The 48,602-nt window shown below is 68.5% G+C and carries 42 protein-coding genes and 1 pseudogene; 18 read left to right on the top strand and 25 right to left on the bottom strand.

Annotated elements, in window-relative coordinates:
- Positions 1–767: pseudogene (locus ON39_RS05450) on the bottom strand (hypothetical protein); the annotation flags it as partial.
- A gap of 76 nt (positions 768–843) precedes the next feature.
- On the bottom strand, positions 844–3,321 hold the full coding sequence (locus tag ON39_RS05445; protein WP_040731695.1) for an FHA domain-containing protein: 2,478 nt from the start codon (positions 3,319–3,321) through the stop codon (positions 844–846).
- Between the two features lie 107 nt (positions 3,322–3,428).
- On the opposite strand from ON39_RS05445, the gene ON39_RS05440 reads away from it, so the two are divergent.
- The gene (locus ON39_RS05440; RefSeq protein ID WP_040731694.1) at positions 3,429–4,877 is read left to right on the top strand and encodes a neutral zinc metallopeptidase; all 1,449 of its coding nucleotides are present in this window, start codon (positions 3,429–3,431) and stop codon (positions 4,875–4,877) included.
- A gap of 3 nt (positions 4,878–4,880) precedes the next feature.
- Here ON39_RS05440 and ON39_RS05435 read toward each other — a convergent pair whose 3' ends face one another.
- Positions 4,881–6,152, bottom strand: a complete 1,272-nt coding sequence (locus ON39_RS05435; RefSeq protein WP_040731693.1) for an FHA domain-containing protein — start codon at positions 6,150–6,152, stop codon at positions 4,881–4,883.
- Positions 6,153–6,297: 145 nt separating this feature from the next.
- On the opposite strand from ON39_RS05435, the gene ON39_RS05430 reads away from it, so the two are divergent.
- The 8 genes from ON39_RS05430 (at position 6,298) to ON39_RS05395 (ending at position 15,175) form a co-directional block, all read left to right on the top strand.
- A complete protein-coding gene (locus tag ON39_RS05430; protein ID WP_040731692.1) occupies positions 6,298–7,503 on the top strand; it encodes a DUF7373 family lipoprotein in 1,206 nt (401 codons plus the stop codon).
- A 135-nt stretch (positions 7,504–7,638) separates the two neighbouring features.
- The gene (locus ON39_RS05425) at positions 7,639–8,799 is read left to right on the top strand and encodes a DUF7373 family lipoprotein (RefSeq protein WP_246002840.1); all 1,161 of its coding nucleotides are present in this window, start codon (positions 7,639–7,641) and stop codon (positions 8,797–8,799) included.
- Positions 8,796–10,019: a DUF7373 family lipoprotein gene (locus ON39_RS05420; RefSeq protein WP_146251074.1), complete on the top strand. Its 1,224-nt coding sequence runs from the start codon at positions 8,796–8,798 to the stop codon at positions 10,017–10,019. The genes ON39_RS05425 and ON39_RS05420 overlap by 4 nt, the downstream gene beginning before the upstream one ends.
- 76 nt (positions 10,020–10,095) lie before the next feature.
- Positions 10,096–11,655 carry a serine/threonine-protein kinase gene (locus ON39_RS05415; protein WP_040731686.1) on the top strand — a complete coding sequence of 520 codons (1,560 nt, stop codon included), beginning with the start codon at positions 10,096–10,098 and terminating at the stop codon, positions 11,653–11,655.
- 20 nt (positions 11,656–11,675) lie between these two features.
- The gene (locus ON39_RS05410) at positions 11,676–12,863 is read left to right on the top strand and encodes a DUF7373 family lipoprotein (RefSeq protein ID WP_146251075.1); all 1,188 of its coding nucleotides are present in this window, start codon (positions 11,676–11,678) and stop codon (positions 12,861–12,863) included.
- Positions 12,864–12,867: 4 nt separating this feature from the next.
- On the top strand, positions 12,868–14,127 hold the full coding sequence (locus ON39_RS05405) for a DUF7373 family lipoprotein (protein WP_040731684.1): 1,260 nt from the start codon (positions 12,868–12,870) through the stop codon (positions 14,125–14,127).
- A 387-nt stretch (positions 14,128–14,514) separates the two neighbouring features.
- Positions 14,515–14,832 carry a WXG100 family type VII secretion target gene (locus tag ON39_RS05400; RefSeq protein WP_040731682.1) on the top strand — a complete coding sequence of 106 codons (318 nt, stop codon included), beginning with the start codon at positions 14,515–14,517 and terminating at the stop codon, positions 14,830–14,832.
- Between the two features lie 40 nt (positions 14,833–14,872).
- Positions 14,873–15,175: a WXG100 family type VII secretion target gene (locus ON39_RS05395; RefSeq protein ID WP_040731681.1), complete on the top strand. Its 303-nt coding sequence runs from the start codon at positions 14,873–14,875 to the stop codon at positions 15,173–15,175.
- A 108-nt stretch (positions 15,176–15,283) separates the two neighbouring features.
- Here the strand turns inward: ON39_RS05395 and ON39_RS05390 are convergent, their stop codons facing one another.
- Both ON39_RS05390 and ON39_RS05385 read right to left on the bottom strand, forming a co-directional pair.
- Entirely contained in the window at positions 15,284–16,753 is a 1,470-nt protein-coding gene (locus ON39_RS05390; RefSeq protein ID WP_040731679.1) for a type VII secretion-associated protein, read from the bottom strand.
- Positions 16,753–20,787, bottom strand: a complete 4,035-nt coding sequence (locus ON39_RS05385; RefSeq protein ID WP_040731677.1) for a type VII secretion protein EccC — start codon at positions 20,785–20,787, stop codon at positions 16,753–16,755. The genes ON39_RS05390 and ON39_RS05385 overlap by 1 nt, the downstream gene beginning before the upstream one ends.
- 199 nt (positions 20,788–20,986) lie before the next feature.
- Here ON39_RS05385 and eccD point away from each other — a divergent pair, with 199 nt between their 5' ends.
- Positions 20,987–22,453, top strand: a complete 1,467-nt coding sequence (eccD, locus tag ON39_RS05380) for a type VII secretion integral membrane protein EccD (protein ID WP_040731675.1) — start codon at positions 20,987–20,989, stop codon at positions 22,451–22,453.
- On the top strand, positions 22,450–23,865 hold the full coding sequence (gene mycP / locus ON39_RS05375) for a type VII secretion-associated serine protease mycosin (RefSeq protein WP_281278350.1): 1,416 nt from the start codon (positions 22,450–22,452) through the stop codon (positions 23,863–23,865). The genes eccD and mycP overlap by 4 nt, the downstream gene beginning before the upstream one ends.
- A 513-nt stretch (positions 23,866–24,378) precedes the next feature.
- On the opposite strand, the gene ON39_RS05370 is transcribed toward mycP, so the two are convergent.
- Complete coding sequence (locus tag ON39_RS05370) at positions 24,379–24,651, bottom strand: hypothetical protein (RefSeq protein ID WP_040731674.1); 273 nt, start codon at positions 24,649–24,651, stop codon at positions 24,379–24,381.
- A 325-nt stretch (positions 24,652–24,976) separates the two neighbouring features.
- Here ON39_RS05370 and ON39_RS05365 point away from each other — a divergent pair, with 325 nt between their 5' ends.
- Together ON39_RS05365 and ON39_RS05360 are read left to right on the top strand one after the other, a co-directional pair.
- Positions 24,977–25,816, top strand: coding sequence for a potassium channel family protein (locus ON39_RS05365; protein ID WP_083894258.1), 840 nt, complete (start codon positions 24,977–24,979; stop codon positions 25,814–25,816).
- Between the two features lie 37 nt (positions 25,817–25,853).
- Positions 25,854–26,156, top strand: a complete 303-nt coding sequence (locus ON39_RS05360; RefSeq protein ID WP_040731671.1) for a hypothetical protein — start codon at positions 25,854–25,856, stop codon at positions 26,154–26,156.
- 67 nt (positions 26,157–26,223) lie between these two features.
- Here ON39_RS05360 and eccB read toward each other — a convergent pair whose 3' ends face one another.
- Complete coding sequence (gene eccB / locus ON39_RS05355; RefSeq protein WP_051186320.1) at positions 26,224–27,711, bottom strand: type VII secretion protein EccB; 1,488 nt, start codon at positions 27,709–27,711, stop codon at positions 26,224–26,226.
- A gap of 112 nt (positions 27,712–27,823) precedes the next feature.
- On the opposite strand from eccB, the gene eccE reads away from it, so the two are divergent.
- On the top strand, positions 27,824–29,476 hold the full coding sequence (eccE, locus tag ON39_RS05350; protein WP_040731666.1) for a type VII secretion protein EccE: 1,653 nt from the start codon (positions 27,824–27,826) through the stop codon (positions 29,474–29,476).
- Here eccE and ON39_RS05345 read toward each other — a convergent pair.
- On the bottom strand, positions 29,473–30,033 hold the full coding sequence (locus ON39_RS05345; RefSeq protein ID WP_040731664.1) for an NADPH-dependent FMN reductase: 561 nt from the start codon (positions 30,031–30,033) through the stop codon (positions 29,473–29,475). The genes eccE and ON39_RS05345 overlap by 4 nt on opposite strands.
- Positions 30,034–30,077: 44 nt before the next feature.
- Between ON39_RS05345 and ON39_RS05340 the strand changes: the two genes are divergently transcribed.
- Complete coding sequence (locus ON39_RS05340) at positions 30,078–30,908, top strand: NAD(P)H-binding protein (RefSeq protein WP_040731661.1); 831 nt, start codon at positions 30,078–30,080, stop codon at positions 30,906–30,908.
- A 97-nt stretch (positions 30,909–31,005) separates the two neighbouring features.
- Positions 31,006–31,995, top strand: coding sequence for a GAF domain-containing protein (locus ON39_RS05335; protein ID WP_040731707.1), 990 nt, complete (start codon positions 31,006–31,008; stop codon positions 31,993–31,995).
- Positions 31,996–31,999: 4 nt separating this feature from the next.
- Here ON39_RS05335 and ON39_RS05330 read toward each other — a convergent pair whose 3' ends face one another.
- Both ON39_RS05330 and ON39_RS05325 read right to left on the bottom strand, forming a co-directional pair.
- Complete coding sequence (locus ON39_RS05330) at positions 32,000–33,016, bottom strand: NAD-dependent epimerase/dehydratase family protein (protein WP_040731658.1); 1,017 nt, start codon at positions 33,014–33,016, stop codon at positions 32,000–32,002.
- 33 nt (positions 33,017–33,049) lie between these two features.
- Complete coding sequence (locus ON39_RS05325; protein WP_040731656.1) at positions 33,050–33,859, bottom strand: S-methyl-5'-thioadenosine phosphorylase; 810 nt, start codon at positions 33,857–33,859, stop codon at positions 33,050–33,052.
- A gap of 212 nt (positions 33,860–34,071) precedes the next feature.
- Here ON39_RS05325 and ON39_RS05320 point away from each other — a divergent pair, with 212 nt between their 5' ends.
- Complete coding sequence (locus ON39_RS05320; protein ID WP_040731654.1) at positions 34,072–34,410, top strand: metal-sensitive transcriptional regulator; 339 nt, start codon at positions 34,072–34,074, stop codon at positions 34,408–34,410.
- A gap of 8 nt (positions 34,411–34,418) precedes the next feature.
- Here ON39_RS05320 and ON39_RS05315 read toward each other — a convergent pair whose 3' ends face one another.
- The 5 genes from ON39_RS05315 to ON39_RS05295 form a co-directional block, all read right to left on the bottom strand.
- Complete coding sequence (locus tag ON39_RS05315) at positions 34,419–35,381, bottom strand: TAXI family TRAP transporter solute-binding subunit (protein WP_373283663.1); 963 nt, start codon at positions 35,379–35,381, stop codon at positions 34,419–34,421.
- 11 nt (positions 35,382–35,392) lie between these two features.
- On the bottom strand, positions 35,393–36,817 hold the full coding sequence (locus ON39_RS05310) for a sensor histidine kinase (protein WP_040731652.1): 1,425 nt from the start codon (positions 36,815–36,817) through the stop codon (positions 35,393–35,395).
- Between the two features lie 13 nt (positions 36,818–36,830).
- Positions 36,831–37,490, bottom strand: a complete 660-nt coding sequence (locus ON39_RS05305; RefSeq protein WP_040731703.1) for a response regulator transcription factor — start codon at positions 37,488–37,490, stop codon at positions 36,831–36,833.
- 50 nt (positions 37,491–37,540) lie between these two features.
- Positions 37,541–38,938 carry an MFS transporter gene (locus tag ON39_RS05300; RefSeq protein ID WP_040731650.1) on the bottom strand — a complete coding sequence of 466 codons (1,398 nt, stop codon included), beginning with the start codon at positions 38,936–38,938 and terminating at the stop codon, positions 37,541–37,543.
- A gap of 221 nt (positions 38,939–39,159) precedes the next feature.
- Entirely contained in the window at positions 39,160–39,990 is an 831-nt protein-coding gene (locus tag ON39_RS05295) for an LLM class F420-dependent oxidoreductase (protein ID WP_040731647.1), read from the bottom strand.
- A 170-nt stretch (positions 39,991–40,160) separates the two neighbouring features.
- Here ON39_RS05295 and ON39_RS05290 point away from each other — a divergent pair, with 170 nt between their 5' ends.
- Positions 40,161–40,607 carry an Hsp20/alpha crystallin family protein gene (locus tag ON39_RS05290; RefSeq protein ID WP_040731700.1) on the top strand — a complete coding sequence of 149 codons (447 nt, stop codon included), beginning with the start codon at positions 40,161–40,163 and terminating at the stop codon, positions 40,605–40,607.
- A 34-nt stretch (positions 40,608–40,641) separates the two neighbouring features.
- Here the strand turns inward: ON39_RS05290 and truA are convergent, their stop codons facing one another.
- The 10 genes from truA to ON39_RS49995 form a co-directional block, all read right to left on the bottom strand.
- Positions 40,642–41,469 (bottom strand): tRNA pseudouridine(38-40) synthase TruA, encoded by an 828-nt coding sequence (gene truA, locus ON39_RS05285; RefSeq protein ID WP_040731697.1) that lies wholly within the window; start codon positions 41,467–41,469, stop codon positions 40,642–40,644.
- A gap of 292 nt (positions 41,470–41,761) precedes the next feature.
- On the bottom strand, positions 41,762–42,289 hold the full coding sequence (gene rplQ / locus ON39_RS05280) for a 50S ribosomal protein L17 (RefSeq protein ID WP_040731644.1): 528 nt from the start codon (positions 42,287–42,289) through the stop codon (positions 41,762–41,764).
- A gap of 126 nt (positions 42,290–42,415) precedes the next feature.
- Complete coding sequence (locus ON39_RS05275) at positions 42,416–43,474, bottom strand: DNA-directed RNA polymerase subunit alpha (protein ID WP_014981770.1); 1,059 nt, start codon at positions 43,472–43,474, stop codon at positions 42,416–42,418.
- 132 nt (positions 43,475–43,606) lie between these two features.
- On the bottom strand, positions 43,607–44,212 hold the full coding sequence (gene rpsD / locus ON39_RS05270) for a 30S ribosomal protein S4 (RefSeq protein ID WP_040731641.1): 606 nt from the start codon (positions 44,210–44,212) through the stop codon (positions 43,607–43,609).
- Between the two features lie 22 nt (positions 44,213–44,234).
- Positions 44,235–44,648 (bottom strand): 30S ribosomal protein S11, encoded by a 414-nt coding sequence (rpsK, locus tag ON39_RS05265; RefSeq protein WP_040731638.1) that lies wholly within the window; start codon positions 44,646–44,648, stop codon positions 44,235–44,237.
- A gap of 10 nt (positions 44,649–44,658) precedes the next feature.
- Positions 44,659–45,033, bottom strand: coding sequence for a 30S ribosomal protein S13 (rpsM, locus tag ON39_RS05260; RefSeq protein WP_014981767.1), 375 nt, complete (start codon positions 45,031–45,033; stop codon positions 44,659–44,661).
- A gap of 252 nt (positions 45,034–45,285) precedes the next feature.
- On the bottom strand, positions 45,286–45,399 hold the full coding sequence (gene rpmJ / locus ON39_RS05255; protein ID WP_011207363.1) for a 50S ribosomal protein L36: 114 nt from the start codon (positions 45,397–45,399) through the stop codon (positions 45,286–45,288).
- Between the two features lie 363 nt (positions 45,400–45,762).
- On the bottom strand, positions 45,763–45,984 hold the full coding sequence (gene infA / locus ON39_RS05250; protein WP_003418601.1) for a translation initiation factor IF-1: 222 nt from the start codon (positions 45,982–45,984) through the stop codon (positions 45,763–45,765).
- A 1,155-nt stretch (positions 45,985–47,139) separates the two neighbouring features.
- Complete coding sequence (locus ON39_RS05245) at positions 47,140–47,493, bottom strand: hypothetical protein (protein ID WP_040731635.1); 354 nt, start codon at positions 47,491–47,493, stop codon at positions 47,140–47,142.
- Between the two features lie 916 nt (positions 47,494–48,409).
- Positions 48,410–48,602 (bottom strand): hypothetical protein (locus ON39_RS49995; RefSeq protein ID WP_040731632.1); only part of this gene is annotated, 193 nt, incomplete at its 5' end.

Genomic DNA, 48,602 nt, shown 5'->3' with positions numbered 1-48,602 from the left:
CCGAGATGGTTCTGGAAGGCCAGCCGCAGCGCGTCGTTGAAGCACACGTTGCCCGAGAGCAACACCGTCGACGTGTCCGCGCCGATCGCGCGGGCCGCGGCCATCACCTCGATCACCACGTTGTCCGCGGACCTGGCGTCGCGCATGGACTCCACCGTCACCGGAACGTCGACCGATTCGGTCGGCTGCTCGTCGTCGCCGTGCACCGCCACGACGAGCACGGTCCGGCCGTCGGAGTACACCCCGGTCGCGCCGATGCCGTGCGGCCTGGCCTGGTCCGGCGCGTGCACCAACCCCAGCGCGCGCACATAGCCCGACAGCGCGACGCTCTCCGGCAGCGGCTCGACGGTCACGTCGAGCTTCTCCACCAACCCCGCGTACACCTCGACCTTCTCGTCCGGCCAGCCGTCCGGGAACGGCAGCGCGACCAGGTCCGGCTTGCCGCGCAGGTGCTTGCCGATGGACGCGAGCGGGTTGTACATCCTGGCCCGGAACACCAGCTCCGCGGGCCAGGTCGCCCCGGCCACCACGATCTGCGGGTGACCGAGGATGTCGCGCACGTCGGCGATCGCCATGCCTAGGTCGGGGCGCTGGCGATCCACGCCCGCGGTGTGCAACCGACCCGACGAATCCGCCAGCAGATACGCCGGCGGTGTCCACATACCCTCCACCTGGACCGGGCGGATCGGCGTGCCACCGCCACCCGCGGCCACGGACACCACATCCCAGCCGAGATGTACTGCCCCTACTCGCACCGTCACAGGCATAAGTGTGCCTGGTGTGCGGCCGAGATGCTTGCTCTTGTCCGCAGCCCCCGGTCGGGGCCCGAAAATCGTTCGCCCATCACGCCGCCGACGACTTCAGTCGCAGCCGCCGCCAGGTGATGACGGCCAGCACCAGGGTGATCAGCAGCAGCACGCCGACGTCCAAGGCCCAGATGCCCGCAGTGTGCTCCCACAGGGCGTCGGGTTGCGCGTTGAGGAACACCTCGCGAATGTTCACCGTCGCGGCGCCGGCCGCGTAGCCCCAGCGCGCCGGGAACAGCCAGGACACCTGCTCGAGCACGACGCGGCCGGTGACCGGGATCAGGCCGCCCGCCATCACCAGCTGCACCATGATGGCGACCACGAGCAGCGGCATCACCTGCTCGTTCGACTTCGCCAGCGACGAAAGCAGCAGGCCGACAACGACACAGCACACCGCGGTCAACGCGATGTCGATGTAGAGCTCCGCGCTGCCCGAGGCCAGCACCGCACCCTCGCCCGGCCGCTTCTTGCCCGCGAGCACGATGCCGACCAGCACCGCCGACTGCAGCAGCGCGGTGAAACTGAACACCGCGATCTTCGCCGTCAGATAAGCCGACGGCAGCAACCCGACCGCGCGTTCGCGTTGAAAGATGGTGCGCTCGCCGACCAGGTCACGCACCGTGAGCGTGGACCCCATGAAGCAGGCGCCCAGGATCAGCACCACGAGTAGCTGCTGGGTCTCGCCGCCGCCCGTCGGCACGAAGGTGCCGTCCGGCAGCGCCTTGAGCGCGCCGCGCTGAAATCCGTCCTTACCCGGCACCACGAGCGACAGTGCGCCGAGGATGAACGGCAGCACCACCAGGAACGCCAGATAGCCTCGGTCGGCCAGGATCAGCCGGATCTGTCTGCGTGACAGGGTCGAGAACTGTTTGCCGCCACTGGATTGCGGCGGCGAGCCGGCCGGTCCGTACTGCTGCGGCGGGGGCGGCGGTGGCGGCGCGAACGCCTGCCTGGACCGATAGGCGGCGAACGCCTGGTCCGGATTGGCCGCCACATTGGCGAAGATCTCCGCCCAGTCGCTGGTGCCGAGCGCGGCGCCGACGCCGGCCGGGTTGCCGCAGTAGGCGGTCTTGCCGCCGGGCGCGAGCAGCAGCACCTGGTCGCACATGTCGAGATGGGCGATGGAGTGGGTCACCACGATCACCACGCGGCCCGCGTCGGCCAGCTCGCGCAGCATCACCATCACCTGCCGGTCCAGCGCCGGATCCAGGCCCGAGGTCGGCTCGTCCAAGATCAGCAGCGACGGGCCGGTGAGCAGCTCCAGCGCGACCGACGCGCGCTTGCGCTGGCCGCCGGAGAGCCGGTCCACCCTGGTGTCGGCGTGCTCGGTGAGCGAAAGTTCTTTCAGCACACCGTCGATCACCTGCTGCCGATCCGCGCGGCTGTTGTCCGGCGGCAGCCGCAGCTCGGCCGCGTAGCCCAGCGCCTGACGCACGGTGAGCTGCCGGTGCAGCACGTCGTCCTGGGGCACCATGCCGATGCGGGACCGCAGGGCCTCGTACTCGGCGTGCAGATTGCGGCCCTCGAAGGTGACGACGCCGCCGGAGGGGCGGGTGGTGCCCGCGATCAATCTGGACAGCGTCGACTTGCCCGCGCCGGACGGGCCGATCAGCGCGGTCAGCGTGCCCCGGCTGGCCTGCATGTTCACATCGACGAGCAGCTGCTTGTTGCCCTCGACGGTGAACCCGACCCCGTGCACGGCCAGGCCCTGCTCGGCGATCGGCTTCTGCCGCAGCACCAAAGTGCCCTGCTGCACGACGAAGTCGATGTTGCCGATGGTGATGATGTCGCGCTCGCGCAGCACCGCCCGCTGCTGGCGGTGGCCGTTGACGAACGTGCCGTTCGCCGAGCCGAGGTCCTCGATGGTGAGCCCGTCGGCGGCGGCGACCAGGCGCGCGTGCCTGCGCGAGGCCAGCGGATCGTTGACGACGATCTGGTTGTCGGTGGTGCGGCCGATGGCCAGGCCGCCCGCGGGCAGCCGGTCGGCTCGCGCGATCGGCGCGGTCGAGGCGCGCGCCCGCACGGGCGGGATGTTCGAGGTGTCGGCCCGGGTGGTCATATTGATGTTCACCTGCGGCGACGCGTCCTGCGGCGGATACGCCGGGCGCTGGAACTGCTGGGCGGGCCGCTGGCCCGACATCGGCGGCATCGGCTGCTGGCCCGACTGCGGCGGCCGCATCGAAGGCCGCTGCGGGGGTTGCGGATTGGCCGGTAGCAAGTGCAGCAGCGGCCCGCTGATCGCGTCGCCGAGACGCACCTGCGTCGGCCGGTCGATGGACACCGGCTGGGCGAGCCGACGGGCGTCGACGAACACACCGTTCGTGCTTCCGTTATCGCTCAGCACCCAGGCGCTACCCTGCCAAGCGAGCGTCGCGTGCACCCGGGAGACGAGCGGGCTGTCGACGAAAAGCGTCACCTCCGGCGCACGGCCCATGGTGACCTGCTGGCTCGAATCGAATACTCGTTCGTTTCCATCATGGCGCACGGTGATGGTCTGCGCCCCCGGTGAAGACATGCAGCGGATACTATTCCATCACCCGGACATCGGCGGTGCCCCCGATGCGCCTTATGCCCCGATCCGGCGACCGATGTGAACGTGATACCGGCCGATCAGGGGGAGCCTTGCCGAAAGTCCGTGCGACGGCGATCATTACCGCCGCATTACTCGTCGTTGTGCTGGTCGCGGGCTGCACCAGGCTGGTGAACGGCCGGGCCGTCTCCATCTACGACGACCCGTTCAAGGTCGCCGGGTTGCCGACCACGAGCGGGCCGAGCGGGCCCCGGCCCGGCGTCGAGGACAGCTCGCTCACCGCGGTCAACGGCGACGGCGGACCCGAGGACACCCTGGCGCTCAACGCCGTCGACGACATCCAGAGCTACTGGCGCGCCGAGTTCGGCAAGGAGTTCCAGAGCGGCGACTTCAAGCCGGTCGACACCCTGCTGTCCTGGAGCGCGAAGGCGCCACGCAGCGACGCCCGGGAATTCTGCAAGGAGACCACCTTTCATCTGGTGAACGCCGCGTACTGCCGATTGGACAACTCCATCGGCTGGGACCGCTCCGTGCTGCTGCCCGCCATGTCGGAGACCTTCGGCAAGATGGCCGTCGTCATGGTGCTCGCGCACGAATACGGGCACGCGGTGCAGACCATGGCCAGGCTCGTCGGCGCCAAGGATCCGGTGATCGTGAAGGAGCAGCAGGCCGACTGCTTCGCGGGCGCGTTCATGCGCTCGGTCGCCGAGGGCAAGTCCAAGCACTTCACCATCAACACCTCCGACGGACTCAACTCCGTCCTCGCCGCCACCGTCGCCATCCGCGACTCCGACCCCGACGATCCGGAGAGCGTGCACGGCTCGGCCTTCGAACGCGTCACCGCGGTGCAGATCGGTTTCACCGATGGGGCCAAGGGCTGCAAGCGAATAGACATCGACGACATCAAGCAGCGTCGCGGCAATCTGCCGAAGGACTTCAGCAACGACACGGGTCGCGGCGAATACGAGATCAACAAGAACACGCTCATCGAACTCAGCAAGGCGCTGGCCGCGCTGTTGCCGACGCAGCCGGCGCCGACCTACGACTACTCCGGCGCGAAGATCGCCTGCCCCAAGGGCGTGGCCACCGAGCCGGTCAGCTACTGCGCCGAGAGCAACACCATCGGCACCGACATTCCCGCCCTCGCCCAGCGCGGCACCTCGAACTGGGACGTCGATGACCCGCTGCCGTTGAAGGTGACCGGCGACTACAACGGCTACATCGTCTTCATCTCCCGCTACACCCTTGCGGTGCAGAAGAATAGGGGACAGCAGCTCGTCGGTGCGAAGACCGGGCTGCGGGCGGCCTGCCTGGCCGGCGTGGTCACCGGCAAGCTCGCGCTGCCCGACCGGCCCGTCGCGCAGGGCGATATCGGCCTCGCGGCAGGCGATCTCGACGAGGCGGTGTCCGGCCTGCTCACCGACGGACTCGCGGCCAGCGACGTGGAGGGCAACACGGTGCGCAGCGGCTTCGCCCGCGTCGACGCGTTCCGCGCCGGCGTGATCAACGGCGAGAAGACTTGTACGTCACGGTATTCGTGATGCCTAACGCCCGAAGGGCGGCGGGGCCGCGTGCTCGAAGCGCAGGACGCGGTTGCCGAGCATGACCTCGGCGCCGGGCACCAGGACCATGGATTGGTTGGGGGCCAGGCGAATCCAGTCGCGGTAGCCGGGTAGGCGGGTGCGGGTGCCGTTGGTCGAGCCTCGGTCCACCACGGTCACATCCCAGTTCAGCAGGTGGATCTCGGCGTGGGCGCGGGACATGCCGCCGGAGGAGTCCTCCACCCGCAGCGGCACCAGGCCGCGCTGGGCGGCCTCGGAATGCTCTGGGTCGCGGCCGATCACGGCGTCGGCGGCGAGCACGTAGGTCATGCCGTCGTCGAGGATCAGCATGCCCAGCGGCGGCCGGACCACCTCGATCAGCGGCTGCGTCTGGTCCACCGGCATGCCGCACACGGTGCAGAACGCCGCGCGCGGGTCGCTGGGATGCGCTCTCGCGCACTTGAATCCCATCACCTTGACGGTGAGCGCGGTGGCCTTGGCCGTCGCCTCCAAGCGCCGCTGCAGATCCGGATCGGGCGGCGGGGCGGGGTGGGTCCCGCTCACCTGGGTCTGCGCCTGATGCGGATCGTGGGTGCCGATCGAAGCCTGGGTTTCGTTGTCCGGCTGCGGTTCTCGCCGCTGCGGCGGGTCGTGGTCGATGCGCGCGGTCGGCAGCCGTTCCTCGTCGTCGTGCCGGTGCGTTCCCGTGCGCGGCAGTACCGGCAGCGCGCGGGTGGGCACCTCGTCGGACCAGACGATCGCGCCGCCCGCCTGCGCGATGCCCTCGACCAGCCGGCCGATGCCGCGTTGCACGGGTATTTCGGGCACGCGGCCCTTCGCGTCGTCGACGAACAACGCGACGGCGCGCGCGGGCACGCCGGCCACGCGATCGACGGTGAACGCCGCGTCGCCGCCCCGATACCGGTCGATCGAGTCGGCGCCGGCCAGCACCGCCGTCACCGCGCCGTGCAGGAAGATCGCGACCCCGCCGTTCTCCGCGGTCGACAGAATCCCGAAATCGACGGGCTCGCCGGGACTGATCTGTTCGGCGTGCTTCATCAGCCACCGCGTCGCCTGGCGCGCCACCAGCGCACCGGGCCCCTTCGGCTCGTGCTCGGTCGCCTCCCGGACCAATTCGGCGAGCGATTCCAGCGCGCGCACGGCCACCGAATCCTGCGTCACTCTGCCGCGGCCGCGATGGGCCACCACCACGACCGCCCCCGCGACACGTGCGACCGCATGACCACCGACGACAACCTCGACCTGCCGATCCATCAATGGAATCGGCCTCTGTCGAGCGCGCGGTTCGGGGTCGCTGTCACAGAAACCAGGGTATTGCAATCCCACAACTATCGATCCCCGTCCTAGGCGTCCGTCCGGTAACTTCAGGAACAGCACGTGGAGGAAACGAGGACCCGTCATGGTTCGGACATCGCGGATCGCGCTCGCCGCGTCGTGTATCGCATTGGCCGGTCTGTTGACCGGATGCGGCGGCGTGCGGGGCACCGCAACGGCGGGCGAGATCGACGTCCGTCAGCTCGAAGTCGGCGACTACGCCGTCGACCGGCACAGGTACCCCCAGGACCCCGGCGAGAAAGCCGCGCTGCTCGAGGGCATGCGGATGTCCGAGGCGGTGGTCCCGTCCGTGCGGATCGACCCGTCGCTCGAAGTCGGCCGGGGCAGCACCGTGATCGCCGACGCGGAGCAGGCCCTCGACTTCGTCGCCAAGACCTCCAAGCCCGTCTTCGACGAGCGCAGGCTGCTCGTCGGCTACGCCGCCAGCGGCGCCGATCGGCCCGACCCCGCCGGACAGACCAACCCGGCTCCCGAGGCCACCGCGGTCACCACCGTGTTGTTCCGCTTCCCCGATCAGGCGACCGCGAAGCTCGCCGCCCGGGAGCTGGAGGACGTCGACATCGCCATCTCGCCGGACAACCGCAAGCTGCCCTCGACCAAGTACCCGGACGCCTACATCCATTGGCGCCCAGGCGTTCCCACCGTCGGCGCCTTCATGGCCTATAAGGAATTCGTAGTCTCGCTGTTCATTCAGCGCCCGCACACCGACGGCACCGATCTGGCCGGTTGGATCGACAAGACCCTCGGCGCGGAGGTCGCCCAGCTCGACAAGTTCCAGCCGACGCCGCAGGACAGGATCAAGGACCTGAAGACCGATCCCGACGGGCTGCTCGCCCGAGTCGCCGTCGCCGACCGCACCGGCCGCGTGCCCGACGTCGCCGCCTTCGCCGTCTACGGCCCGCACCACATGGTGCACCGCGCCGACGACGAATCCGCGCGCCTGCGCCTGATCGAGGAGACGGGCGTCGACCGCCAGGCCATCGCCGATGACAGCTACGTCGCCCGCGCCAGGGACGCCGCCGCCGCGGAGCGGTTCGCCGACGCCCTGCTCGACAGCGAGGGCGCCCACTACGACACGCTCGGCGCACCGAAGGACGTCCCCGGCGCGAAATGCTTGCAGCTCAACGGCGAAGGCAATCCGGACCGCGAATACAAGTTCCGTTGCTACGTCTCGTACAAACGTTATGTCGGTGTCGTGACCAGCGACAAGGAACCCGATGTCCGGCAGAAAGTCGCCGCCGAGTACGCGCTGCTCGCGAACAGTTTGTGACGCCGACCACGAACATCGTGGCCGGGTGCCGTGGCCCGCGGTGACGTAGGATTCCGCGGGAACCACAGCCGTTAGGGGAGGATGTTGCAGCTCCGCGCGAACTCGATGCCGCGCCGGACGGCGTATGCCCTGCTCATGACGGTAGTGCTCGCGATTGTCGGCGGCGGTTGCGATTCCGCGGAGCCGACCGTCACCACCCCGCCCGAGGTCGATATCGGCAAGCTGGACGTGGGGAATTACGACACGAAACCGCGCCAATTGGGCGCGGTGAAATCCCTGGAACAGGCCCGCATTATCGAGGCGGAACGGCTCGGCAATTTCGTGCCGGCGCCGATGGACATCGACCCTCGGTTCACCCACGGCAATCCGTTCGTGCCGACGGTCTTCACCGACCCGAAATTCGCGCTCGACAAGATCATGGCCGTCGACCGGTTCGCCGAGGCCGCACCGGATTTCGTCGCGGGCTTCCAGAGCTACGGCCGGACCGACGCCGACACCAGGGGCATCGACCTGCTGAACGCGGTGCTGATCTTCCCGAGCGAACAGCAGGCCGCCGACGCGGCCGCGGCCCTCGAACGAGCCGATCGCGCGGCCGATGACCGCAACGTCACCGTGGCGATCCCGAAATACTCTGCGGCCCAGGCCCACTGGCAGCCGCAGCGGCAGTCGATCGGATCCTGGTACGCCACCGGCACATTCGTCGTCTTCACCTGGATCTTCGACTACCTGAAGGTCTTTCTGGAGAAGGTGGATCTGCCCGCGATGCTCGCGCTCGTGGAGAAGAGCCTCGACACGGTGGTCCCGTCCATAGCGAAGTTCCGTCCCACCCCGCCGGACCAGCTCATGAGTCTCCAGATCGACCTGGACGGCATGCTCAACCGGACCATCGCCCGGCCGAAGGAGGACGCGTGGCTCAACCCGCCCGGCGCGTTCGAGGCCCGCACCGCGCTGCACTTCGTCAATGACCCGCCCGGCACCCGTCGCTACCTCGAGAAGGCGGGCGCCGACCGGTACGCGTCGAACGGCGTCGAGCTCTACCGGGCCCGCGACGAGGCCGCGGCCGTCGCGTTGCAGAAGGACATCGGCGGGCTCACCAAGCGGTTCAGAAGCGCGGAGTCGCCGGCGAATCTGCCCGCCGCCGAATGCCGGGAGTACATCGGACGGACGCGCATGGCGATCCGCTTCTATTGTTCGGTGGCCCACGGCCGTTACGCCGCGTTCTCGGCCGCACACCAACTCCTCGACGCACAGCAACGGATCTCCGCTGAGTACGCGGTGCTGGTGAGTGCTCGATGAACCGGGCACTCGCGTTTCCCCTCGTTGCCTTGCTCGTGGCCGGCCTCACCGCCTGCGGCTCGACCGTGGCCGGCACCTCGCGCCCCGCCGAGGTCGACATCCGCATGCTCGATACCGGTTCCTACCCCACCGAGCCGCTGAACGCGCACGACGACGACTACCAACCGGATTTCATCACCATGCCGGAGATCGCGGCAATGCGGTTGTCGGACTACGTATTACCCGCCTACGAGATAGACCCCCACCTGAAGTTCGGTCGACTGCCCGCCGGGATAACAAGCGGGCTGCTGCCCGGCGAGCTCGGCGCCGAGGGCGCGATGAAGCCGGTCGCCGAACGGAACAAACTGTTGTTCGGTTTCCGGACAACCGGTTTCGATCAGAAGACGACGATCATCCCCTCCGCGTGGCCGATCAAGACGACGGAGCACGCGACGGCCGTATCCATGATGGTGATGCAGTTCCCCGACGCGGAGCGTGCCGCCAAGGCCGCGACCGAGTTCTACGACGCGGACCTCGACACCAACCGGGAGCAGAACCAGCCGGTCGCGCTGCCGAAATACAACCTCGCCCACGCGCACTGGCGTCCGGGCACCCCCTTTCTGCGCGCCACCCTCGCCCACGGGTCCTACGTCGTCGCGGTGCTGGTCTCCGCCAGCGAACCGGATCTGAACGCGCTGCTCGCACTGGCCGAGAAGTCTTATGCCGCACAGCTTCCCGTCCTCGATCAGCTGCCGACGCTCACCGATGAGGAACTGTACCGATTACCTTGGGACACAGACCATCTGCTGAGCCGCGCGCTGAATCCGAACAAGACCGAGCGGCCCTCGATCGGCAGCCAAGCGCTCTACAACCTGCGCGGCATCGTGCAGTACGCCGACGATCTGAGCGTCGCCAAGCAGCGCTTCGGCGCGATGAACGCCGACCGGTTCGCCGTCTCCGACGGCACGATCGTGGCCAGGACGCCGGACCCGGCCGCGGCGAAGCGGATCGTCGCCGAACGACGCACGCCCGCGCCGGTCGCGCGCGACACCGACGCGCCGCCGAACGTGCCGGACTCGGCCTGCGTGGAGAACCGGCGCGACCCCAACGACTTCGACATGAAGAGGTTCACCTGCGTCGTCGCCTACCGCCAGTACGCCGGGTTCGTCACCGGAGACCAGCTGCTCGATGTCCAGCAACGCGCCGCGGCGCAGTACGCGATCTTCGCCAACAGCCGGTGACGCGACGCACCGAGACCGTGGGGAACGTTCCAGTATGCTCCCGCGTGGGGAGCACAGACTCAGGAGACAGTGGATCATGGCGATAAGCCCCGGCACCATCGTGGGCGGGTACCGCGTCCAGCGGGTGCTGGGTGCGGGCGGCATGGGCACGGTCTACCTGGCGAAACATCCCAGCCTGCCGCGCATGGACGCGTTGAAGGTGCTCAGCGGCGAACTCAGCAACGACCACGAATTCCGCGCCAGGTTCGAGCGGGAGGCCAATCTCGCGGCGGGCCTGGACCATCCGAACATCGTCGCGGTCTACAACCGCGGCGAGGAGGACGGCCGGCTGTGGATCGCCATGCAGTACGTCGACGGCACCGACGCCTCCGCCGAGCTGACCCGCGACCGGCATTCGATGAATCCCCTTCGCGCGCTGCGCATCACCACCGAGGTCGGCAAGGGTCTGGACTACGCGCACCGAAAAGGTTTGCTGCACCGCGACGTCAAGCCGGCCAACTTCCTGCTCTCCTCCAGCGAGGGCGACGAGGAACGCGTCCTGCTCACCGATTTCGGCGTCGCCAAGTCCAACGACGACACCACCGAGCTCACCCAGACCGGCAGCTTCGTCGCCACCATCGCCTACGCCCCGCCTGAGCAACTGGTCGGCGGCCACCTCGACCACCGAGCCGACATCTACAGCCTCGCCTGCGCCTTCTTCAAACTCCTCACCGGCCGAAACCCTTACCCCGCAACGCAACCCGCCCTCGTCATGATGGGGCACCTGCACGAGCCGCCGCCCTCGGCCACCGCGGTCGACCCCGGCCTGCCGCCCGCCATCGACCACGTCTTCGCCAAGGCGATGGCGAAAGACCCCACCCAGCGCTTCAACACCTGCCGCGAATTCACCGACGCCGCCGCCAGCGCCCTCATCCCCGGCTACAACCCCGCGCCAACCAGCACGTCCCCCACCTACCCCATCCAGGTCTTCGACCCACGCCCGAATACCGATCCGCGCGTTGCTTTTTCGGGGCCGCAGCCGCTGGCGGACGCGCCCGCGCGCTCGCGTAAGCGATGGGTCATCGGAGCCGGAGTCGGCGCGGTCGTCGTCGCGCTCGCCGCGGGAATCGGGATCTGGGGGCTCGGCGGCAACGACTCCCCCCGCACCGACACCCCGCTCGCGGCCAGCTCTACCGTCGCGATGAGTTCTCCACCGTCGACCGAGCAGCCGCGGGGCACGAACCCGGCCTTCCGGGGTAAGACCATCACGGTGGTGGATGTGCAGCGCATGGTCGGCTCGAGCAAACCGGTCTCGATCTTCCTTGGCGGCACCGCACAGTCGAAGTTCCTCGAAAGTTTGGGCTTTGTCTACAATTTGGCCTATGTGGCGCAGAACGGCGAGCCGTCGCCGCGCGCGATGAAATCGGCGGAAACGCTCGAGGCGGCGTCCGACAGCTACGTCCTCGCGGTCCGCACCGACGAAGAGGCCGGAGGCGGCGGCCTTCGCGGCCTGCCCTATCAGGTCGCGGGCACCCGGGCCACCGTTATCCCGCTCGACGATCCCGAAGCCGTTGCCGCGTTCCGCAATTGGACTCCGGCCTCGGAACAACTGCTTCTCGAGAAGTTGGTTCCGCTGTTGCAGAAGCGGGTGAAATAGCGTCGGCGATGGAGGGGACGATGCGGAGACCACTGCGAGCATTGGCCGCCGGGCTAGTCCTCCTGTCGGTGTGCACTGCGGGATGCGGGTCGGACTCGTCGCCGCCACCGCCGGCGGTCGACATCGGCCAGCTCGATGTCGGTAGTTATGCCACCGCACCGCGCGAGATCGGCAAGCCTGGTTTCGACCGCGCACGACTCAGCGAAGGTCAACGCCTCGGCAGTTTCGTCCCGTTACCGATGGATATCGACCCGCGGTTCGTCTTTCAGTCGGGCTTGTCCATCAGCAAGACCATGGGATTCATCGAGCAGGTCTATACCCTCACGCTCTCCGCCGACGACTTCCGGGCGAAGGCACCCGGTTTCATAGCGGGTTTCTACAGCTTGGGCTATTCCGACAGCGATATCTCGATCGCGACCAGTCTCGAGAACACCGTGCTGTTGTTCTCCGACCAGCAGGCCGCCACGCTGGCCGCCACAAATCTGGCTGCGGCCGTCGCGGCACGGCGGGGTCTGACCGAGCCGGTCGGCCTCGGCAATCACCGAGATGCCCTGGCATTCTCCAAGCCAGGCACTCAGGAGCTGACGTCGTTCCAAGCGAGCGGCCAATACGTCATCGTCGCCGCGATCATGGACCAAGCCAAGACCACGCTCGGTCTCACCGACCTACCCGCGATGGTGGCGCTCGCGGAGAAGAGTATCGATACGGTCGGCGCCCGGCTGCGCGAGTTCCGCTCCACGCCAACAGACAAGCTGACCGAGGTCCCCCTCGATCACGACGGAATGCTCGGCCGATCGCTTCCGCGACCGAATGAAGACGGTTGGCGCAACCCTCCCGGACTGTACGACCGCGCCGGCGCGCTGCACATGAGCGAACACCCAGTCAGTGACAAGAAGCTGTTCGAGGAAGCCGGGGTCGACTGGATGGCGAACTATGCCGGGAACCTCTACCGCGCCGAGAACCCGAAGGGCGCGCAGCTTATTCGAGACAACCACAGCACATTGCGGAAGATACAACGCCGGATCGATGCGCCGAAGAACCTTCCCGATGCGCGCTGCAGTGAGCTCCGCGACAAGCATGCGCTCGCCTCCAGGTTTCATTGCGTAGTGTCCTACGACCGCTACACCGCAGAGGTGTGGTCGGACCAGCTGATCGATGTGCAGCAACGCATCTCGGCGCAGTACGCGATTCTCTCGAAGGCGAAGTGAGTCGATGGTCAACCTTCGTGTACGGCACGCTGCCGCGGTCTTCACGCTGCTCACCATCGCCGGATGCGGCACACCGATGACCGGAACACCCCGCGCCGGCGAGCTCGACGTCCGCACCCTCGACGTCGGTCAATATTTCACCGAGCCACTGGACTCGTACTACGAATACAGTCACTCATTGCGCAGCGGGACCGCGCTCGCCATTGCACGCCTCGCGAATCATGTGGTGACCGGCGTCGATATCGACCCCGGCCTGCGCTACGGCACCGGCGTACAGGAGATCACCAAGCCCGAAGACGTCGAGAACGTCCTTGCCGAGCAGGCTGTACCGGTCGCCGCCCGAAACAAGATGCAGTTCGGTTTCGCCTCCGGCAGTAGCGATATGGAGCCGGAGGACGCCGTCGCCTTGCCACCGGATTCGACCCTTGCCACGGTGACCGTGATGCAGTTCCCGGACAACGAGTCCGCGGCACGGGCAGCCACCGAATTCGAGGAAACCGATTTCGCGGTCGCCCCGGACCAGAACGAGCGAGTGCAGCTGGCGAAATATCCGGCGGCACATTCTCATTGGCGGCCAGGAACGCCGACGATCGGATCGGTTCTCGCACACGGCAACTATGTGGTGAATGCCTTCATAACCACGCCCCGGCCAGACCTCGCCGAACTCACCACTCTGGTCGAGAAAGTGTATTCGGCCCAGCTCCCGATGCTCGACACGCTCTCGGCCTTGTCGCCGGAACAGGTCCTGCGATTGGACAACGACCCGGATGGCATGATCCGTCGCGTTCTCAACCCGGACAAGCTGGGCGTACCCGCCGTCGGCATGCTGGCGACATATGACATGCACGGACTCCTGCACTGGCAGACCGACCGAATGACGGCGAAAGACCTGTACGCCGAGGTCGAACGAGTTGCCTTCTCGTCGGCCTACATCGCGTCGACGAACACCTACACCCAGGGAATCGCGCAGAGCTTCGGAAAGGGAACAGGCCGAACTTTGAACGGCGGCCTGCTGTTTCGAACACCGGATGCCGGCTCGGCCCGATCACTGTGGTCGAAAATCCTCGACGCACCGGATGCCGGCCAAGCGCCGTCGAACGTTCCGGACAGCAAATGCGCCGAGATCCCTACCGACAGATACGTCAAAGACTTCGTTTGCGCTGTGCGATACCGAAACTACGTCGGCTACGTCTGGAGCACCCAGCTACTGGACACACAGCAACGTGCCGCAGCGCAGTACGCACTGCTCGCCAACAGCCAGTAGCCCGCCGCGGCTGCCGATCCCTGACACTTTCCTGCCGATATGCCCACGGTCTGCTGTAGCGAGAGCCATAGTGGTTGGGTAAGGTACAAGCCAGCCAGCCCACTCGCCATCAAGACATCAGCGAGCAGGGGGAAGGAGGGGAGCCGAGCGCTGGCGTTGCAGCATGCCAAGATGACCATGTCTGTGACATGTCGAGCGGCCCATACGCGGCCCCGACGACACGGACGAGCAGGGCAAAGGACACCGGAGTCTGGTCTCCGTAGGGGGAGATCCAAACTTTCTCGAGTCGGGTGGAACCGATCAGACCTACCGGGCGTCCAATCAGATGTACAGGCCAATTAGGGGCTTACGCCGTTGGCCGAGACGGGAAACCGAGAAGGAGCCGAAATGGCAGGACAGCTCTCAGCGGACAAGGAACTCATCGCCAAGTTCGCGCAAAACTGCAGGGATCGTCATCAAGCGCTCGAGACGGCAGTCAGGTTGCTGGACGGGAAGAAGGACGAGACCGTCGCTACCTGGTCGGGCCAGGCAAAGCAAGCGTTCGACCAGCTCATGGAGTCTTACTTCGCCCAGGCGCGGAAGTTGAACGACGCACTGGACCAGACCGCCGACAAGCTCACCAAGGCCGGCCAGTCCTTCGCGGCGCAGGACGAGCAGTTTGCCCAGCAGGTGTCGCAGCAGGCGTCCAGCCTGACGCTCCCCTGATCGCTCAGGCGAACCACCAGACACTAAGGAGTAGCTTCAGATGGCATTCAACGATCCCAGCACAATCGCCTCCAACTTCGGCGCGGTCGAGGCCGGCGCACAGTCCATCGTGTCCGAAGCCCGGAACATCACGAGCATGCTCGAGGACTTCCACAAGGAGGTCACCGACTTCGTGACCAACAACTGGAAGGGTGACGCCAACGACGCGTTCGCCCAGCTCCAGTCGCAGTGGAACACCAGCGTGACCCAGCTGAACGCCACGCTGGAGACCGCCGGCCGCGCGGTCAGCACCGGCAACTCGGATCTGCAGGCGACCGACACCAGCCTCGCCGGCCTCTTCTGAGATCCTGTCTCGGCCAATTCGGGCCCCCGGCAAGCTACTTGCCGGGGGCCCGAATTATGTGCTCACGTTCAGGAATGTGTCGGCTGATTTGTTCTGGCACACCAGAATTCACTGAATCACCCGAACCGAACTACCGAAATTCTCACAGGTAGTCGACAAGGACTGCCAATCGTTGTCGGCATATTGGCAGCCCACGCTGACCTGAATCCCGTACTCCAACAGCACATGCCAGCGCACAGTGGAACCGTCGCCAGGCCGCTCGGTGTACGCGAGGGTGGAGCGACCACCGTAGACCACGTCGCGCTTCAGCTCGGACATCACACCGGCCGGCCGCTGGTTCATCTGCGACTCGAGCTTCGTCGCGACCTGCTCATAGGTGGCCCCCGGAGCCACCGGCGTTTGCGTCACAGTGACACGTAGCCGGGCACCATCGTCCGGGGACAGATCCACCCGCGACCTGCCGCTGGTGTCGGGTGTCGAGGCGACGTGCCAGCCGTCGGGGACCTGAAAGCGTATGCGCCCGAACGTCTCCTGGGCGGGCGACGCCGGACTGCTCGACGGGGCGACGCTCGTCCCCGTCTCACCACTCGGCACCGGCTCACCGGGCACGGAGGTGACAGCGGGCCCGGTCGCGGCAGTGTCGTCGGAACGGTTCAACAGCACGACACCGCCGACCACGGCACCCGCGACCACGAGCAAAGCAGCGACGGCCGCGCCCACATACCCGAGCCCCCCGCGGCGCGGCTGCTGGGCGGCGGCGCGCTCGCGCAGCGGCTGCATCCATTCGGTCTGCGGCAGAACGGCCGGCAGTTCCGCCTGCCGGATCGGCTCGGTCTGCTGGCCGCGAATGAGATCGGGCCCGGCGAGTGCCCGCAGCGCGACACCGGGCCCGCACCGCTGCCGCACGGCCGCGCGGAGCAGATCGAGCGTCCCGGCATCGGTGATGCCGACGCACTGCGCGAGGTCGGCGGGCCTGCCGTCGAGCACGCGATCGATCAGGGCGCACAGGTCGGCGAAGCCGCGCGACTCCGGCAGCACCTCGGCGAGCGCGAGAGCGGGCTGGTGCTCGCAGGATTCGACGTGCGCGCCCTCATGACTGCGCAGCACCGTGCTGGCCGTGGTGGTGAGGGCGCCGAACTCCAGCACCAGCGTGCGATGGCTGTGGCTGGTGCCCTCGTCCGCCGTGACCGCGCGCACCGCGAGCTCCTCGAACACGACATCGGCCGTGAAGCGACGAGCCGCCTGGTCGAGGACCGACCGCCGCGACGCGCCCCACTCGGTCGGACAGATCAGGGTTATCCGCTCGCACGGCGCGGCGACCCGCAGGTTCCCCAGCACGGCGGCGAACACCGCGGTCAACGCGTCGACGATCGAGGGGAGGCGCGGCAGCAACGCGACGGCCTCGGCAGGCACGTACTGCACCGCCGAACTCACCTGGGTCGGCGGGTTCAGCGGCTCGCCGACGACCAGGTCGAACCCGTTGCTGCCCAACACGATCGACGGCGGCGCGTCCCAGTGCGTCGTCGCACCTCGCGCCCACACGCGCGTATCGGTGACGACGAGCTCGACGGTGGGCATCAGGTCGGCGGCGGCATCCAGGCGGTCTGGATCAGCCCCTCGCCGGATCGGGTGACATACGTGCCGCGGCCGGGAGGCATCGGGCCCGGCCGGGTCGTACCCATCAGCACACCCTCGTCGCGGCTGCAGCTCATGATCAGACCGGCCGACCCGAGATCCTTCATCCTGGCCAGCGTCGCCTCGAACATGGCGCGGCCCGCGCCGCCGGAGCGACGGGCGATGATCACGTGGAAGCCGAGATCACGGGCGTGCGGCAGGTGTTCGACCAGCGCCTGGACCGGGTTGCCGCTCGACGTGGATACCAGGTCGTAGTCGTCGACGACGACATACAGCTCCGGCCCGCTCCACCAGGAACGATCCTTCAACTGCTGCGGCGTGACGTCCGGGCCCGGCGTCCGCTTGCTGACGTAGGCGGCGAGATCGACCATGTTCTGCGTGAATTGCGGTGCGGTCGAGCCGTATCCGGCGAGGTAACCCTCCGGCACCAGGCCCAGCATGGAGCGACGGTAGTCGCCCATGATGATGCGCGCCTGGTCGGGGCTGTTCGACGCGGTGATGCCCTCGATGAGGGAGCGCAGCAGCGCCGTCTTGCCCGACTCGGTGTCGCCGATGATGATGAAGTGCGGGCTCACGGCGAAGTCGATATAGACCGGGGCCAGCTCGGACTCGTTGATCCCGATGGGGATTCGCATGCACTTCATCGACCGGTCGACCTGGGACGGCCAGTTGCCCGCCAGGTAGAGCAGCTGTTCGCGCGGGAGCTCCTCCGGCAGCATGCGGACCGGCGGGGCCGGACGGCCGGGGGTCAGGCGAGCGATGGTCGCCACCGCGTCGGCCACGGCCTGGCCGAGGTCGGTCGGGTCGGAGCTGCCGTCGATGCGCGGCAGACCGGTCAGCATGTGCAGGCAGTCCGGCGTCATACCGCGGCCGGGCCGGGCCTGCGGGACCATCGAGGCGAACTTGCGGCCCAGGTCGGAGTCCATCGGATCACCCAGGCGCAGCTCGATTCTGGTGGCGATCTGGTCCTTCAGCGCGGGCCGCGCCTCGCGCCAACCGGCCAGCGCGATGACGATGTGCACGCCGTAGGACAGGCCCTGCACGGCCAGGTTCATGATCACCTGTTCGAGCAGCTCGAAGTCCTGACGGATGGAGCCGAAGCCGTCGATCACGAGGAACACGTCGCCGAACGGATCCTCGTGCGCGCCGGCCGCGGCCGGGCTGCTGGACGGATCCATGGCGCGCAGCCGCCGGAACTCCGCCATCGACTCGATGCCGAGCTGACGGAATCGCAGCTCGCGCTGCCGCACGATGGTGGTCATCTCGGCGACGGTGCGCCGGACCTGGTCGGTGTCCAATCGGCTTGCCACGGAACCGACATGGGGCAGACCCTGCAGGCTCATGAGCGTGCCGCCGCCGAAGTCGAGGCAGTAGAACTGCACCTGTTCGGCGGTGTGCGTCAGCGACATGGCCATGATCAGCGTGCGCAGCGCGGTCGACTTGCCGGACTGCGGACCGCCGACGACGGCGACGTTGCCGCGGGCGCCGGACAGGTCGACGATCATCGGGTCACGCCGCTGGTCGTAGGGCCGGTCGACGATGCCGATCGGCGCGCGCAGCGTGGCCACGGGCGCGTACTCGCCGGTGAGAATCGAGCGCGGGATGAGCTGGTCCAGCGTCGGCGCCTCGTCCAGCGGCGGCAGCCAGATCTCGTGGGCGGGGCGGCCGTGGCCGTTGATCCGCGAGACCAGCATGTGCACGTTGGAGACCTGCTCGCCGTCCTCGCCGTGGTGCTCGGTCTCGCTCGGCTCGGCGGGCAGCGGAACCCGGTCGGCCGCACGGAAATCCACGTGGGTGGCGGTGAACGGCCGGGCCTTGATATCGATGTCGCCGGATTGGGTGGCGACGGTGATGTCGCGCTGCGAGCCGCCGCCGACATAGGGGCCGGAGACGTAGGACGCCTGGAACCGGACGATCTCGCCGGAGTCCGACTTCAAATAGCCGCCACCGGGGTTGTTGGGCAGGTTGTAGGCGTCGGGCACGCCGAGCACCTGCCGGGATTCGTTGGCGGAGAAGGTCTTCAGGCCGATCCGGTAGGACAGGTGACTCTCCAGGCCCTTCAGCTTGCCCTCTTCGAGCCGCTGCGAGGCGAGCAGCAGGTGCACGTGCAGCGAGCGGCCGAGGCGGCCGATCATCACGAACAGCTCCGCGAAATCCGGGTGCTGGGTGAGCAACTCGGAGAACTCGTCGAGCACCACGAACAGCGCGGGCAGCGGGTCGAGGTCGGCGCCCGCCGCACGGGCCTTCTCGTACTCGGAGACGTTGGCGAAGTTGCCCGCGGCGCGCAGCACCTCCTGGCGGCGGTTCATCTCGCCGGCCAGCGCGTCCTTCATGCGGTCGACGAGGTCGGCTTCCTCCTCGAGGTTGGTGATGACGGCCGCGACGTGCGGGACACCGTCGAGCCCGAGGAACGTCGCGCCGCCCTTGAAGTCCACCAGGACCAGGTTGAGCTGGTCGGGCGAGTGGGTGGCGAGCAGGCTGAGCACCAGCGTGCGCAGGAACTCCGACTTGCCGGAGCCGGTGGCGCCGATGCACAGGCCGTGCGGGCCCATGCCGTTCTCGGCGGCCTCCTTGATGTCGAGTTCGACGGGCAGGCCGTCGGCGCCGACGCCGAAGGGCACCCGCAGCCGCTCCCGGCCGTACCGGGGCCGCCAGGCGTGCTCGGGGTTGAACATGCCGATGTCGCCGAGGCCCATCAGCTGACTCCAGGTCGAGATCACCTCGGAGTCATCGGTTTCCACGTCGCTGCTGCGCTGGGTCGCCGCGCGGTACGGCGCCAGCCTGCGGGCCACCTGCTGCGCCTGCTGCGGGCTGATCCGGTCGATCAGCGCGAAGCGCTCCTGGTTGCCGGTCGCGCCGCGGCCGACGCACTCGCCGTTCTCCACGATCATCTTGATGCCGCGCGAGACCGCCAGTCGCGGCGCGTAGCCGCACAGGTCGATGATGGTGACGCCCTCGTAACCGGATTCGCGGAGCTGATCCTCCTCGGCCTCGAGCAGGCCGCCGTCCACGATGATCACGATGTGCACCATGTTCGCGTTGGCCGGCTGGTTACGCGAGTACCGGACCCGGTTGCCGAGCAGCGGCTGCAATCCCGCCATGGCCTCGCGGATCGAACCGTAGAACATGCGCTGGGTGCCGATGCCGTCCTGCGCGTCCGGGTGCTGGGTGTGCGGGAGCCACTTGGTCCACTCCCACTCGCGTGCCGTGTCCGGGCCGCAGACGATCGCGACGAGCACCTGGTCCGGCGCCTGGAACATGCACAGCTGCAACAGCATCGCGCGCGTCATGTCCCTGGCCTCGACGCGATCGCCGTCGAGGGCGATGGTCGCGAAGCCCTTGACCGCGATCGCGGTCGGCAGGTCGGGCACGGTCGAGTGCGCGCGCACGAAGCGGCGCAGCGAGACGGCCGCGATCGGTTCCAGCTCCTCGACCGGCCCGGTCTCCGGCGCGACGAGGCGGGTGGCCAGGCGCTGACCGCCGACGCCGATGCGGGCGTGGCAGAAATCCTTGTCGCCGGCCCGCCGCTCCCACATGCGGCTGGTGCCGGCGAGCATCCAGATCAGGCCGGGCTCAGGGTGACTCCACTCGACCGAGGCGCGCTGCTGGGCGGCCGTGTTGTCGACGTCGCGGCGCACCTGGTCCAGGTAGCGCAGGTAGTCCTTGCGGTCCTCGTTCGCCTCGGCGGCCTTGGCCCCCTTGCCGCCGCCCTGACCGGCGAACATGCCGACCATCGAGAACATCATCATGAGCGGGAACATCATGCTCATCGGGTTCGACCCGATGCCGCCACCCTGGGTGAACAGCAGCGCCATCATGCCGACCATGCCGATGATCATCACCACCGGCATGAGCTTCATCAGCAGGTTTCCCGGTGTCACCCGGGGGATCTCGGGCGGCGGCTGCAGCGTGACCTCGCCGCCGGGCGAGCGCGGCATCTCGCGGCGCGCTCGACGCTGGAACCGGACGGTGCTCATTCCCGCGCCCCGCTGATGTTCGACTCCATATGCGAGAATCCCCCTCCTCGACTGCGGTGATCCCGGCTCAGTGTAGAGGCCGGTGCCGACATGTCGTACAGTTCGACCAGCATTCTGCTGCCCGATGCGTGGGTTCGCAAACTCGACGTCGGCTCTCGGGTTTGCGAAAATACGAGGTAGAAGACGAGTTGGGGGAAGCTTGACGCACGCGCGACTTGACCACATCGATGAGAACTCCTCGCACGGCATCGTGCGCGCGCCCGACCTCGCCCGGGTCACCATCCTCGCCAAACACACGCAGGTGGACATGGCGATCCCGGTGGACGTGCCTGTCGCACTGGTGATTCCGAGCGTCGTCGACATGGTCGCCCAGCACAGCCGCAGCAACGACTTCGACAACGAGGGCGAGCGCTTCGAGCCCGCCGAGTGGGTGCTCGCGCGCATCGGCCACCCGCCGTTCTCCAACTCGCTCAGCCTCGGCGAGCACGGTGTGCGCGACGGCGAGCTGCTCATGCTGGAGAGCGCCTCGCACACCGCGCCCACGCCGCTGTTCGACGACATCATGTACAACGTCGCAATCGCCGACGCCGACCACTACCGCAGCTGGACCCCGAAGGTCGCGCGGATCACCGGCTCTGTGCTCGCCGCGCTCACCATGCTCGTCGGGTGTCTCGGCCTGCTGCTCTCCCCCGACGCGCTGCCCTACTACGTGAGCGGTTCCGTCGCGCTGGCCGTGACGATCCTGCTCGTCGTCGCGGCCATGGTGCTCAGCCGGATGTACGGCGACACCGCCACCGCGCTGGTGCTCGGCGGCTGCGCGCTGCCGACCGCGGTCACCGCGGGCATGCTCTACGTCCCCGACCATTACGGCTGGCCGCACATCCTGCTCGGCTCCGTATTACTGGGCGCCACAGCGGTATTGGCGTGGCGGGTCAGCGGCGTCGGGCTCGCGTTGTTCATCGGCGCGACCACCCTCGCGGTCTACGCGGTACCCGCCGCCCTGGTCGGCCTGCTCACCGCGCAGCCGGAGCGCGCCATCGGCGCCGGCGCCTCCGCCCTCGGCCTCGCCGGACTCGCCCTCTCGCCGCGCATCTCCATGCTGCTGGCCAAACTGCCGCTGCCGCCGGTCCCCTCGCCCGGCACCCCGATCGACCCCACCGAGGACGACCCCGACGATCACCGCGCGCTGCCGACCATGGAGGCGTTGCGGGTCAAGTCGGAGCGGGCCCGCATGTATCTGGCCGGACTCGTCGCCGCCACCACGCTCGTCACCGTAATCGGCGCGCTGGCCAGCACCGACCCGATGTCCGACGAGCCCTACTGGCAGGGCATCGCGCTCGCCCTGGTCTGCGCGGTCGTCCTGATGTTCCGCAGCCGCACCTACGCCGGCGCCGAACAGGCCGTCGTACTCATCGCCGGCGGCGCGGGCATCGTGTTGATCATGTTGGTGGGCGCGAGTTTCGAGATGGAGCAGCCCCTCGCCGTCTTCGGCGCGGCCATGGTCATCCTGATCGCCGCCCTCATCCTCGGCATCATCATCCCCAACCAGTCGGCCACCCCACCGATGCGCCGCGGCGTAGAACTCCTCGAATACGCCTTCGTCGCCGCCGTACTCCCCCTGGTCTTCTGGGTCGCCAGCCTCTACTCCCTCGTCCGCGGGCTGTGAACCGGTATCTGCGCACCGGCGCGGCGGCGGCGGTGCTCTCGCTGAGCATGTCCTTCGGGATGGGGGCGAGTCAGGGTGTGGCGCATGCTGATCGGCCGCCGCCGGTCAATCCGGCGTTACTACCGGCGGGTGATCCCGCGGTACCGCCGGACAAGACCGAGCAAAAGTCCAACACCGCATGCGTCAGCACCCAACAGGGCGGCGAAGGTCCGGCCACTCCCCCGCCGCAGCTGGCCCTTGATCTGCGCAAAGCTTGGGATTTCTCTACGGGCGCAGGACAAGTCGTCGCAGTCATCGACACCGGTGTCACCCGCCACCCCCGCCTACCCGACCTCGATGCCGGCGGCGACTATGTGGCCGAAGGCGGTGACGGCACCAATGACTGCGATGCGCACGGCACGGTTGTCGCAGGCATCATCGGCGCGAAACCTATTGAAGGACAAGGGTTTTCCGGGGTTGCGCCGGATGCTCGGATCATGACGATTCGACAGACCAGCAAGTTGTTCCAGAGAGCCGGCCGGGCGGGCGAACAGCGACCCGAAGATCCACCGGACGGATACGGCGATATCAATGCACTGGCCTCTGCTGTGCGGCGGGCGGCGGATCGCGGAGCGACCGTTATCAATATTTCGCTGGTCCTATGCACCGAAGGCATCTACAGCCCCGCCGACGGCCCATTAGGAGCCGCACTGCGATACGCCACCCTCGAGCACAACGTCGTGGTCGTGGTCGCCGCAGGCAACAAGGAACAGGCTTGCAACGCGGGCAACCCGGGAGTCGATCCGCTCAACCCGCGTGGTGATCTGTGGAAAAACCTGGTCACCAATGTCACCCCGGCTCGTTATGACGACTATGTACTGACTGTCGGCTCTATCAATAAGGACGGGCAGCCGTCGACTTTCACCGTGCCCGGCCCGTGGGTGGGCGTGGCAGCACCCGGTGAGGATGTCGTTTCCCTCGATGCCCGCGGCACCGGGACGATCAACGGATTCGTGAACGACCAGAAGGGCGTCACACCCCTGAAAGGCACCAGCTTCGCGGCACCGTATGTCGCCGGTGTCGTCGCACTGGTACGCGCGCGCTTTCCCGAGCTGAGCGCCCTCGAAGTCATCAAACGCATCGAGGCCACCGCGCACGCGCCCGCCGAAGGATGGAATCCCTATGTCGGGTATGGCGCGGTGGACCCGGTCGCCGCGCTGACCAACGAGGTTCCGCCCACGCTGCCGCCGAAACAACCGGCCAGCCCCCACAGTGCACAGCTTGCGGTCCCCGCGCCCACACCGCCGCCCGATCACCGAGCCCGCAACATCGCCCTCATCGGTAGCGCCACCGTCGCTATCCTGCTCGTCCTCGGCATGCTGGCGTCCTTCCCGATCCGCCGCCGATTCGGCATCTCCGGCGACGACATGTAGCACCGGGATGTTCGGTGAAACCACAGTGGGTCTCGGCCGTCATGGCCGAGACCCACTGAACAATCTGCCGTTTTGTGAGCACTAGCTAAACGAAGCTACCGCTCAAGGTCATTTTGTATAGAGGGTTCCCGTTGCCATCATTTCCATCACTCACACATACAAATTTCCACCAGGAAGCATGAGTCTGGTTCGGGTCACTCTGCCGGTTGAGCCGGTCGTTCTCTTGCGCCGCAAGATTTTCGCAATCCGCGTACGTCAAACCGGTGACGTCTGACGGGTGCGCCGAGGCCATCCCGGCCCCAAACCCTCCCGCAAGTCCGAGTGCCGAAGCGATTACAGAGAGGGATGCCAACACTTTTCGGGTGTGCTTCATATGTCCTACTTCATTTCAAATATTGGGGCGACTACTTCTCTACGGAAGTCGGGCTGACTGCCACGAGGCACTTGGTGGCAGTCAGCCCTAATGAGCGGGTCGATTTACTACCCGCTCGATCTATCGGACTCGAGGGCCGATCAGATGTCCTTGTACGTGTAGGTGACCTCGTACAGCTGGTTGCCGCTCGTGTCTACGCCGGCGGGGACGCAGGAGTACTGGGCGAAGGTGGCGTGGGTGGCGGTGGGATCTTGGCTGGCCTCCCAGGCTGCCTGCCGGCTCGCGGCTTCGTTCAGGCACTGGTCGTAGGACATGCCCGAGGCATGCGCGGCGCCCGCGCTCAGCACGCCGATGCCGCTGACGGCGGCGGCGAGCACGGAGGCGGAGGCGATCGCCTTCAAGGTGTTCTTCATTGTTTCCCCTCTTCTGTCTCCCGGACGAGCATTCGTCCGGGACTCGGCTGAGATCTCGACGGCAGGCCGCCTGAGCAGCACTGACGCGTCATCCCCCCACCCGAAACTTGTTCTGACACTTGCTTTGACGCACCAAGATCACGATCGGTTCCCCCGTTTCGAGAATTTTCTCGATCGAATCGAGGAGGCGGACGTTGTCGCTGTGGCCGATGGCTGGGCTCGGCGACTCACGCAAGCCGTCCGGGAAGCACCGAGGCGCATGTAGCGTTCGCACGGCAGACTGCGGTACACAGGGTGCCGGAGTTGATCAATGCAGGTAGTGCCCATGTCGGAAGATGAACGAGTAGCTAGTACGACGCCCGCTGCGCACGGGCTGAGCCGCCGCCAGGCGTGGGAGCGGGCGACCGGGGTGCCGATGGGCGTGCTGGCAGTCCTCTTTCTCGGCGTCTATGCCTGGTTCGTGCTCGACACCGGCGCTTCGCCGCGGTTGGACGCGTGGCTGGAGCGGGTGGATGTGGCGATCTGGGGGTTGTTCGCGGCGGATTTCGTGGTGCGGTTCGGGTTGTCCACTCGGCGTCGGGATTTCCTGCGGACTCATCCGCTGGAGTTGTTGATCGTGCTCGTTCCGCCGTTTCGCCCGTTGCGGCTGGTGCGGGCGGCGGTGCTGGTGATCGGCACGCTGAACCGCCATACCCTGACCCACCGGACCCGCCTGTCGGTGTTCGTCGGGACCAGCTCGGTACTGATTCTATTCCTGTGCGCCCTGGCCTTTTTCGACGCGGAACACGGCGCGGAGGGGACGAAGGTGTTGAACTTCGGCGACGCACTGTGGTGGTCCGCGGTCTCGGTGACCACCGTCGGCTACGGCGATGTCTATCCCGTGACTATCGAAGGCAGGCTGATCTCACTGGTCCTGATGACGTTCGGCATCGGCCTGATCTCCTTCGCCATCGGCACCACGACCAGCTGGGTGATCGATCAACTGAAGACCGTCGAGCAATCCACCGATCGCGCCGACCGGGAGATCGGCGTGCTGGTCGACGAGATCAAAGCCTTGCGCGCCGAGGTGGCGGCGCTGCGCACCGACGACCGTCAGTGGGCGGCAATGGATTTCGGCGATCACAAGATCGACGGAACCGAACGGCGACCTCCCGCGTCGAAGTAGTTGACGACCGCATCAGGCGCGTCGTTGGGAGGGAAATATGACGAAGTCTGTGTTGAAGGCCGCCTATGTTGCCGCGATGGTCGGGGCGTTGGGGTCGCTGGCCGTGACCGAGGCCAACGCCTCGCCGGCGTTCCTGGGTCCGGATGGGGCCGCGATCTACTACAACTCCGGGCCGAATGCCGAGGACTGGGCGTACACACTGCCGAACCAGTGCCTCGCCAAGCAGAACCAGCTGCGCAACGCCGGCTACCCGGGCGTCTACGACTGCATTCCTTACACGGGGGAAGGCTATGGCGATCCGAGCGCACCCAGCGGTTGGTACACGGGCTGGTGGGGCTGACACCCCGCTGAAAACGATGGCCGCCCAGCTCGATTCGAACTGGGCGGCCATCGCCGTGCTCGGTGGACTACTTCGACGAAGCGACCGGCTGCTTGGCGGGGCTGGGGTCAGGCGCGATGCCGTCGTGGGCGACCATCGCTTCCTCGCGCCCCATGGTCGGCCCGCCGGCGAGCAGGCCCGCGATCGGGTACGGCGCGGGTTCGGGCGTCACCCCGCCCTCGAGGTCCATCCCGAGCGCCTTGGCGGAGTCGTTGTTCTTGATGCCGTAGCGAACACCGGTGTCGGACACGTAGAACAGGCTGTCCTTGCGGCGGCTGTCGGGTTCGATGCCGGTGGTCTGGATGAACGCGCCGGAGCCGGGCTTGAAGTACACCGAGTCGACGTTGTCGCCCTTGCCGTCGGCCTGCGCGAGCGGAACGAGCTTGGCGCTCTTGGGCATCGGCAGGTCGGTGGCGTCGATGACGGCGAGTTCGGCCCGCACGGCGACGTCGGAGTTGCCGGCCGCACCGCTGATCGGCTTCCACGACAGGCAGCTCACCGGACGCGCGCTCGTCTGGATGATCGCGGGCGCGACGTCCGGGTAGGTGTCGACCTTCAACGTCCGCGACGGCTGCGCGCGGGCCGCCTCGAACTCGCCGATGGCCGTGCCGTGGTCGGGATTCGGCTGCGAGCTGCGGATGATGGCGGCGGTCAGCGGGCTGATCGGTTGCAGGCCGTCGCGCAGGATCACCGAGTTCTGATCGTCCTTGCCGGCGATCTGGACCACCGTGCCGATCTTCAGATTGTTGATCGGGTAGGCGGGGGTCCCGCCCGGATCGTCGATCTTCGGCGGCACGATCGGGTTCACCTCGGGAATGGCGTTCAGCAGCCCCTCGCTGATGGGCCGCGGGGTCGCGCCGCGAATCTTCAACGGAACGGTGACCGAGGGGTCGTTCATGTCGACGCGCGCCCGCGTGTTGTTCCACACCAGGTAGGTGGCGCTCTTGCCCTTCACCAGCAGCGCGCTGTCCTTGCCCATTGCCGACGCTTTGTCGCCGAGTTCGAGGTCGCCGATCAGCACCGAGGAGGTGCGATCGTCGCTGCCGTCGGTCTTCAGCGAATCGCAGACGGTCCACGGCCGGCCCTTGCCCGACTTGTCGAAAACCAGCGAGGTCGGTGCGCCGGGAATGCCGATCAGCTGCCCGCGCGGCTTCCTGCCGAGTTCGGAGTCCTTGACGATCGCGGGCTTGACGGCGTCACCGGCGGCGAGCCGGGCGGAGGCGAGGTTCAGGGTGGGGTACACGACATTGTCGAGCTGCACGTAGACCCCGCCGGACTCCTTGCCGATCAGGATCTTGTTGTCGCCGATCTTGTCCTGCGGGCGCAGCAGCGCGAGCACACCGCAGCCGGCCAGCACGACGACCGCCAGGACGAGCCCGGCCGCGTAGGCCCGCGACTGCGAGCGCATGGGATCGTGCAGCATCCGCACGTCCCGGCGAACCAGGGCGTGCTCCATTCGCCGAACCAGGAAGCGGTACCCGCTGACCTGCCACCTAGTGGTGGGTTTTGAAGGCATTATTCCTCCCCCGAACAGTGCTCACGTTCGCGCAACACAGTACAGTTCCCGAGGACTCTTGTTCAGCTCGGCCACGACAAATCGGCCGACACCGGGTACTTGGGGGACGACGATGGCGGAACCTGCCGGGGCGGGACCACGGCCGCTCTTTGGCCGAATCTCGCTGCAGAATCTGCTGATTGCGCAGGTCATCGGCTTTATCGCGGGTATGGCGGTGCTGTTCGTCGGGCTGCGCCCGTTGATCGCGCTCGGGGTGGGCGTCGTCGTCGCGCTGATTCCGCTGATCCCCATCGCCAAACGCACGGTGCTGGACTGGGTCGCCACCTGGTGGCGCTACCTCACCAAGCGCGAGTACACGATCGGCCAGACCGTCGACTTCCGCGGCGCCGACGGGCGCTCGTTGGGGCTGTACTGGGAGGGCAGCCGGGTCGTCACGGTCGTCGAGGTGCTGGCCCCGCCCGGCGGGCTGACCAGGATCGCCCGCAACACGGTGCACGCCTCGCACCTGCTTCCGCTGCCGGAACTCGCGAAATGCCTGAACCAGCACGACATTCTGCTCAGCGGCATCGATATCGTCAGCCACGGACACCGCAGCCGGTCGGGCACGCCCGCGGGCAAGATCTACGAGTCGCTGCTCGGTCCGCTGCCCGCCACCGCGCACCGGACCGTGTGGCTGGCGATCAGCTTCGACGCGGTGGCCTGCCCGGAGGCGGCGGCGCGGCGCGGCGGCGGGGCGGAGGGCGCCTCGCGCGCGGTCACCATCGCGACCCAGCGCATCATGCGCGCGCTCGAGGACGCGGACTGCAACGCGCGCATCCTCACCGCGCCGGAGATCCGCAAGGCGGTCCTGCAGATCACCAGCGGTTTCGATCCGCGCACCCTCGAACATCGTTGGCGCTACGCCGAAATCGGCAACAGCGTGAACATCGGCATGGCCGTCGACCCGCGGCGGCTCGGCTCGGACCTGCTCGCGCAGCTGTGGGTGGCGCCCTCGCGCGGCACCACGGTGGCGGTGCGCCTGCGCCCCGGCAGCTCGGCGGAGTCGGTGAGCATCGGCGCCGCCTGGCGGCTGACCGCGCGGGAACTGCCGGAGCGCAACAAACTCGCGGGCATGGTGTCGATGAACGGCAGGCACCGCGACGGGCTGCTCGCGCACCTGCCGCTGGCCGTGCCGGGCGTGGACGACACCGTCCCGATGAGCGAGTACCCGATCGATGTGATCGACGCGCTGCACCTGCCGTCGTCGGGCTGCGGCCAGCTGATCGGCTCCGACGACGAGGGCAACGGCGTCGCGGTCCGCATCGTCGGCGCGGGCATCTCGACCGTCTACGTCGCCGGAGAGCTTTATCTCGCACAGCAATTGGTGTTCCGCGCGCTGGCGGTCGGCGAGCGCATCCTCATTCGCACCGATCGCGCGCACGCCTGGGAGAACCTGGTCACCACCATCGGCAACCCCGAGCGGCTCACGCTCGCGGTCGAAACCCACCAGTCCGACGCGGGTTTCACCGCGACGGTGGTGGACGGCGTCCTCGCACCCGCCCCGCACGCCGGCGTGACCACGATCTACGTCACCGGCGACCCGATGGGCTGGCCCGCCACCCGCCCCGACCTGTCCATCCATCAGCCCGGCGCGATCGGCAACCACGTCATCCTGCGCACCGGTACCGCCCAGGTCGACCTCACCCTGGTCTCCATCCCCCGCGAGGCCACCTACATCGGCCACCCCCGCGGCCGCCGCGGCGCCCCGGTCGGCGCCCCCGGCTAGCCCGGGTACGGGTCGGTCGCCCTTGCGGCGCGCAGAGTCCTTGCCCACCAAGCCAATTGGCGCAGCATGCGCTCTGCGGCGTCGATGGCCGCGCCGTCCTGGGTCTCCCCCGCCGCGTCGAATCGCTTCTTCGCCTGGTGGAAGCTGATGGTTTCGCGGATCGAGACCATGTGGATCTCGGCGACGACCTGACGGAGCTGTTCCACGGCGCGCAGACCGCCGGACAGTCCGCCGTAGGAGACGAAACCTATGGGCTTGGCGCGCCATTCGTGTTTCGCGGTGTCGAAGGCGGTTTTCAAGGCCGCCGGATATCCGTGGTTGTACTCGGAGGTGACCACGGCGAAGGCGTCGGCGGCGGCCAGCCTGGCTCGGAAGTCGGCGGCGGCGGGGGTCTCGGTGAGATCGGCGGGGAGCGGGGTATCGATCAAATCGATAACGCCCGTGTCGAATTCGCCGTGCGCGCGTAAGGTGCGCAGGAACCAATCGGCAACCACCGGGGCGAACCGCTCCGGACGCACGCTGGCCACGATGACCTCGAGTCGCAACGGGGTATCCACCGCGTGAGCTTAACGCGCGGGCAACACGGTTCGGAGGAGACGAGATGATCCTGGTAACCGGTGCCACCGGCACCATCGGCGGCGAGCTGGTCGCGGCGTTGAGCGCGGCGGGTACGCCGGCCCGTGCCCTGGTCCGCGATCCCGCCGCAGTCCTGCCCGCAGGCGTCGAGGCGGTCACCGGCGACCTGAACCGGCCGGAGACCCTGACCGACGCCCTCGACGGGGTGACAGCCCTGTTCCTGCTGCCGGGCTACGACAATCAGGCCGACCTGCTCGACCGCGCGAAAAAGGCCGGGGTGCAACGGGTCGCGCTGCTGTCGAGCGCGTCGGCGGTGCTGCAGGACATGGACAACGCCGTCTCCCGCTACATGACCCTGTCCGAGCAGGCGGTGCGCGAATCCGAGCTGGCCTGGACCTTGCTGCGGCCCCGGTCGTTCATGTCGAACGCGCTGCGCTGGCTGCCCCAGCTCGCGCTCGGCGACGTGGTGCGGGTGCAGTTCCCCGACGTCCGGGTCGGCGCGATCGACCCCGCCGACATCGCCGCGGTCGCGGCCCGAGCCCTCACCGGCGACGACCTCGACGGCCGGACGCTGGAGCTGACCGGCCCCCAGGCGCTCCTGCCCGCGGACCAAATCGCCGTGCTGGCCGCGGTTCTCGACCGCCCGCTCGTCGCGCACGGACTCAGCACCGAGGAGACCAGGGCGGAGCTGACGGCCGCCATGCCCGCGCACTACGTCGAGGCCTTCCTGAGCTTCTTCGCCGACGGCACGCTCGACGAAGAGACGCTGTACCCCACGGTGCGGGAGGTCACCGGACGCGCGCCGCGCACCTTCGAGCAGTGGGCGCGCGCCCACGCCGCCGCGTTCGCCCGATAACGGACCCGCGCGCGGCTCGCACCGGGCGAATCAGGCACCATATGCACTGGCTATCAGCCTGACCGTGGCATAGTGTTCGACTCGGGAGGGGGGATTGGTGATACTCGGGCGCTGGCTGCTCATCGAGACGCTCGGACACGTCGATACCTGGTCGCTGCTGGCGGTCGGTACCGCGCCGCGCGAGTGGAAGTCGTTCCAGCGCGCGGTATCTCCGCGATTACAGCCCTTGGTCGCCACCGCCTACACCACCGGCGCGAGCATCGACCAGCAGCTGCCGCAGTCCCGGCACAACTGGTCGGGCCTGCGCATCGTGGTCGCGCCGCTGCACGGCCCCGGCGGTCGGGTGCACGCCGTGCGCCTCTGGGTGGGCACCGGCGATCCGCCGCCGCCGGTCGGCGTCGCCGCGTTCGCCGTCGACGCGCGCGCGAGGCGGATCGAGGTCGTGCCTTACGATTTCGGGCCGCACTTCGAGCACGAGCGCGTCGTGTGGATCGGCGCGGAGTCCTTCGAGATGATCGAGAGATTCGACGGCGCACTCGATCTCGTCGCCACCCTCGCCAGATCCGAGCCGGGCGACCGGTGGCTCGACATCGCCACCGTGCGCGCATCGACCGGCCCGCGCACGCTGTTGCTCGCCGCCAGGAATCCCGACGAGAACCGTTACCACTGGCTCGGTCTCGCGGTCGACGTGACGGACAGCGTTGCGCCGCAGCGCAAGTCGGTTGAGGCGGCCACCCTGGACCTGCTGCGCGGCGCACAGCCGAACCTCTACCTCGCGATCGTCGACCTCGCCCAGGTGCGGCTGATCCGCTGGGTCACCGAGCCGGTCCCCGGCTTGCGCTGGGGCCGAGGCACCGACGAGCGCACCGTGCCGCACCCGACCGATCGGGAACGGATCCTGCTCGCCCGCAACGACATCCGTTCCGGCACCGAGCGGGTGACGCTGACCGGCGTGCGCCTGGCCACCGACACCGGCGACTGGCTCGTCGCCGACCTGGAGGCCTCGCCGCTACCCGGCGCGACCACCGGCGCGCCCGCACCCGAATTCGCCCTGGTCCAACTGGATATCCTCGAGCGACCGCGCTGAACCCTCAGCCCGCGGCCGCGGCGCGCACCGGCGCCGCCGCGAACTCCGCGAGCCCCTGTCGCGGCGGCACCACCGCAGTGAAACCCAGTGTCCGCCTGGACCGTTCGGGGTCGGCGACGAAATGGCGCACATCGCCGATCCGATACTGCCCGGTGACCACCGGCGCGGGGCCGCCGCATGCCTGCGCCATGATCGACGCGACCTCCCACAGCGTGATCGGCCGTCCCGACGCGATATTCAGCGGAACGAAGCCCGGCAGCGCCTGCTCGATCGCGGCGAGCATGGCCGCCGCGGCGTCACGCACATGCACGAAATCCCGGACCTGCCCGCCGTCTTCGAAGACGTGCGGCGCCCGGCCCTCGTCCAGCGCGGCACGCACCTGACCGACCATGCCGGCGCGCGCGCCGTCGCCGTAGACCTGATGCAGCCGCAGCGCGGTCACCGCGCCGCCGACGTGCAAACCCCAAGCGAAGGCGTAGTTTTCCTGCGCCACCTTGCTCGCGCCGTAGCTGCCGCGCGGGCGCAGCGGCGCGTCCTCGCGCACCGGCTCCCAGGTGAGCACGTCGCCGGTGCGCGGGGCGCGGTGGTCGAACATGCCCCGGTCCAGATCGGCGCGCCTGCGCAGCCCGGGGAAGAACGGCCCGCCGCGCACGCTACGGTAGCGACCCTCGCCGTAGACGGTGATCGACGATGCCAGCACCAGCCTGCGCACCTTCGCCCGCTCCATCGCGCCGAGCAGCGCCGCGGTGCCGAGATCGTTGTGCGTCGCGAAATCGGCCGGGCCGGTCCCCGCGGTGACCGCGGCGAGATGGCAGACGACGTCGACGCCCGCAAGCAGCGGGGCCAGCGCGTCGGCGTCGCGCACGTCGACCCGTGAGACGCCGGGGGGCGGCTCGGCGTCCGGCCCGTGCACGGCCTCGAGCATCGAGTCGACCGCGACTAGCTCATGCCCTGCGGACGACACGGCCTTGCCCACGTGTGTTCCGAGGAAACCGGCCGCGCCGGTGATCAGCACTCTCATGCACCGCACCCTTGTTCGGCTCCCCCGCCTCGGTCAGGGTAGCTCGAACGGCAGCGATACTCCGGTATGAGCGCGGCACCGATCGCAGGTGTCGGTGTCGCCGACCGCGGCGATCGAGCGGCGGATCAGGTCCTTGAACGGCGCGAGATTGCGCTTGAACTCGGCGAATACGTCCACCGCGTGCACGCCGGCGCCCTCTTCGAGACCCGCGTCCAAATCGGTCACCAAAGCGACTGCGGCATAGCACATCTCGAGTTCCCGGGCGAGCACGGCCTCGGGGTGTCCGGTCATGTTCACCAGGTCCCAGCCCTGCCCGGCGAACCAGCGGCTCTCGGCCCGGGTGGAGAATCGGGGGCCCTGCACGACGACCATGGTGCCCGCGCCCTTCATCGGCAGCGTGTCGTCCGCGGACTTGATGGTGGCGGTGCGCAATTCGTCGCAGTACGGGTCGGCGAACGAGACGTGCACGCCGCCGCCGTCGAAGAAGGTCTGCGGGCGACCGGAAGTGCGGTCGACGAGTTGATCCGGCACGGCCACCGTGCCGGGACCCCAGTCCCCGCGCAGGCTGCCTACCGCGCACGGCGCGAACACCCTTCGCACGCCGAGCGAGCGCAGCGCCCACATATTGGCCTGGTACGGCAGGGTGTGCGGGGCGAATTCGTGACTCTTGCCGTGCCGCGGCACGAAGGCGACCGGGCGCCCCTGCACCTCGCCGATCGCGATCGGGGCGCTCGGCGCGCCGTAGGGGGTTTCTACCTCGACGGTGGTGGCCTCGTCGTCGAAGAAATCGTAGAAGCCGCTACCGCCGATGACGGCGAGCGCTGGCTTGGCATGCGAACTCATGCCCCGATTCTCTCGTCTCGTCGCGCCCGCCGCGCGACGGGTATGCCCCTGACGGGCGTCCGTCGGCGCAGGGGTTATGGGCGCGCGGGGCATCGATTGCCCGTGTGACCCGGCCGACCAGGCTCGGACCTGACAACCCCGCCGGAAAACTGTACCCTAGGGGGGTATTGAATCCGGTCCGCCCGCCGACCGGCAGCCAGCGAGGAGACACGGTGACATCCACCCCCCAGGACCACCCCGCGCACGATCATGCCGCACACGATCACGCCACGCACGGCTACATCACCGCGAAGGACGACTACCTCAAGCGGCTGCGTCGCATCGAGGGACAGGCCCGCGGGTTGCAGCGCATGGTGGAGGAGGAGAAGTACTGCATCGACATCCTCACCCAGGTCTCCGCGATGACCAAGGCGCTGCAGGCGGTGGCGATGGGCCTGCTCGAGGACCACATCAGCCACTGCGTGGTCGACGCCGCGGTAGCCGGCGGTCCGGAGGCCGAGGCCAAGATCAAAGAGGCCACCGACGCCATCGCCCGGCTGGTTCGCTCCTGAGCGGTACGCTATCCGTGCCAGGCGCGGTAGACCTCGGCCGCGCCCGGGTGCAGCGGGACGGGCGCGGTGCCGATGAGCGAGCGGCCGTCCAGGAATTGGGTGCCCGCCGCCTCCGTGGGCACCAGCGAATCGGCTTGATACACCAGTAGTTCGACGATCGACGCGGCCACATCCTCGGGCATGGCCGCGGCGGCGAGCAGGAAGTTCGCCACGCCGATGGTGTGCACGGCGGCGCCGCCGGGGTAGGCGTCGGCGGGGATCTCCACCCGGTCGTACGCGGGGCCGAACCGCTCGCGCATCGGCACGGCCAGCTCCCCCATGTCCACCAGCCGCATCCGTTTGGGGATCTCGAGCACGCTCGTCGGGACACCGCCCGCCCAGAGCAGCGCGTCCGCCTCCCCCGCGGTCAACTCAGCCATCGCCTCGCGCAGTGGGCGATGCGAGACCCGCACGTCCGCTTCGGGTTTCAGCCCGGCGACCCGCAGAATCCGGGCGCCGGTCAATGCCGCGCCCGAGCCGTCCGCGCCCAGATTCACGCGGGTGCCGCGCAATTCGGCGACGCTGCGGATCGTGCTGTCCGACCGCACCACCAGTTGCAGGTAGTTCTCGTAGACCCGGCCGAGCGCCAGCACCCGGTCGACGTTGTCGCCGACCGAATCCGACAGGGCCAGAGCGGCATCCACCTGTCCGTTCGCCAGCATGGTCAGGTTCTCCTGCGATCCGGAGGTGGTCACCCGCTCGATCCGCACGTTGCCCGAGCGGGCCGCGGCGGCGGCCAGCAGACCCGCGAACGCGTAGTAAAACCCGCCGACCTCACCCGAGGCCAGCCGCACGAGGGGCCCGCCGCCGCTCGGGCCGCACCCGGCGAGGGCCGCGGCCGCGACGCCGGTCAGCGCGAGGAATCCTCGCCGACCCATCACCACGCCATCGCGACCGTCGGTCTTTGCTCCGAATGCCTGATGCTGCACCATGTCTCGACGCTTCACGGGCGACTCGCGGCGGGCAATCGGATGTGCACGGCGAGTCCGTTCGGGTGCACCGGCGCGACCGTGAGGGTGCCACCGCGCGCCTGCGCGAGCGCGGCCGCGATGGGCAGACCGAGACCGGACCCGCCGCTGACGGCCGTCGAACCGCGGAAGAAACGGGTGGTGAGCCGGTCGATCTCGTCGGCACCGACCCCGGCGCCGTCGTCGTGGACGGTGAGCGTGACCCAGCCGGGTTCGGCGGCGACGACGAGCTCGGTCCGGCTGCCCGGCCCCGCGTAGCGGCACGAATTGCTCAGCGGCACATCGAGAATCTGCGCGAGCACGTCGGCCGAGACCGCGACGTCGGCGTGGTCGGCGGACGGGTTGACGCGCAGTTCCTGCCCCGCGGCGGCATACGCCGAGGTCCACGCGTCGAAGCGGTCCGCGACGACCTGCACCGCGTCGCAGTGGTCGTCGGCGAGCCCGGCCGCGTCGAAGGCGGCGGGGGTCTCGGCGGCGGCGAGCGCGAGCAGGCCGTCGAGCAACGAGGTCAGCCGCTCCACCTCCGCGCTGGCGCCGCGAAAGGCCTTCGCCGCGTTGCCCGGTATCGCGTGCTCCAGCGAGTCGAGCCGGATCGTCAAGGCGGCCAGGGGGTTCCGCATGGCATGCGCGGTGTCGGCGACCAGCTGCCGCTGCGCGTCCACCGAGTCGGCGACGGCGAGCGCCATGGCGTCGAAAGACTCGGCGAGCGCCCGCATTTCGGGCGGACCGCCGTGGTGGGTGGCGATCGACGCGGGGCGCTCGGCGGCGACCGTCTCGGCCCGCGGCTTGGGCAGGGTCGCCGTGAGGTCTGCGACCGCGTGCGAGAGCGCGGCGAGCGGGCGCAGCACCCAGCGGCTCAACGTCAGCGCCAGCAGCGTGAACAGGGTCATGGCGAACGCGCCGCCGAGCGCGATCAGCGCCCAGGTCCGCGCGATGTCGGCGCGCGCCCGCGCGGTCGACGCCTCGATGACCACCGCGCCGCTCACCTGCACGCCGGTCCCCACCGGACGCGCGATGAGCATGGTCGGCGCGCCCCACGGCGTCAGCTGACCCACCGCCCGCGGGCGCTGATTGCGCCGGGCCGCCGCCACCGCGGTGGCGATGTCCGGCTCGTCGATATTGGCGCCGCCGTTGGCGGTCGTCGTGCCCTTGGCGTCGACCACGAGCACGTTCTCCCCGTACAGCTCGTGATAGCGGACGACCTCGTCCGAGAGCGCGCGACTGTCGCCCGCGCCCGCCGCGGCCGCCGCGAGGGTGGCGAACCGGTCGGCGTCGCCGGAGCGGGCCAGCATCAGCTGCTGGGTCCGGCTCGTCGCCACCGTCAGCGACAGCGGGACGGCGAACGCGAGCACCGCGATCGCGGCGAACACGGTCAGCGCGATGAGTAGGCGGCGGCGCACGGCCTGTCCCCGGTCATTGCCCCCACCGATACCCGTAGCCGCGGATCGTGGTGATCAGGCCCGGCCGGTTCAGCTTCGCGCGCAACCCCGTCATGTGCACGTCCAGCGACCGCGAGACCGCGACGAACGCGTCGCCCCAGATCCGATCCATCAGCTGCTGGCGGCTCACCGCGGCGCCCGGCCGCTCCACCAGCGCCTGCACCAGCTCGAACTCCTTCTGCGTCAACGTGATCGGCGCGCCGCCCACCTCCACCAGCCGCGCCTGCAGGTCCACCCGCACGTCACCGGTGACCACCACGTCCCGCGCGGGCTGGGCCGCGGCGGCCGCGCGCCGGGTGACGGTCTCCAGCCGGGCCAGCAACTCCGCGATGCGCGGCGGCTTCACCAGATAGTCGTCCGCGCCGCCGCGCAGCCCGCGCACGATCGACCGCTCGTCGCTGCGCGCGGTCAGGATGAGCACCGGCACCTGGCTCACCTCACGCAGCTGCCGCAGGATCTGCAGCCCGTCCGCGTCGGGCAGGCCGAGGTCGAGAATGACCGCGTCGTACCCGCGATGCGACATCAGCAGATCCGCGCCGCGCCGTTTGCGCTCCGCCCGGTATCCCCTGGCGTTCAGCGCGTCTACCAGCGCGTCGCCGACGCCGTCGTCATCCTCGACCACCGCAAGCCGCACGCGCCGATCCTCCCATGTCGGGGGGATCGGCGCGGGTGCCGGGCCGTCGGTCACGCAGTGGTGAGCCGACGTTCCGGCGCGTCCGCCGCGGCGCCGGTCCCAGTTCCGGCGTCGGGGGCGGTGGCTCGGTCGTCGTCGATGGTCGACGAGGACGAGGTCTCGCGCATGAACAGATAGGTGCACAGCGAGATGGCGATGCATCCCGCGACGTACCAGAAGAACACCGACTCGTGGCCCGCTTTCTTCAGCGACAGGGCGATCGTCTCCGCGGTGCCGCCGAAGATGGCGACGGTCAGGGCGTAGGGCAGGCCGACGCCGAGCGCACGGATCTTGGTCGGGAACAGCTCCGCCTTCACGATGGCGTTGATCGAGGTGTAGCCGGTGACGATCACCAGCGCGCCCATCATCAGCGCCCACGCCGCGATCGGGTTCTTGGCGTGCCCGAGGACCGTCATGATCGGCACGGTGAGCAGCGTGCCCGCGACGCCGAAGAAGATGAGCAGCTTGCGCCGTCCGATCCGGTCCGACAGCGCACCGGCCACCGGTTGCAGCACGACGAAGGCCAGCAGGGCGATGAAGTTGATCCAGGCGACGGTGTCCTCGGAGATGCCGACGGTCAGCTTCATGTACTTCTGCATGTAGGTCGTGAACGTGTAGAACGCCACGGTACCGCCGAGCGTCAGGCCGACCACGAGCAGGCATTCGCGCGGGTACTGCAGCAGCATCCGCAGCGAGCCGCGCTTCGGCTCGTCGCTCGTCGCCGCGCCCGCGCCGTCGGTGGTCTCGGCCGCGACGGTCTCGAACTGCTCGGACTCGTCCATGCTGCGCCGCAGCCACATCACGATGAGCGCGGCGGCCGCGCCGATGACGAACGGGATGCGCCAGCCCCAGTCGTACATCTGGGCCTTGTCCAGGAACTGCTGCAGGATGATCTGCACACCGAGCGCGATCAGCTGGCCGGCGACCAGCGTCACGTACTGGAAGCTCGAGTAGAACCCGCGCTTGCCCGGCGAGGCGACCTCGGAGAGGTAGGTCGCGCTGGTCGCGTACTCGCCGCCGACCGAGAGGCCCTGCAGCAGCCTGGCGAGCAGCAGCAGGATCGGCGCGGCGATGCCGATGGTCTGGTAGCCGGGGGTCAGCGCGATCAGCAACGAGCCACCGGCCATGACGGTCACCGACAGGGTGAGCGCGGAGCGGCGGCCGAACTTGTCGGCGTACTGGCCGAGCAGCAGGCCGCCGAGCGGGCGCATGAGGAAGCCGACCGCGAACACCGCGGCCGTGGACAGCAGTTGCGCCGTCGGATCCCCCGAGGGGAAGAACGTTTTCGCGAAGTAAATGCTGAAAGCGGCGTAGACGTACCAGTCGTACCACTCGACGAGGTTGCCGATGGATCCGCGAAGCACGTTCGCGACGACCCGTCGCTCGCTCACGGGCTGTGTCGTAGTCACAAGATCTCCTTCTTCGACGCATCAGCGCGTCAGCCGAGATCGAGTGTGTCTGCTGTCACAGCCGTTTGGAATAACTCGGGCGGGTTCCTAACAGTCCCTTAGGGCGATCGAGATGAGCTGTTGACAGCCATCAGCAGCCCTCTCCGGCGAATCCGAGCCTCTCACAGCAGTTTTCACCCCGTACGAGTCCGTGGACCCGTACGGGGTGCAGATGTCGCGGCTCAGCCGTGGCTGTGCAGCAGCGGAGCCAGCGTCTGGAGGGCGGGCACGTAGTCCTCGTTCAGGACCTGTACCGCGACATGGTTGCCGCCGGCGTCCAGGTGGGCGGTGAGCTGAGCGGCTACCTGTTCCGGGGTGCCGTGCGCGATGACGGCGTCGAAGACGCGCCCGTCGGGGTCGGCGAGCTCCTCGTCGGTGAAGCCGAGCCTGGTCAGGTTCGAGGCGTAGTTGGTCAGGCCGAGATAGAAGCCGACGATGCCGTCCGCGAGCGAATGTGCCTGCCGCACATCGTCGGTCAGCACGGCCTTGTGCTCGGTCGCGATGTACGCGTCCGGCCCCAAGAGGGAGCGGGCCTGCGCGGTGTGCGCCGATGGCACGAAGTAGGGCAGCGGCCCCGCGGAGCGTTCGGCGGCCAGCTTCAGCACGCGCGGTCCGAGAGCGGCCACGGCACGGCTCCGCACCGGAACGCCGAGGGCGTCCAGCTCGTCCAGGTACTCGATGAGCGCGTCATAGGGCTTGCGGTATTCACCGGTGTGCTCGGGGTGGCCCGCGCCGATGCCCAGCAGGAAGCGCCCGGGGAACCGCGCCTCGATCCGGTGGAACGACTCGGCGGCGTCCTTGGCCGGCACCGCCCAGATGTTCACGATGCTGGTCGCGACGTTGATCGTCTCCGTCGCCGCCAGCAGCGGCTCGACGGTCGAGAGATCGCCGGGCGGCGACGCCCCGAGCCACAGCGTCCCGTAGCCGGATTTCTCCAGCTCGCGCGCGTCTTCCGGGCTGAACTGGTTGTATGCCCGCCACACACCGAAGCGTCCGAGGTCGTCGATTGTCATGCCTTGCGGAACCACCGTGTGGCACTGGCTATTCCGACGCCGCGCGGTAGGAAAATTCCGCGCCGAAGTGTTAGCACTCTCTGGGCGAGAGTGCTAAATTAGTGGTTGCACAGCTACCGGCGCCTACCGCGGTGGCAGGCGTCGCCACTAGTGAAATGGAGGTGATTGCTGTGCTGAGGTTCGATCCATTCCATGACATGGACACCCTCGCGCGTCAGCTGCTCGGCGAGACCACCGGGTCCGCCCGCACACCCCGCTTCATGCCGATGGATCTGTTCAAGGCGGGTGACCACTACGTCCTCAACGCCGACCTCCCCGGCGTCGATCCCGGGTCGGTGGACGTGAACGTCGACAACGGCACCCTCACCCTGCGCGCGCAGCGCAGCACGCCCAGCGAGGAAGGCGTCCAATGGATCGCCTCCGAGCGTTTCGCAGGCACCTTCATGCGCCAGATCAGCCTCGGAGACAACGTGGACGCCGACAAGATCAGCGCCACCTACAACAACGGCGTGCTCTCGGTGACGATCCCGATCGCCGAACGGGCCAAGCCACGCCGCATCCAGATCGCCAGCGGATCATCCGACCAGAAGACGATCGAAGCCGGATCGTCCAACTGAACCAGCAGGCCCCCGCCCCGCGGGGGCCGAAAGTTCATCCCCCGCAGCAACTCTCGCCGGACGGCACGGTCCGCACCTCCCTGGTCTGCGCATTACGCGCCGCGAGGTCCGCGTCCGGGGGGTAGTCGACCGCGACGAGGCTCAGACCGTGGGCGGGTGCGACGGTGACCGAGCTGGCCCGCTCGGTCTCGTTCAGCAGGCCGCCGACCCAGTCCGGCGTGCGCCTGCCCTCCCCCACCGCGAGCACGGCGCCGACCAGGCTGCGCACCATGGACCAGCAGAACGCGTCCGCGCTGACATAGGCGGTGAGCGAGTCGCCCTCGTGCGTCCAGTCGAAGCGCTGGAGTTCGCGAACCGTGGTCGCGCCCTCGCGGCGGCGGCAGAAGGCGGCGAAGTCGTGCAGGCCCAACAGCTTTCGCGACGCCGCGCGCATAGCCGCCAGGTCCACGTCGTGGCGGCAGGCCACGACGCCGCGTGCCCGCAGCGGCTCGGCGCCGTAGACGGCCGTGGTGAGCCGGTAGACGTAGTGACGGCGAATCGCCGAGAAACGAGCGTCGAACTCGGGCGGAGCCACCCGAACATCCTTGATGCGCACGTCTTTCGGGAGGAAACGGGCCATCCGGTGCACCAGCTTGTCCGGGACGATCGCCGCGGACGTATCGAAGTGCGCGACTTGACCTTCGGCGTGCACGCCGGCGTCGGTGCGGCCCGCGACGGTCAGCTGCACCGGCTCCCGCAGCACCTTGCTCAGCGACTCCTCCAGCACGCCCTGCACCGTGCGCAGTCCGGGCTGCCGGGCCCAGCCGGTGAAATCTGTTCCGTCGTAACTGATGTCGAGCCGGTAGCGTGCCGTCGGCGGCACGGCCGCATCGGTCGGGAGCGAATCCGATCGCGGCTCGGCCGAACCCGGTTGCGGCTCGGCCAAATCCGACCTCAGCCCAGCCGAATCGGGCCTCGGCCCAGTCGAATCGGGCCTCAGCTCAGCCGAATCCGGACTCGGCCCAATCGGATCGGACCTCAGCTCAGCCGGATCCGACGACGGGGCAGTCGGCAACGAGTTCTCCGCGCTCACTTGGATCTCCTGATCAACGAACGAACCCGCCGACCCGCATAGGCGGGCGGCGGGCTCGTTCGAGAACTTCGACGCGGCAGCGTCAGGCGTCCTTCTTGTCCTCAGCGGCCTCGTCGGCGGCCGGAGCCTCGACCTCGGCGGTCTCGGCGGCGGGCGCGTCGGCGGTCTCCTCGGTGACCTCGGCGGCCGGGGCCTCCTCGGTCTTCTTGGACGCGGCGACCCGGCGGGCACGGTCGGCCTCGTTGCTCACGGTCTTCTCACGGACCAGCTCGATGATGGCCATCGGCGCGTTGTCACCCTTGCGCGGCAGCGTCTTGGTGATGCGCGTGTAGCCGCCCTCGCGCCCCTCGAACGAGGGGCCGATCGTGGCGAAGAGCTCGTGCACGACGTCCTTGTTGCGGATCACCTTGAGCACCTCGCGGCGGTCGGCCAGGGTGCCGGCCTTCGCCTTGGTGACAAGCTTCTCGGCGTAGGGGCGCAGCGCCTTGGCCTTGGCCTCGGTGGTCGAGATTCGACCGTGCTCGAAGAGCGCCGTGGCCAGATTGGCGAAGATCGCCTTCTGGTGCGACGCCGACCCGCCGAAGCGAGCACCCTTCTTGGGCTTGGGCATTGTTTGTTCTCCTGTGTCTAATTGCGGCGCTCCCGGCGCCCTGCGTGGTTACGCTTCGCTACCGCCTCCGGGCGCGTCGCTCACGCCGCGGTCTAAGGCCGAGCGGGGGTGCTAACCCCCAGCTGCCTAAAGCTGTTCGGTCTCGGCGTAGTCCTGCTCGCCGCCGTCGGTGTCACTGAACGTGCCGCTGTCGCTCCACGTTCCGGTGCTCGCGTCGTAACCCACCACGGACGAAGGATCGAACGACGCCGGGCTGTCCTTGAGCGAGAGGCCGAGCGCGTGCAGCTTGACCTTGACCTCGTCGATGGACTTCTGGCCGAAGTTGCGGATGTCCAGCAGGTCCGACTCGGTGCGGGCGACGAGCTCGCCCACGGTGTGCACACCCTCGCGCTTGAGGCAGTTGTAGGACCGGACGGTGAGGTCCAGGTCCTCGATCGGCAGGCCGAACGAGGCGATGTGGTCCGCCTCGGCCGGCGAGGGGCCGATCTCGATGCCTTCGGCTTCGACGTTGAGCTCACGGGCCAGGCCGAAGAGCTCGACCAGGGTCTTGCCCGCCGAGGCGAGCGCGTCCCGGGCGCTGATGGAGTTCTTGGTCTCCACGTCCAGGATCAGACGGTCGAAGTCGGTGCGCTGCTCGACACGGGTGGCCTCGACCTTGTAGGTCACCTTGAGCACCGGCGAGTAGATCGAATCCACCGGGATCCGGCCGATTTCCGCACCGGACGCCTTGTTCTGCACGGCGGGGACGTAGCCGCGACCGCGCTCGACCACGAGCTCGATCTCCAGCTTGCCCTTGTCGTTCAGGGTGGCGATGTGCATGTCCGGGTTGTGCACGACGACACCGGTCGGCGGCACGATGTCACCGGCGGTGACGGTGCCGGGGCCCTGCTTGCGCACGTACATCGTGACCGGCTCGTCCTCCTCCGAGGACACGACCAGGCCCTTGAGGTTCAGGATGATGTCGGTGACATCTTCCTTCACGCCCGGGACGGTGGTGAACTCGTGCAGCACGCCGTCGATACGAATGCTCGTGACCGCGGCCCCCGGGATGGAGGACAGCAGGGTACGCCGAAGCGAGTTGCCCAGGGTGTAACCGAAGCCCGGCTCGAGCGGTTCGATGGTGAACTTCGAGCGGTTCTCGGCGACGACCTCTTCGGTCAGTGTCGGACGCTGTGAAATCAGCATTAGGATCATCCTCCTGTTTGGGCGCCCGCTATTTGACGCCTCGTTTTAGGGGTTGTGCGTGAGCTCCCGGCTTCGGCAGATCACGCCCTGCGCGGACGCCGCCCCGGTCACCCGGGACGGCACTCGCACCGATTACTTCGAGTAGTACTCGACGATCAGCTGTTCCGACAGCGGCACGTCGATCTGGGCGCGCTCGGGCAGCTGGTGCACCAGAATCCGGAGACGGCCGGGGATGACCTGCAGCCAGCCGGGAACCGGCCGGTCGCCGACGGTCTCACGGGCCACCTGGAACGGCAGCGTGCCCAGCGACTTCTCCTTGACATCGATGATGTCGTACTGGGTCACCTGGAAGCTCGGAACGTTGACGCTCCGGTTGTTCACCAGGAAGTGGCCGTGGCTGACGAGCTGACGGGCCTGGCGACGGGTACGGGCCAGACCGGCGCGGTACACGACGTTGTCCAGGCGGCACTCGAGCAGGCGAAGCAGGTTGTCACCGGTCTTGCCCTTGAGGCGGTTGGCCTCTTCGTAGTACCGGCGGAACTGCTTCTCCATGACGCCGTAGGAGAAGCGAGCCTTCTGCTTCTCCTGCAGCTGGAGCAGGTACTCGCTCTCCTTGATCCGCGCGCGGCCGTGCTGGCCGGGCGGGTAGGGGCGACGCTCGAACGCCTGGTCGCCGCCGACGAGGTCGACGCGCAGACGACGCGACTTGCGGGTGATGGGGCCTGTATAACGAGCCATGAGTTATCTCTTTCCTTTCCCGCTAGACGCGACGACGCTTGGGCGGACGGCAACCGTTGTGCGGCTGGGGCGTGACATCGGAGATCGTGCCGACCTCCAGGCCGGCGGCCTGCAGCGAACGGATCGCGGTCTCGCGGCCCGAACCCGGGCCCTTCACGAAGACGTCGACCTTCTTGACGCCGTTCTCCTGCGCCTTGCGGGCAGCGTTCTCGGCGGCGAGCTGCGCGGCGAACGGGGTCGACTTGCGCGAGCCCTTGAAGCCGACGTGGCCCGAGGACGCCCACGAGATGACGTTTCCGGCCGGGTCGGTGATCGACACGATCGTGTTGTTGAACGTGCTCTTGATGTGCGCGTGTCCGTGCGGGACGTTCTTCTTTTCCCGGCGACGCGACTTCTGGGTCTTCTTGGGGCCGGAGGCCCTGGACTTCGGAGGCATCGGTTATCCCCTACTTCTTCTTGCCGGCGACGGTGCGCTTCGGGCCCTTGCGGGTGCGCGCGTTGGTCTTGGTGCGCTGACCACGCACGGGCAGGCCACGACGGTGGCGCAGGCCCTGGTAGCAGCCGATCTCGATCTTGCGACGGATGTCGGCCTGCACCTCGCGGCGCAGGTCACCCTCGACCTTGAGCTCGGGCGAGCTCTCGATGTAGTCACGCAGCTGCGTCACCTGATCGTCGCTGAGGTCCTTGCTGCGCAGGTCCGGGCTGACGCCCGTGGCCGCGAGGATCTCCTTGGAGCGGGTACGGCCGATGCCGTAGATGTAGGTCAGCGCGATCTCCATGCGCTTTTCACGCGGGAGATCGACGCCCATGAGACGTGCCATGTGGCAGGTTCCTTCGACTTTGCGGAGGTCTGCTCCCTGTCCGTCCCCTCGTCTTGGTGGGGCACCGGCCTCCGTACCGGTGGTTGGCCGCACGCCCCCGGGCGAACCCGGATTTCCGCAGCGTGCGGCTGGAGCTGGGAGTTCTTCTTTTAGTTGGCCAAGCCGATCAGTGATCGGTGCCCGGCTTGGTGCTGCGGTGGATCCGGCCCTCGTCAGCCGAGGGCACGCGCGGGAGTCGCCCCCCGCTTCGGATCAGCCCTGACGCTGCTTGTGGCGCAGGTTGTCGCAGATCACCATGACCCGCCCGTGACGGCGAATCACCTTGCACTTCTCGCAGATCTTCTTGACGCTCGGCTGAACCTTCACGTCCGTCCAATCTTGTTGTGGTCCACAAAGCTGTGAACACAGTTTTTCCCCGACCAACCGGCCGGGGAAGTCCATTACGCCGCCCTACCGGACGACCGCCGCCCAAACGGGCGACCCCACTCTATCGGAGCAACCGTTCGCCCTGGTGGGCGGGGGCTCCAGCCGGTCCAGGGCGAACGCCCTGTCCACCGCCGAACCTCGACCCTTAGAGCAAGATCCCCACCCCGCCGGGCACGGCACCCAACTGGGGGGTCCGGGGGGCGAAGCCCCGCCGGGCGGGGCGTGGGGGTTGCACCCCACAGAACACCAAGTAATTCGACCCTCGGCGAGCGCACTCCGCGAGCAGAACTCGCCCATGTCGAATTACTTGTAGCGGTAGACGATCCGGCCGCGGGACAGGTCGTAGGGAGACAGCTCGACGACCACGCGGTCCTCGGGAAGGATACGAATGTAGTGCTGCCGCATCTTCCCGCTGATGTGCGCGAGAACCTTGTGCCCGTTCTCGAGCTCGATCCGGAACATCGCATTGGGCAGCGGCTCGACAACTCGACCCTCGACCTCGATGGCCCCGTCTTTCTTCGCCATGTCCTCCGCGATCCCGGTTACGCTCAACCTGGTTTGTTTGGCTTGTTTCTGCTTACATGGACCCGTCGGTCGACCTGACCGATCACACACAAACAGTCGGCGCATAGGTGCACCGCCGCTCCAGCTTACCGGTACCGTACGGTTCCGGCAAAAAGGCTCATGTCCACACCCGCCGCCGGTACTCTTTTCGCCCCGTTCAGAGCGGGGAATCGGGCTCCGCGAGGCCCTGGCCTCCTGCCCCGCTGTCGTATGCGTCCGTCGCGTAAACTGACCGCTGTCCAGGTAAGTAGAGGTCGAGCAGGTGGTAGGGGGACCAGTGAGTGAGCGCAGCGAACGAACCTCCTACGCCGCGCCCCTGGCCACGACGCTAACGACCGCTAGCGAGGTGGAGTCGTGAGCGAGCGCCAGCGAGCGAACCGAGGACTCAGCGTGCGGTGGCGCGCGACGGAGCCGAGCGCTAGCGGGGTGAGCCGTGCGAACCGAAGTTTCAGCGTGCCGCGGCGCACGGCGGAGCCGAGCGTTAGCGAGGTGGAGTCGTGAGCGAGCGCCAGCGAGCGAACCAAAGATTCAGCGTGCCACGGCGCACGGCGGAGCCGAGCGTTAGCGAGGTGGAGTCGTGAGTCGTAATACCGATGGGCTCCCTATGCTGCCGCCGTGGCTGTCCGAGAGCGATGTCACGCAGGTCGGTTACGAAGCGCCGGTGCAGAATCTTCCCGCCGACGACGTGATCGAGGAGGGTCCGAGCCGCAGACGTCCTAAGGGTCGCAAGGTATGGCGTCGCGATAAGGGGGATCAGCGGGCCACCGAGGAACAGCAGCCGACGCCGCAGGGGCGTGGTCCCGAAGCGAGTCCGCGCGGGCCGGAGGTTTCGCAGCCCGATGCTCCGCGTGAGGATCCGTGGCGTCAGCCGGGGCTGGATCCCTATGTCCAGCCGCGTCCGGACGACGCGTGGCAGGCCGGGCCGCCGCAGCGCAGTGAAGCACCGTCGCAGCGCAACGAGGCACCGACACAGCGGGTCGAAGCGCCCGCGTCACGTACCGAGGCACCGGCGCAGGGGTTGCCCACACGGAACCCGGGCCCGCCGCCCCCGGCCTTCCAGCCGCTGGGTAGCCGCGCCGCGCCTGAAGCTCCCCCTGCGAACGACCCCGCCGTCCGTCAGTCGATCCGCCCCGATCTGCCGCCCCCGCCTCCCCTGCCGGAGTCGCCGCCGCAGGCGTCGACGGCCATCCCGGACGCGCCGCCGTATGTGCCGCAGGCGCCGGCCGAGCGTCCCGCGCCGCCGGAGACCACCGGGCCGCCGCCGTGGCTCGCCGGGCCGCGGTCCGAGCAGCCGAGCGCGGCTTCTGCGCAGGCGCCCCGCCGCCCGCCGTTGCCCGATCCGCCACCGTCCCAGGGCAATCCGCTCGGCGACCCGTCGGTGACGCCGTCCGCGGACCAGGCACGGCTCGACGCGCCGGTCGCTCCGTCGCGCGGGGACGAGGGTCCCGCGCAGCGCGAACCTGAGCGCATCGCCCCGGCTCGGGAACCACACGAAGCCGCGCAATACCCCGGTGCCACGACGCCTGCGGATCGGGCCGGTCAGGGCTATGTCTCCGGTGACGTGCCTGCCGAGAGGCCGAGTGCGGCAACAACTCCGGCGACCGGGCCGGATCATGCGCCGGGCACGACGGCACCCATCGGCGCGCCTGACCAGCTTCCGGGTTCCGAGCCCGTCAGCCCGGCCGCGCAGTACGGACCGGTAGCACCCGACCACCCGCAGGGCCCGATCGCCGAGCAAGGCCCGAACGGCACGGCGGGGCCGCAACCGCCCGGCTGGCATACGGGCCAGCCCGGGCAAGGTGGGGCCGCGCACCCTGAATCCGGTCAGCCACAGGGCGATTCCGGTCGGCAGGCACCCGGTTGGATGCCCTCGTCGACCACCGGGCCGACACGCACGACGAGCAGTGGCCGCCACCGTCTGCCCTCCGAGATTCAAGGGAATCCGGGAGCCGTCGACGAGCGCGATCCGGCGCAGCTACCCGCCCCGTCCGCACCTGGACCAGCGGGTTATGTCCCACCGGCGACCGGCGGCCAAGCCCCGGTCAGCGAACCGCCCGCCCCGCAGCCGCCGAGCGCCCCGTGGCGCAACGCTGCGGCACCCGTCTGGGCGGACGAAACTCCTTCTGCCGCACCACCGTTCACTGGCGGGCAGGTACCGGGCACCGAACAGCCCGGCCCGCTGGCACCCGGCCAGCCGTGGCGCAACCAGCCAGCGGCCGCGTCGCAAGGCGAGATCGCCGGTCACATCCCATCTCTGGGGGGCGGACAGGCACCGGGCGCCGAACAGCCCGCGCCGCTGGCACCCGGCGAGCCATGGCGCAACCAGCCGGCGGCATCGCATGGCGAGATCACCGGCCCCACACCGCCATTGGTGGGCGGACAGGCTTCAGGCGGCGAGCAGCCGGGACTGCGCGCTCCCGCCGGTCAATCGGGGCTCGGTGTCCCTGATCAGTCGGCACTGCGGGCTCCCGGCGGCGAACAGTCCGGACAGCCCGGTAGCGAACAACCGGGGATGCGCGCTCCCGGCGGGGAAGCGCCTGCGCCGCAGCCGAATACACCGATGCGGGCGCCGGGCGGCT

Source organism: Nocardia tenerifensis NBRC 101015 (assembly GCF_000308715.1).
Taxonomy (GTDB): Bacteria; Actinomycetota; Actinomycetes; order Mycobacteriales; family Mycobacteriaceae; genus Nocardia; species Nocardia tenerifensis.
This window is presented reverse-complemented; position numbering and strand designations above follow the sequence as displayed.

Bases quoted from the DNA above. Each gene is read 5' to 3' on its own strand.
- ON39_RS05420 (WP_146251074.1), top strand. From the start codon at position 8,796: ATGAACCGGGCACTCGCGTTTCCCCTCGTTGCCTTGCTCGTGGCCGGC.
- ON39_RS05430 (WP_040731692.1), top strand. From the start codon at position 6,298: ATGGTTCGGACATCGCGGATCGCGCTCGCCGCGTCGTGTATCGCATTG.
- rpsK (WP_040731638.1), bottom strand. From the start codon at position 44,648: ATGCCTCCGAAGTCCAGGGCCTCCGGCCCCAAGAAGACCCAGAAGTCG.
- ON39_RS05425 (WP_246002840.1), top strand. From the start codon at position 7,639: ATGACGGTAGTGCTCGCGATTGTCGGCGGCGGTTGCGATTCCGCGGAG.
- ON39_RS05340 (WP_040731661.1), top strand. From the start codon at position 30,078: ATGATCCTGGTAACCGGTGCCACCGGCACCATCGGCGGCGAGCTGGTC.
- ON39_RS05245 (WP_040731635.1), bottom strand. From the start codon at position 47,493: ATGCGCTCAGGTTCGCGCTGCGCGGGACCCTCGTCCCCGCGCGACGGA.
- ON39_RS05315 (WP_373283663.1), bottom strand. From the start codon at position 35,381: ATGGTGCAGCATCAGGCATTCGGAGCAAAGACCGACGGTCGCGATGGC.
- infA (WP_003418601.1), bottom strand. From the start codon at position 45,984: ATGGCGAAGAAAGACGGGGCCATCGAGGTCGAGGGTCGAGTTGTCGAG.
- ON39_RS05395 (WP_040731681.1), top strand. From the start codon at position 14,873: ATGGCATTCAACGATCCCAGCACAATCGCCTCCAACTTCGGCGCGGTC.
- ON39_RS05405 (WP_040731684.1), top strand. From the start codon at position 12,868: ATGGTCAACCTTCGTGTACGGCACGCTGCCGCGGTCTTCACGCTGCTC.
- ON39_RS05390 (WP_040731679.1), bottom strand. From the start codon at position 16,753: ATGCCCACCGTCGAGCTCGTCGTCACCGATACGCGCGTGTGGGCGCGA.
- ON39_RS05435 (WP_040731693.1), bottom strand. From the start codon at position 6,152: ATGGATCGGCAGGTCGAGGTTGTCGTCGGTGGTCATGCGGTCGCACGT.
- ON39_RS05400 (WP_040731682.1), top strand. From the start codon at position 14,515: ATGGCAGGACAGCTCTCAGCGGACAAGGAACTCATCGCCAAGTTCGCG.
- ON39_RS05365 (WP_083894258.1), top strand. From the start codon at position 24,977: ATGTCGGAAGATGAACGAGTAGCTAGTACGACGCCCGCTGCGCACGGG.
- ON39_RS05330 (WP_040731658.1), bottom strand. From the start codon at position 33,016: ATGAGAGTGCTGATCACCGGCGCGGCCGGTTTCCTCGGAACACACGTG.
- ON39_RS05445 (WP_040731695.1), bottom strand. From the start codon at position 3,321: ATGTCTTCACCGGGGGCGCAGACCATCACCGTGCGCCATGATGGAAAC.
- ON39_RS05415 (WP_040731686.1), top strand. From the start codon at position 10,096: ATGGCGATAAGCCCCGGCACCATCGTGGGCGGGTACCGCGTCCAGCGG.
- ON39_RS05410 (WP_146251075.1), top strand. From the start codon at position 11,676: ATGCGGAGACCACTGCGAGCATTGGCCGCCGGGCTAGTCCTCCTGTCG.
- ON39_RS05385 (WP_040731677.1), bottom strand. From the start codon at position 20,787: ATGAGCACCGTCCGGTTCCAGCGTCGAGCGCGCCGCGAGATGCCGCGC.
- eccE (WP_040731666.1), top strand. From the start codon at position 27,824: ATGGCGGAACCTGCCGGGGCGGGACCACGGCCGCTCTTTGGCCGAATC.
- eccB (WP_051186320.1), bottom strand. From the start codon at position 27,711: ATGCCTTCAAAACCCACCACTAGGTGGCAGGTCAGCGGGTACCGCTTC.
- rplQ (WP_040731644.1), bottom strand. From the start codon at position 42,289: ATGCCCAAGCCCAAGAAGGGTGCTCGCTTCGGCGGGTCGGCGTCGCAC.
- ON39_RS05295 (WP_040731647.1), bottom strand. From the start codon at position 39,990: ATGACAATCGACGACCTCGGACGCTTCGGTGTGTGGCGGGCATACAAC.
- ON39_RS05360 (WP_040731671.1), top strand. From the start codon at position 25,854: ATGACGAAGTCTGTGTTGAAGGCCGCCTATGTTGCCGCGATGGTCGGG.
- rpsD (WP_040731641.1), bottom strand. From the start codon at position 44,212: ATGGCTCGTTATACAGGCCCCATCACCCGCAAGTCGCGTCGTCTGCGC.
- ON39_RS05370 (WP_040731674.1), bottom strand. From the start codon at position 24,651: ATGAAGAACACCTTGAAGGCGATCGCCTCCGCCTCCGTGCTCGCCGCC.
- ON39_RS05275 (WP_014981770.1), bottom strand. From the start codon at position 43,474: ATGCTGATTTCACAGCGTCCGACACTGACCGAAGAGGTCGTCGCCGAG.
- rpsM (WP_014981767.1), bottom strand. From the start codon at position 45,033: ATGGCACGTCTCATGGGCGTCGATCTCCCGCGTGAAAAGCGCATGGAG.
- ON39_RS05325 (WP_040731656.1), bottom strand. From the start codon at position 33,859: ATGAGTTCGCATGCCAAGCCAGCGCTCGCCGTCATCGGCGGTAGCGGC.